Genomic DNA, 55,580 nt, shown 5'->3' with positions numbered 1-55,580 from the left:
TAGGCTGTTCAAAATACCTTATATTCAAGGAACAAGAAAACCCAGCGAACGCCGCGTATAAATAATACGCAAGGGTGCTGGGGTTTCGCAGTGACGCAGAAGATGATGGCTTTTCAACAGGCGACTAGGCTGTTCAAAATACCTTATATTCAAGGAACAAGAAAACCCAGCGAACGCCGCGTATAAATAATACGCAAGGGTGCTGGGGTTTCGCAGTGACACAGAAGATGATGGCTTTTCAACAGGCGACTAGGCTGTTCAAAATGCCTTATATTCAAGGAACAAGAAAACCCAGCGAACGCCGCGTATAAATAATACGCAAGGGTGCTGGGGTTTCGCAGTGACGCAGAAGATCGGGTATTTTCAACAGCCTAGCAAGTGATAACGCCTCTTAACAGTACAGGCCCACTAGGACTAGAAGGGCATGAATTTGGCTCTGCCGTTACGATGATTTCATCATACCCTTCAAAACTTCCTGCCATTGTTCCATAACCTGTCTCAATCCCTGGGGAATCGGAGGTCTTTAGCTTGACAGAGAAATATAGACCTTCTTCTTTATCCACTACCCAGGCTCTGTAAGTACTGTACTTAGGGTCAAGGTCTGCTGGTGCTGGTAATCCGAAGGTGGCAATCCATAGGGTAGGCTCTGGAATGTTGATAAAAGCAGTTCCCCCTAATACCACTACATCCTCCTGTTGTGGGAATAGCTGTACTCTACAAAATCCCTCTGGTAATGGTATTTCCTCCAATGGAGGAATACAAATTTGTTGCCCTGGCTCTATTACATTTGGATCAGGAATCTGAGGATTTGCCTCAATCATCTTCTGGACAGTAATTCCAAATCTTCTTGCTATTGAAAATAAAGAATCACCTTGTTTTGCAGTATACACTGTTCCCCCTTGACAGAAGGGCCCTGGTGGTGGCGGTGGAGCCACTTCAGCAGGTATACAGATTTGCTGCCCTGGGTAAATAATGTTTGGGTTTGCTACTTGTGGATTTGCAGCTATCAACTTTTGTAAAGAGATGCCATACTCATTGGCAATTCTAAACATTGTATCTCCAGGTCTAACAGTATAAATCGTTCCTCCGACACATTGGGGTGGCTCTGGTAATTGTTGTCGTTTAACAGGTGGTGTATAATTTGAATAATTGAGTTTTCCATAAGAATAGTACACATAACCCCTCCTTTCTTAGCTTCTATTACCATTATATGTACACCTGTAGTTTTGGTTATTAATTCTAATAAAAATGCTAGAAAAAAAGAATCCCTTCTGACTTCCGTAGATTGCTGACAATGTCCATAAACTCTTGTCTGTTCAAAAGCTATTAGATTCACTGACTAAGAAAAGCCAGCTACCGTAACGTATACAGGAATACGTCAAGGCACTGGCTTTTTCAGTGCTGAAGAAGATGTTTGTAGAAACAATTATATACTATTTTAAATTAATAAATAAATCAATTCTTTCACCTATTTTATTAAATCCGATTTTTTGATACATTTCTTTTGCAGTATCATCCTCATCTGTAACAAGATAAATCGTGTGGCACTTCTCTTGAATTGCTCTACCAATTAGATAATGTAGGATTGTTGTTCCATAACCCTTCCGCTGATGTGAAGGAATGACAGCAAAGTCTTCTATTTTCGCAATACCATTATGAATAAACAGATCACAATTTCCAATGACTACTCCATCATGATAACAAATATAAGAATCTACGCCTTCACTGGAAATATAGATTTTTCCACGTCGGTAGCATCTCCTTGTGCAAAAATCTTTTCCAACATGAGCTTCATCCTGCTGTAAATCACAATATAGAAGATGATCAAGCATTTCTGGATCTTCTACCCTTTTTACTATACAACCAGATTTAATTTTAAGTTTTTCATGATAGGATAAATCATAAGAATAAAAGCCACTTCTTGATATCTCTGGTCTAAACTCTAACATTGATAAGATATCATTGTTTAAATGAGCATCAAAAAGAATATTACAGAAACTACTTTTTTCCGATTGTCTTAGCGCAATTTCCTTCTCTATAGCACGCTTCAACCTTACCCCATCCATTGTATCCTGTATATATGTATAATTATGATAATACATATCCTTTAATTGGTGATCTCTAAATCTTATTACATTTTCATCCTCACTAAACTCCGAAAAACACTTTGTATATTCAAACTCACATTCTAAAATTTTTCTATCCAATCGCATAATCGTATGTCCCCCAGTTTCTGAAGCTCTATTAATAACCTAGCTTCACTATCCATCAATAGCCCCTTATACCAAATTATAGCATAAATAGAATATGTCTTCAATTTTATTACAAGGACTATCACAAGGTACTAACGATTTAAAGCGCGAGAAATCCTAGCGACCGTCCCGTGCAGATAGGCCGGGAGAGTGCTGGGTATTTGAAGCAACGCAGAAGATGACGGCTTTTTCATCAATTGCTTAGGCTGATCAAAAGTCGTTAGATTCAAGGCACAAGAGAACCCACCGACCGAAGCGTATAAGTAATACGTAAGGGTGGTGGGTTTTTGCAGTAACGCAGAAGATGACGGCTTTTCATCAATTGCTTAGGCTGATCAAAGGTCGTTAGATTCAAGGCACAAGAGAACCCACCGACCGAAGCGTATAAGTAATACGTGAGGGTGGTGGGTTTTCGCAGTAACGCAGAAGATGACGGCTTTTCATCAGCCTAAGTGGTTATGTCGACCCCTAGGGCATTATTAAACCGATTAAAATAATTAAACGTACCAACTACACAAGCAATTTCAACGATTTCTCCCTCATCAAAATGCTTGCGAAGACGATTCCATAGCTCGTCTGTTACTCCCAAAGAATCTACTGACATGGTCTTTGCAAATTCTAGAGCCACTTGCTCTTCCTCTGTAAAGCCTGATAGGTCTTGTAAGCCACTTAAAAGCCTTTCTACTACTTCCTCTGATACTCCGTAACGCTTTGCCAAAGCGGTGTGGGAAGCAAGTCAGTAGCTACATTCATTTAGTTGCGACACATAAACTGCCAACATCTCCTTGAGCTTGATGTCTACTGTTCCTGTAGACAATACCTTTGAAAGATGGTCGTAGGCTGATTCTAGTAACTCTTGTCTATAGGCTAAAGTCCTGAACATATTTGGGATGTTTCCCCGTTGTTCCATAAAGGCGTTGAAAATATCCCTTGCCTTATCGTCTACTTCATTAATTTCTAACGGTTTTATTCTTGCCATATTAATACTCCTTTTTCATATGTATTTTTTTACTGGTGGCTTTTCGTCAGCCCAGATAGATTGACCAAAAGTCTTCAGGTTCGAGGCGCAAGGTAAGTCGGCGACCGAAGCGTATGTTATAATACGTGAGGGTGCTGAAATACCGCAGCAACGAAGAAGATGGTGGCTTTTCGTCAATCTATCATCGGAAGAAAATCATTAATATCACATACAACGCCGCCAACCCAATAACAATATAGATAAGTCTAGCAACAGGATTTCTAGGGCCCTTGAAAATACTAGCAACAATATCGATATTGAATAAACCCACCAATCCCCAGTTAAGTCCTCCGATAATCAACAATACTAAAGCGATCCAAGTTAGCATAGTGTACTCCCCCCTTATATATTGGTGTTTCCGTTATTCCATATATATGGGGAGGATTCTTAAATTATACCTCTGTTGACTCTATTTAATAGCCCTTTTGTAAATCTACAACATTTAACAGTTTTTCTTTGTTGATATACCTCTTCATGTTTTCTAGAATCATTTGGAATCTTCTTTCGTTTCTCATTTCAGATATCCATGAATTGTGGGGAGAAACCAGAACATTTTCCATTTCCCAGAGGGGACTCTCAGATGATAGGGGTTCTTCTTCAAATACGTCCAGTGCAATCCCCATTAAATGTCCTTCTGATAGCACCTGTATCAGAGCTGCCTCATCAATAATACTTCCCCTACTGACGTTGATTAATACTGCATTCTTTTTCATTGCCATCAATCTGTTACGATTGAGCATATGGTGGGTTTTATCGGTATAGGGTACTGTCACCACCACAACGTCACTGATTTCCAGTATTTCCTTCATTTGTTCTATCGGATAGCATTTGTGAAAATACTCAGTATCTGTCCCTCTAGTATTGATCCCCAATACTTCAACTCCGAAGCCTTGTAGTCTTTTAGCAGACTCTTGGGCAATACTGCCTGTTCCAATAAAGGTAACTTTCTTTCCATAAAGTTCCAACAGAGACGTGTTCATTCTCCATTGCTTCTTGTCCTGTTGTTGGTATAGCTCTCTAGTCTTTTTATAAATTTCCAGCATTTTTAAGACGACCCATTCCCCCATTGGGATACTATATCCACCTTTGTTGTTGGTCAAGATAACATTTTGATCAATTAAAGTATCCATTGGAGCCTGATCTACACCTATACTGGAAAGTTGAATCCATCTTAGACCAGTCATTTTCTTTACATCGAGGGTACTAAAGGGATTATAACAAACCAGTACCTCCACATCCTTCATGGCCTCTTGATAGACAGCCTCGTTTTCCTTTACAATCATTATATCATAGCCCAGGTTTTTAATGTCCTCCATATTCTCTTGTCCGTAATCGTATGTAAATAATGCCTTCATTTCATCACTCCTAGTCAAGTCTCTTCTCTTTTCTCTCTTAATATTATATATCCGTAGGGTGTAAAAATAAACCTATGACTTAAGATCAGTGAAAATAATATATTTTTTAGTCAATAGTTGTATTTGTACGAAAAATCTACAACAGAAAAATGCCATCTCCTATTGATAAAATACATCAAGGGTGTAAGAAGATTACAAACAAATTGATGTAACCTTAAATAAGTTAAGCCTAGTCAAATGACTAGGCTTTTGATTAATATATATAGTTTATTAAACCTTTGCTTTTCTTAAAGAAATATCCCTCAATACAGCATCCTTATTTCTCTCTTTAACCCTTTCAATGGACCATTCATTTTGGAACAATAGTACTGGTCTTTCTTCTTCGTCCTCTACGATTAGGGTATCCATTGTTACCCCGAAATTATCTGGATCGAATTCTGGAACCTCAACCCATCGGATATATCTGTAGGGAAGTTTCTCCATTACAACATCGACACCGTATTCATTTTTTAGACGATATTCTAATACTTCAAACTGTAGGGCACCAACAACCCCTACAATCAATTCCTCCACACCAATGTGGGGACGTCTAAATACTTGAATCGAACCTTCTTCCGATAACTGATTGATTCCCTTTAAGAATTGCTTTCTCTTTAGAGAATTCTTTGCGTAGATTTTAGTAAAGTGTTCTGGAGCGAATACAGGAATACCTTCGTATTGGACTCCAGATCCATCTTCACATAGAGAATCTCCAATCTTGAAAATCCCTGGATCATGGACACCAATAATATCTCCAGGGTAAGCTGTTTCAACCACGACTCTATCCTGTGCAAGGAATTGTTGAGGTTGAGATAGTCTGATTTTCTTGTTCTCTTGAACATGGTTTACCTGCATACCTTTTTCAAACTTACCTGAGCAAATACGAATAAATGCAATACGATCCCTATGGGTTGGGTTCATATTGGCTTGTATTTTAAATACAAAACCAGTGAAGTTTTCTGTCTTAGGATCAATCATTCCATGATTACTATTTCTGGCTGCTGGTGGTGGGGTTAAGTTAAGGAAACCCTCTAAGAAGGGTTGTACCCCAAAGTTAGTCATGGCACTACCAAAGAACACAGGTGTAAGTTCCCCTGCAAGAATCTTCTCTAAATCAAAATCATCCCCAGCCATATCCAATAGCTCTATTTCTTCAATTAATTGATCATGGAGACTATCTCCTAATAATCCCTTTAATTTTTCATCGGATACATCACCAGAAATAACCTTTGCCACCGATTGTCCATGATTTCCTTCACCAAAGACTTCAATTTGCTTCTTTTTACGATTGTAAACACCTTTAAAGTTTCCATCTGTACCAATAGGCCAGTTCATCGGATAGGATTGAATACCCAATACCTTTTCAATCTCCTCCATTAATTCAAATGGATCTTTACCTGCTCTATCAAGCTTGTTAACGAAAGTAAAGATTGGAATTCCCCTCATTTTACAAACGTGGAAAAGCTTTTTAGTCTGATCCTCTACCCCTTTGGCACAGTCAATCACCATTACAGCACTATCGGCAGCCATTAGGGTACGGTAGGTATCCTCACTGAAATCCTGGTGACCTGGAGTGTCCAGAATATTGATACAGTGACCACCATAGTTAAATTGCAGCACACTGGATGTTACAGAAATACCTCTTTGTTTTTCAATTTCCATCCAGTCTGAAACCGCATGCTTTGAAGCTCTTCTTGATTTTACTGACCCTGCTAGACGAATGGCACCCCCGTATAATAGCAACTTTTCGGTTAGGGTGGTTTTCCCTGCATCAGGGTGAGATATAATTGCGAAGGATCTTCTTCTATTTACTTCTTCAACAAAACTAAAGACTTGTTCTGACATTTTACCTCTTCCTTTATATAAAATATTTTATGATTATTTAAGTACACCTTTTTGATTTTATCTTTTTATTCCTTTTCTGTCAATTCTCAAAGGTTTAATATTCTCATTATCTCCTGTATTATTGGTAATAATAAGAAAATCATTCTAGATAAATATAAAACACCCTGCACAACCCTTCTGGGCTTATGCAAGGTGTTTTAGAGACTTATAAAATGATTTATAAATTATCCTATTCAGCCTTTAAATATTGATTGAACCAGTTTGTGATTTCTTCTAGTCTTCTAATTCTATGCTTTGGCTTACCGCTACGGCTTAGCTCATGATTTTCTTCTCTAAACATACACATTCTTGAAGGAACTCCATGGAATTTTAACGCCGTAAACATCTGCATACCCTCCACGACCCAGCAACGATAGTCGGCTTCTGCATGAATAAATAAAGTTGGTGTTTTTACCTTGTCAGCATAGGCCAATGGAGAATGTTTCCACAATTTTTCTTGGGTATTCCAAGGCGTGGCAGTGATTTGATCATCAGCAAAAAAGTATCCGATATCTGTTGTACCAAAGAAGGAAGTCCAGTTGGCAATACTTCTTTGGGAAGCTGCCGCCTTAAATCTGTGGGTATGACCGATGATCCAGTTAGTCATAAAGCCACCATAGGAACCACCTGTTACCCCTATGCTTTCAGTATCAATGAAATCACATTTTTCTATTACTGCATCAGTAAATTTCATTATATCATCATAATCAATTGTTCCATACTTTCCACGGATATCCACAAACTCATTGCCTTTTCCATCACTCCCCCTTGGGTTACAGAAAAAGACTACATAGCCTTCATTTGCCCAATACTGCATTTCATGGTAGTAGACATCACTATATACAGTCTTTGGACCCCCATGGATATTTAGAATGGCAGGATATTTCTTGTTGGCATCAAAATCAGCCGGCTTCATGATCCAACCATCAATCATCACATCTTGATCTGTCTCGATTGTTAGCTTTTCAGGCTTGATAACTTTTTTTGTCTTCATGAACTCGTCATTGAATTGACTAATTTTCTTTTCCTCTTGCTCCTCCAGCAGATAAATCTCCTGTAGATTTTGTCCTCTTAGCCCTATGAAGAGAATTTCATCCCCTTTTACAGAATAACTATCAACTGATCCATTCTGACCTGTCAGCTTTTCAATAACTCCCTCTTGGTTGATTCTATTAAGGATAGAGTATTCGCCTTCAGTAGTCACAAAGTACAGGTAGCCCCCCTCTAGTTTTACAGGTTCTCCGCCACCAAAGCGACAATCTGAACCAACTGAACTATTGATGCTATAGTCTAAATCTGGCGTCAAACATTTAACTGTCTTTTCATCTAGGTCTGCTAGATAGATTTTTGTGTTTTCATTTAATCCAAATTTTCCATTTGGTCTACCCACATAGATGATCTTATTGTCTTCAATAAAGTTGGCTGATGATTGAATTACAGTAGGTAAGAAATCAATTTTTTCAAGCTTTTTAGACCCTAAGTCATAAATAAATAAATGATTTACTAGTTCCATCTTATCCGTAAAGAAATTACCAGTAAAAATTATCTTTGTCCTATCACTATTGAACCTAATTCCGTAGACAACCATAGTTTCATCAGTTATGGCCTCTAGCTTATTTTCCTTTGCATTATATAAGTAAAGACGGTTTCTCTTCTTGTTGGTATAACCCCCACCATTGCTCCAGAAGGGAATTTCTTCAAATACTTCATAGTCTAATTCTTCTTTTCTTCTCTTCATTTCTTCTTGTTTTGTAGCTCCATCTAAACCTTCTAAATCCTTTGAGTATGGATCGAAAACAACAGTCATTAGAAAAGTGTCCTCATTTATTTCATGAATAGAGGTTACTCTTTTATTAACTCTGAAGGTCTTTTGAGCTTCTCCACCATTAATATTTATCTCGTAAAACTGAGTAAAAATTTCTCCGTTTTTAGCCTTTTCTTTATCCTTTGCATCCCTCATACTAGGGAAAAGAATTCTCTCTCCATCCTGTCTCCAAGTAAAGTTTCTTTCCTCCTGTAATGTTGTTAGAGGCGTTAATTTATTGTCTGCCCATCTTAGCCATAGATTAGAACTATACTTATTTTCCTCCACATCACTTTCGTGAAGAACAAAGCATGCTGCTTTACCCTTAGGTGCGTGTTGAATATCCGATAAAAATTTAAAATGGGTAAAATCCTTTAGTTCGATTCTTTCCACAGTTTTTCCCCCTTTTGTACTCGCTGGATTTATTTCGAATTGCGAATTGTTTGTTCCATTCTATTATCTCTTAATTTTAATACTTTTTCAAGTTTTCAGTTTTTTATTTTTAAAAATTATTTTGTGACAGAAATTATTCGATATTAGAGGGCATTTTAAAGAAAGTAAAAATAAATAGAAGCAAAAAAGATATGGCCAGATCTCCCATATCTTTTTATATACCTTGTTTTATTTCAGTACAAAATTTTTAAAGTAGTCTGATTTCTTTAACGCCATTCCTATAGGGATAAAAATCACCGCTCCCATGGATGATTGAATTAAGTCTCCTACTAGACCAACTAATGCGGCTGGTACGTCTCCATAGAATATGATATTGGTAATCATATATCCTGTTGCCATCACTGCTGCCCCAACTAAAAATGCTAAAATGTTTCTAATATTGAACAATCCTTGGCTTTCTTGGTCTGCTACAGCTCCCACTATAAAGCCCATAAGTCCCTTAATAATTAAAGTAGGAATAACATACTGATTGTATCCTAACAATAAATCCGCCAGTGCCGAGCCTACTCCACCAGCAATGGCCCCTTTTCTTCTACCAAACATCACAGCTGTTAAAAAAACCATGCTATCTCCTAAATGAATGTATCCTTGAGCAGTAGGCATTGGTACTTTTATTGCCATTGTTGCCACTGCTACTAGGGCAATCAATAAGCCTATTAGTGCAATATCCTGTGTTGAATTTCTTCTCATATCCTCATCCTCCTTATAATTGTATGTACAATGTATCGATAATTCCATATCTATTTTATCACCATAAGAACTCTTTGTAAACCTTTATTTTTCAATGTTTTCTTCCGATTGTACCGATACATTGCGTGCACTTCTTTGTATCCTCTCCGTCAATTATTACTTCTAAATCCTGTATTTAACATCTCTACTTGTACTTTTAAATATTTTGGATTTAAATATCCTATGTATATATCTCATTTTTTAAGAGTAGTGATAAAATATTGGGTTATTTAACCAAATTACAAAATGAGGAATTTAATGAGTAGTGAACAATTACAAGGTAAATGGAAGATATTAAAAGGAAAGGCTAAAACAAAATGGGGTAAACTCACCGACAATGAGCTAAAGGAAATTGATGGTAGTATAGATAAGTAGATCGGCAGAATACAAGAACTTTATGGAAAATTAAAGGAGGAAGCCGAAAAAGAAGTGTAAGAATGGGCTAGTGAATTAAAGGAATGGTGACATAGCAAATACAAAAATAAGTACATTTTAAAAACATTTATCGTTGTAAGCAACAAAAGCCAGAGATCAAGGCTTAAGGCACCCCACTGGGTGCCTTAGTTTTATAATAGATTTTTTTTTTACTTTTTGTGGGGATTATTCCTTTTTCCTGTCATTTGATCTACTGAGATTTTCACTACTAGTGTTCGATTTGCAGCCCTCTCTATGTACTCTAAGCCTTCCTTCATGAAATCCGGACTAAATTTTCCCACCAAAAGCTTAAGAGCTTGGAGTTTTTCTGCCTCTTCTACTACTTTAGCCCTACCAAATACAACCACACTCTCATAGGTGGTGGTGAATTTTTCTGCTAATACGTTATTTTCTCCGTAGACAGTAAAACACACCCTGTTATTCTTCTTGATATTAATGAGCTTATGTCCCTCTACTGCACAATGAAAATAGATTGTATCATCTTCATAGACATAATTGACAGGTACACCGTAGGGCTGACCTTCCTCATCTACTGTTGATAATATACCCACCCCTGCTCTTTGCAATAGCTCTTTTGATTCCTCTAAGTTGATTTCTCGATCTTTTCTTCTGACTTCCATTGATTAACACTCCTTTGTGTATTTTGTAGGGTTGTTTTTGCTCTTTGGATTAAAAGGCCTATGCTCTACTAGTCGAATCTTTGATTTTGGAGACTTCAATAATACTAAAAGTACTATTCTACATTATATTAATAAACACCTTTCGCCTGACTAAATTCTCCTCTTAAACATCAAAGAAAAACTCTTCAAGTAGATTGTAATTGTCGCTACTCCAAGCATTCCCACCAATTCCATCACTGGATGTAGATTAGTTCCTGTAAAGTGTATCCTCAAACCTATTAGAAACAAGATAATGGGGATGACCAACATTAAGGGACCTAAATTGAAGGCCCAGCTTTTATCCTTAAAGGTGAAAGGATAAGATCTCACCCAAACATCCTTAACTAATTGCTCCCAAAAGGAAACTAGAAAATGACTTAATAAGAATGCACCTATCAAGTGGATTGTCGATACAATCAATACCTCTTTAATAATAAATACGGGAGCAATCAATCCCCCAACTACTTGTAAAATGAGCAATAGATTTCCACTATCCCTCAGTATCATTCTAAAATAAAGTAATAGCAAAGCTCCCATAGGATTAAAGGGTTCTAGTTTTCTACCACTAAAAGCTGGGAAAGTTGACTTTTTAGAGCTATACTTGTCCTTTGAGAAGTCCTGCATTAAAATTGAAAACATTCTTGCCCGTTCATTTGACTCATCAGCAATCCAACTACTCCAATTGATTTGCATTTTCTTTTTTACATATATAAGGGTTGCTAACAAGAGAACTCCCGATAGTATCCCTACTAAGCTATACTCCATAATAACCTGAGATTCTCCAAACCAGCCCCTAACAAAAGCAAATGACACTCCCCAATAAAGGGACTTGACCCCCTTACCCATGACCTTACCCCAAAAGGACTTATACCTTTGATATAGTATGAATTTCAAGTTCATGTAGATCAATTTAATCAATACTCCTATCATATATAAAACTACAAAATACTGAATCCTACCTAATTGAAGGATGGGATTTAATATATATAATAGAACTACAAATATCCCCCAACTAATCAATCCTACGGTTATACTTAATCCCTCGGAATAACCTACAAATACCTTTGCGGTATTATTCATTGGGGATAAGAATATCTCATCAGCCACCTTTAGGTAACCCTTAATTGTACCCTTTAGCATAGCCCATACGGTAGCAATCTGTAGTAGTGTAAACCAAGGCTCCTTAGAAATGAACGCAATATATTCTGTAATAAAGAAAAAATAGCTATACCCAATCAGCCCTACAAAAACAAGCGTATAGGCGAGAATAATAATATCAAATTGAAAGGCAATAAATTGATAATATAATCCTAGGAAATAGCGTATTCTTCTTTTCCATAAATCAAAGATTGTATTCATGCCGCTGCCCCCATAAAGTAATCAAAAAGATCCATTAGACTTGCGTCTTTAAGTCCTGTATCATTCCTCATTTCTTCGAGAGTCCCCTTATATAGTACTTTTCCCTCCATCAGTAGGACAAAGCGATCACAAATCTTTTCGGCTGAGTCCAAGACATGGGTACTCATTAATATCCCAAGCCCTTGTTGTTTTTTCTCTTGTAATATTTTCACTAGCGCCTTAATAGCTCTTGGGTCTAACCCTATAAAGGGTTCATCTACAATTAGAATTGAAGGTTCATGAAGTAATCCGCACATTACCATCACCTTTTGTCGCATACCCTTTGAAAAGGAGCTAGGAAAATGATGTAATTTCTCCTTCATGTTAAATATTACTAATAGCTCCTCCACCCTTTTATTAAAAGTTTCTTGATCCATTCCTTTTGCCATACCTGTAAATTCTAAATGTTCCTTAAGAGTTAACTCTTCGTATAATAGTGGCATTTCTGGTATATATGCCATTTTCCCTTTGGCATTATCCCATTCATCATCAATTTCATTTCCATCAATGAAAATTTCTCCCTCTGTAAGGGCTAGTATTCCGAGTATTGATTTTATTAGGGTTGTTTTTCCTGCGCCATTTTCACCTATTAGGCCTACTATTTCTCCAGATTGAATTTCAAAGGAAATATCCCGTAAAATCTCATTGTGATCATATCCACTCCTCAAATTTTTTATCTCTAGTCTACTCATCCCCTGCCTCCTAGCAAAAATCTATTTTATCAAAATTAAAACTATTCTCTATATCTGTTTCCAGTATAAGTTGTAACCTTCCATACTGTCAATTTTTTCTATGTTTCTACTTAACTTTTTTGTCGAAGCGAATATTTCCCGGGAAAATAATGACGAATCTCTTCATATTTATTGCATTTACCTTCTATGAAAATTATAATATTAATTAAATTCAACTTATTCTGTCAATTAACTCGATTTATCATTGGGCAATATGTTTTTGATCTCCTCATCAAGTCATTATTTTGTGTGGAGACTTTATATCTTTTATGTATTGAAAATAAAAGGAGGGATTTTATGGGATTAAAATTCAGAAAAAGTGTTTCTCTCGGCAAGGGACTCCGTTTAAATTTGGGCAAAGAGGGGGTTAGTATCAGTGGCGGCGTCAAAGGACTAAGGGTGGGCGTAGGTCCAAGGGGTGTTAGAACCTCTGCCACCATTCCAGGCACAGGTGTTACTATTACAAAGAGCCTTTCGCTTCAAAAATTAAAGGCATTAACTGAACAGAAAAACTATGCAAAATCACCAGTGACTGTGGTGGAGGGAAGTCAAATCCCTAAGATTCTATCCAATGAAACCCCTATAGAGCTTCGCAGCAAGTACTATATGTTTCAATCCTGCTTAGGCTGTTTAGCCATTTTATGTATTTTGACAAGTTATTTTGAACCCCTTTTACTGGTTGCTGGTGGTTTGCTGATTGTAGGAAAGTTGCTTTGGAGAAGACAGACAGATTTAACCGCTATTGAGTATAAAAATATCGGACAACATTTCCGTAGTAAGAAATATGAACAATGTATTAAATCTATAGACATTGTTTTGCAACATCCCAAAGCAGACCCCAAGCTATTGTTGCTGAAGGCAGAATGTTATCTCAATCTTGACCTCACTGATCTCGCCTATGAAGTCTATCAGTCCTTCTTTAATCATCACCTTCATCTTTTAGATGATGCCCCTGAATATTGGTCCCCTAAGGTCAATACGATTCTGATGGCGATTGAAAAAGGAGATAGCCCCTTTGCCCTAAATGTTGCTGAAACCCTTGTAAATCAGAACCTAGATGAAATAGATAATCGGTTGTGGAAGGGCTATCTTAAGGGTCTATGCTTTATGGGCTTGGAGGAATTTGAGGCTGCTATTCATTCCTTCAAAGATGCGATTGGTAGGAAAAGAAGTATGGAGGCTCCTTATATCGATACCCACTATCAAATGGGGATTGCCTATAGTCAATTAGGTAAAAACAGCCTAGCTAAAAAACGATTTATAAGGGTGTATAGTTCCAATAGTAACTATAAAGAGATTGCCGAGATTATGGAGGCAATCAATGCTGGTGATGACCCAGTTGATGTTTTAGAAGATTAATTTTAGGTCCTATATCCAAATAGGGGGAAGACCCTATTAGATTCTAATAGCCTTCCCACCTACAAATACACTGTTGATTTCATCCTGACTCCCTGTCAATTCCACCTTTATTTCCGAAGGCTGATTCATACTATATCCCTGCTCAAAAACCATCTTCTGTGAAATTCCCTCTACATACTTCATTAAATAACAGGCTAAAGCTCCACTGGCAGTACCTGTGGCAGATTCCTCATCTATTCCATAAAGGGGTGCAAAATTTCTACAATGGCTAGTGGAGGAATGAAGAGTCTCTAATGTAAAGGCATGTATTCCAACTACTCCATATTTTTCACTTATATCACTAATTGCTTGATGGTCTGGTTGTAATTGATGTAGGGTCTTGATATCCTTTACTGCTAATATGATGTCGGGGAGTCCTGTAGAGACAACTTGAATTGGAAAATTAGTATCAATATAATCTGTATCACAACTAAAACAGTCCTTTATTTCTTCTACTGATATGATTTCTCCATAATGGGGGCGATTCTGCTCCATGAATACGTCTTCCTCTGATATTCTGAGCTTCAAAACCCCTGCCTTTGTTTCTTGGGTGTATTCTCCCTTTTGAACAATTCCCAGTTCCCTAAGAAGGTTGAAGGTGGCAATGGTGGCATGACCACATAAATCTACTTCTTCTACAGGAGTGAAGAACCTTACTCGAAAGTCTGCTTGATTGGATTTCATCACAAAGGCGGTTTCTGAATACCCAACTTCTGCAGCGATTAATCTCATCTCTTCTTCCGATAGCGCATCAGCCTCCAATACTACCCCAGCAGGATTTCCCCCTTCTTCTGTTTTGGCAAAAGCTCTTAACCGATAAATTTCTTTCATGATATGCTCCTTTCTATAAAAAATTTAAATCTAAAGTACTCAACTAATTGCTTTATTTTTCTTTGATCGATCTATAATGTAAACGACTCTGATATGGCTGTTCATTGGTTCCCTCCCCTACTTACTGAAATTTTTGCTTAGAAATAACATACCATAATATAGAAATAATGTAAATCTACCTTAAGTTCAGTACAAGAAAGACCAGCGGTCGTCGCGTATAGGTAACACGCGAGAATGCTGATCTTTCGCAGTGTCGAAGAAAATGATGGCTTTTCAACAGGCTAAACTATTCCTCACTTTCATCATGATAGTGAGTATGCAACAACTCATGGGATTTTTCCCCCAGAGGTTTTTCTAAAAACTCTTCATATAAAGTCTTTACTACTGGGTTGAGATGGGACTTTCTCAAGGCTGAAGTTAGATCTACTTGATAAATGGCATTGATTCTTTTTTCCTTGACTTCGTTGGTGCTAGGGATAGGTTGCCCACCACCACCGATACATCCACCGGGGCAACACATGACTTCTATAAAGTGATAGTCTGCTTTTCCTTCCTTGATCAGGTCTAAAATCATCTTTGCATTCTTTAGACCATTGACTACAGCTACTTTGACTACCACCTCACCTATTTCAACCGTGGCTTCCTTAAATCCATCAATTCCCCGTAGATTTTCAAAGTCGATCTTTTCAAGTTCCTCACCTGAGACAACTTCGTAGACTGTTCGTAGGGCTGCCTCCATTACACCACCAGTGGCACCAAATACTGCCCCTGCCCCAGATGATATGCCGAATGGATTGTTGAAATGTTCTTCCTCCAGTTGATCTACTTTAATACCCGATTGCTTAATCATTCGGGCTAGTTCCCTTGTGGTGATGACGATATCCACATCTTGATAGCCACTGTCGGTCATTTCTGGTCTTTGTGCCTCCGTCTTTTTAGCGGTACAGGGCATAATGGATACAACTATAATATCTTTAGGGTCAATACCTACTTTTTCGGCATAATAGGTCTTTGTTAAAGCTCCAAACATCTGTTGAGGCGACTTGCAGGTGGATAGGTGCCCAATTACTTCTGGATAGAAGGATTCCACAAATCTGATCCACCCTGGACTACAGGAGGTCAACATCGGAAGATTTTTACCCTGCTGGATTCTTTGTAACAGTTCATTTCCTTCCTCTATGATTGTCAAATCTGCTGTAAAGTTGGTATCAAATACCCCATCAAATCCTATTTTTCTTAAAAAGCTTACGATTTTTCCAGTTACGATCCTACCAGCTTCCATTCCAAACTCTTCCCCTAAAGCCACCCTGACGGCTGGTGCCATCTGCACCACCACATGCTTCTTGCTATCTTCTATGGCATCCCAAACTGCCTCCGTATCATCCTTTTCATAGATGGCTCCAACTGGACAGACATTGATACACTGACCACAATAGACACATTGCACTTCACAGAGGTCTTTATTATAGGCTGGTGCAATTTTCATGTCACTACTACGATTGATATTATAGATTGCCCCCACCCCTTGAACATCATGACAAACCTCAACACATCTGCCACACTTGATACATTTGTTTGAATCCCTCACGATGGATGGGTTGGAACGATCTATTGATAAATCCTCTACAAATTGGTCTAAGTCGTTTTCTTGTACCCGCAGTTCTTGGGACAGGGACTGTAGCTCACAATTCCCATTTCTTCTACAGCTTAGACACTCCCCATGATGATTTGCAAGGATCATCTTTAATATCAGCTTTCTCGATTCTCTTATTTTTTTCGTGTTGGTTCTAATGACCATTCCTGCCCTTACAGGGGTACAACAGGCTGCTACGAAGGAATTGTACCCCTCCACTTCTACGATACAGATTCTACAATTACCCTTTACCTTTTGATCTGGGTGATAACAAAAAGTTGGAATATCAACATTTATCTCCCTAGCAGCCTCCAGTATTGTGGTGTTTTCATCCACAATGATTTCTTGCCCGTCTATATATACCTTCAATTTAGCCATTGATTTTCACCTCTCCCTTTGGATGACATACACCCGATCTACAGAATCCATTAATATGCTCCATGTATTCCCCATTAAAATATTTTAATGTTGTTAAGATGGCCGTTGGAGCTGCCTGACCCAATCCACAAAGGGAGGACTCCTTCATGATTGTGGCGATTTCGATCATTAATCTTAGATCCCTTTCAGCACCATTGCCATGGATGATTCTATCAATGATTTTACAAATATGACGATTTCCCTCACGACATGTAGTGCATTTACCGCAGGATTCATGGTTGAAAAATTTAGTCGTCATCTTAATAAAATCTAATATACAGGTTTCTTCATCCACAACCAAGATTGCACCTGAGCCTAAACCAATACCATGCTTCTTTAATACATTAAAATCAAGCTTCAAATCCAAAAGACTCTCTGGTATACAAGCCCCTGAAGAACCCCCCAGCTGGACAAATTTTAACTGTTTATTTTTCTTAATTCCACCACATATATCATAAATAATCTCCCTTAGGGTCGTTCCAAACTCAACTTCAAAGACACCTCTATTGACTACATTACCACTGACGGAGATTAATTTTGTACCGCTACTACTTGCTGTACCATATTTTTTGTATTCCTCTGCTCCACCAGAGATGATTAGTGGAATATTGGCTAATGTCTCAACGTTGTTGACTAAGGTTGGTTTTCCCCATAGACCAAATTGTGGTGGATAAGGGGGCTTAAATCTTGATCGACCGGGATTCCCTTCAATAGACTCGATTAAGGCTGTTTCTTCTCCACAGACATAAGCCCCTGCCCCTGATCTTACCTCCAGGTCGAATTCAAAATCCTGCCCTAGGATATGTTTTCCAAGGTAGCCCTCATTTCTTAATACTTCAATGGCATTTTTAAATATCACCTGCTCCTTTGAATACTCTCCTCTTATATAGATAAAGCCTTTGGTAGCACCTACAGCATAGGCGGCAATCATCATGCCTTCAATAATCTGCATTGGTGACCCTTCTAAAAGCACTTGGTCTTTAAAAGTTCCAGGCTCCCCTTCGTCGGCATTACAGATTACATATTTTTCTGACGCTCCCTCTGCTGCTACAAACTGCCATTTCAGCCCTGTTGGGAAGGACGCCCCCCCTCTACCTTTTAGATTTGAATCCTTTATCTCATCTATTACTTCGCTAGGTGACATCTGGAACAGTGCCTTTTCAAAGCCTTGGAATCCGCCTCGGTCTTTATACTCCTTTAGGGATAAGGGATTTATTTTTCCTGCATATTTTGATATGAAGTTTACCACTTATACCACCTCCTTGATGAGTTTATCAATGATTTGATTAACTTTCTGGGGATTCAAATTACCATAAACCTCTTCATTTATTTTAATGGCTGGAGCTAAATGACATGCTCCAAAACAACTGGTGTATTCCATCGAAAACATCTGATCATTCGTGATTTCTCCAATGTGGATACCCAATCTATTTTCCAACGCTTTGACGATTCCATTGGCTTTACTGACGTAGCAGGGTCCACTATTACAAATCTGGATCACATATCTTCCCTTCTTCTTTGTTGAAAGCATGGAGTAGAAGGAGGCTACCCCATAGGCTTTACTTAGGGGAATATTCAACTTTTGGGCAATCAACTTTAGTTGTTCCTCCGAAACATAGTGTTCATGTGAGAGGGACTGGACTGCCAACAGGATCTCAATCAATTTATCTGGTGTTGCACCGATCTTTTCAATGATTTCAATTATCTTTTTTCTCTCATCCATTTTTTTAACCCCCCTACATCTTTAAAAGCCATTTCTTTATTTCTTCTTCCAAGATTGCATGGGAAACGACAATCGCTTTTGCTTTGTCAGCCGTAACATACTCATAGGTGAATCGCTTTCCATCTGGGGTATAGATATCCAACATCGGCTCTTTGGCACATAGCCCTGCACATCCTGTTGTTTCGATCACCACATTATTAATTTCACCGTCGGCGATGACTTCCTGCATTGCCTTTAGGACTTCACTGGCACCGACACTGATGCTACATACGCCATATCCAAGTACCACCCTAATCTTTCCGTTCCTTTTTTTCTGGATATTTTCTTCAGCAGATATCCTTAAATTGTCATAAAACTCGTTATAACTCATATAAGAACCTCCCTCTTTTTTCTTGTTGCTAATATATATCGCATGTATCGTGCCAGATTTGGCAATGGAGTTGTCCTATTTGTAAAATTTTCAGAATATTTAATTTATTATTCTGTAGAGACTAGTTTTCATCTAGTTTTCAGCTACTTATTTGCCTAATATTTTTCTTGATTCCTTAGCAATGAAGAGCAGCCCAATGATTCCCTACTGCATAAAAAAAAGGAAGTGATTGATTTCATCACTTCCTTTTAATGCGCTGGTGCATCTAATCATGCTTCAATGCATTACTTTTGATATACTTGTGGATTTTTCTAACGACTGTCGATTGATTAACCCCTAAAGCCTCCGCCATCTCATAGGTATTCTTATATTTCTTATATGCCCTTTCAATCAATTTTCTCTCCAATGCTTCAAAGGCTTCTTTTAAAGGGATAATTCCCTCTAATTTTACCCGTTCATAGACGCTCTGATTGTCTTCTATGAAAAATAAAGGTAAATTTTTCTCGTCAATTTCATCCATCTGAGTAGTGACCACCAATCTTTCTATGACATTTTCTAGCTCCCGCACATTCCCAGGCCAACTATATCTTTTGAAAATATCCTCCACCTCTGGGGTAAGCTCCTTATTACACCTGTACTTACGATTGTATTTTTCTATAAAATAATAGCATAGGGGAATGATATCTGCCCTTCTCTTCCGCAGGGGAGGAATCTCTATGGGTACGACATTGAGGCGATAATAGAGGTCAGATCGGAACTTGCCCTCCTGTACCATCTTGAAAAGATTTTTATTTGTGGCTGCGATGATCCTTACGTCGACTTCTGTTTCGGATAGCCCCCCTAGTCTCATCAGTTTCTTTTCCTGTATTACCCTCAATAGCTTCACCTGTAGATTTAGGGGCAGCTCCCCAACCTCATCAAGAAAGAGGGTTCCTTCATGGGCTAGTTCAATTAATCCAGCTTTCCCCTTCCTCTGGGCTCCTGTAAAGGCACCTGTTTCATAGCCAAAGAGTTCTGATTCTATCAAGTTTTCTGGTATTGCACCACAATTGATGCTGATCAAAGCTTTATCATTTCGCTTGCTTAATTTATGAATGAGTTTCGCCACAACCTCTTTCCCTACCCCCGACTCCCCGAGAATAAGGACAGTAGAAATTACAGATGCCACATTACTGGCAGTATGGAGGACTTCCCCCATCTCAATACTATTGGCAACAATGTTTTCACTCTGGAACTCACAATTCTTAGCCCTATTGAGATCCTGAACATGATATTTTTTTCTAGTCTCATGGTTTCTTCGATTTGAGTTTTTAATTTGTTCAGTTCATCAATATCTCTAATATTGGTAACAACCCGCTTAATATTTCCCCCTTCGTCGAAAATAGGGGTGCCAGTGGTGAAATACTTTTTATTGTTAAAGGTATTTTGAATAAAGGATATTCTCCTTTTTTCCTTCAATGTTAGTAATGTTGCTGAGGGCAGAATAATTCCCTTACTTTCCATTTCATGAATTATTTCATCATTATTTCCTTCTTTATACCCCACCATTTTATTCCATGCCTTATTGCTTTTTAGTATTCTCCCATCACCATCTGTTACGACAATTCCATCATAGGAGGACTCGATAATGATCTCCAGCTCATCCTTCAGGGTGGTTATTTCCTTAAACTTTTCTGCTAAGGTGTTATACAACTTTTCTTTTTTATCTAATAGATAGGGCAAACACATGTCTACTTCGGCAATCCCTTGAAGGACTGCCACTGCCTTATTTTCACATGTACTATAGCCACAGGCTCCACAGTTTAGTTCATCTTCTTTGCTATATTTATTTGTTTGATTTAAAACTTTTTGTATGTCACCTTTTGAGGGCCATGGTAAAATACTTCTTCTATTTTTAAAAGTTCTAGATAGATCAATATCCGATTTTACTTCCATTGGCTCTTTTGTTTTTTCTTGATGAAAATGATTAATGACATTGATTTTTTCATAATAGTTTAAATAGCTATCAATCCTAGGTCCTTCAATACAACCTTTGCATAGGAGGACATCTATTAACTCCATCTGGAGCTTATCTTCTAATATGGCGTCAATCATTTGTAGACATTCCCGATCGTTATGTATGGAGTCATATTGAAGACTGTTTAACCCCTGTAGGATATTAAGATTGCTTTTTAATCCTGTGGATAGGGCAAACTGCCTACCTTTGTCGGAGGCTGCACCGTCGATTTCCCCCTCTTCTACTTTAGTCAGGTCTATGGCCTCTTCATTAAAAATCTCCTTCATTTCTTTAAAGGTTAATACACTATCAATGATCCCCTTTACCTGCGGTTCAAAAGCCTCTGATTTTTTTGCAATACAAGGTCCTATAAAGACAATTTTTAAAGCTGAATCCCCATCCTTATATTTCTCTCTTATGATTTTTCCAGTGGCAATCATGGGTGATATAAAAGGTAGCAAGTGTTCTATCAACTCTGGATAGTGTTTTTCAATCATTGAGACAAAGGCGGGACAAGCGGTACTGAGGAAGGTTTTTTCTTGATTCTTTATCATAAATTCGTCTAACTGTCTACTCAATACCTCAGCACCTACAGCCACTTCCCATACTTGACTAAACCCTAACTGCTTTAGTCCACCAACTACCTTTTTATATGAATAGGGATAAAAACTAGCTACAAAGGAAGGAGCCAGACATGCAATGACATTTTCACAGTTTCTTAGCATTTCTAAGGTATGTTTTTTGTAATCTATAATTATTTTTGCGTTTTGAGGACAACTCTTAACACATTTACCACAATTGATGCATCTGGAATGAATGATACTGGCTTGTCCATTGCTTATTTGAACTGCATTAACTGGGCAATTTCTTACGCAAGAATAACATTGTTTACATTTGTTCATGACGACACTAATAATATCTTGTATAATAACTCACCCCTTTATATAAATTCATGAGCAGTAACACTGTATCAGTTAAGCTAGAAGCATTAACTAGTCATACTCATATATAATCATATGCAGGGGATTCTCATATTTGTACTACTATTCCTTTATTCAACTCAATATTATTTATAACATTAATAAAGCAGTTGTATAGAAAATCCCTCTATACAACTGCTTGTCTATCCCACTTCCGCTAATAACTCCTTAGTCCTTGATATTACCTCCGGTGGCAGACACATCTGCAGGGCTCTTTCAATTAATTGGTGGTGCTTTATTCCATGTTTTATAAAATATTCTTCTATGAGCTTTACCTTTTCTTCTCTATTGGGGAGCAACTGATAGACTATATACCAATCCTCTAGGGAGGTCAGAGGGATTTTAACCCCTTTCCTTTCCATACACCCAATGATGGATTCTTCGTCAAAGGGAAATTCATAATCTCCACGACTATGCTTAATGGTGAAGCCCCCCATCACATCTATATCCATAGTCTTTACTTTGTATTGATTAAAGAACTTAGTTTTATAGGTTAAGGTAGCTTCTTTTTCTTTCCTCTCCCCTATAGATTGCAATACATCGTCTAATGCTTCAGCATCACCAAGTGATACTAATATATCCATATCATTTGGGTCGTCGATTAAACCATAATGATGAAGGACTAGAGATCCCCCTAGCCCCCATCTGATATTTTGATTGTTAATTTTTTCTGCCACATAAGCCAGTGTGTCAAAGTTCATTCAAGTAGTACTCCTTCCTCAAAGCCCACCACATATCATATCCTATAGAACCACTTTTTCGAAACTATAATTCAGGGTTTTTCTGGTTATCCACCCTTCCTGCAACAGTTGTAAATGCTATTCTAATTCTATATACCAAATCAGCATCACTTCGTCATCCATATCACCATAGTAGGCATATTCATTGATTTCCCCCAACACAGCTCCTTGACTTTTGTAAAATTTACAAGCAGCCACATTATTGTTTTGGGTTTCAATTTTCAGTTGAGTACAGTTCCTTTCCTTAGCCCACGCTTTAGCAGCGTTGATCAACTGACTTCCGATCCCCATACCCTTGTACTCTGGGGCTACCCTAATATCCCATACTACTGTCAGGTCCTTTCTTTTAGCCAGCATATTGACTCCCTCAGTATCAAAGGCCAAAGTAATTCCAGCCACTGGTTTATCTTGATGGTAGACAATAAAAAATCCCCAATTACTTAAATCAAAACTCGATTCCCACTCAAAAGGGTCTTGGTCCAGACCAATATCTTTTATATATTCCTCTATTTCTACTTCTTTAAAAAGGATTCCACCTAAGCCTCCATCAACCTTTTGTAGTTCATACTTAGATGAAAACTTTCCCAACATAGGGATTTGAGCATATTCATTAGAATGTTCTTTTGTAACTTCTTTTATGACTATATCTGACCTCATTGTCTTACCTACCTATCTTATAGTCGCCTTCAAACTAAAGACTAAAGGAAGCTTTCCTTTTCCCCAATTCTCTATCTTGACTTGACTTGACTTACTAACTTACTTAACCTAACTTAAATTACAATTTGCAACTATAGATTGATATCTGAGTCCTAATCAATCACCAACATATCCTGCTCATCAAACTGCCACATGTCTCCGTAGGCTACCTCCCAATAATAACCATCAGGATCAGTGAAGTAGCCACTATATCCCCCCCAGAAAACCATTTGAGGCTCTTTTACAATGGTGGCTCCTGCCTCTTTAGCCTGTTGAAAAATCCCATCCACTTCTTCCTTTGATTTAGCATTGTAGGCTAATGTAATTCCAGAGAATCCTTGTCCTGTTGGTGGATTTTCTTTACTGATGTCCTCTGCCAGTTCCTTCAATGGATACAGGGCTAATCTTGTTCCGTTATTTTTAAAAAACACTATATCAGGATTGTCCTCTTTGACGGATGTCTTAAAGCCCAGTCCATCCCTATAAAAATATAGTGATCTATTAATATCCTTTACCCCTAAAGTGATTAGATTCATTCGATTCATTTTTTCATCTCCTATCTCAATTCTTGTTGTTACGTATGTATTTGCTTTAATCTCATCATATGTGATGATGTAGACAATCTGTTCTACCATGACTACCTATTTCCCCGTCACCAATACTCGATTACTCTTTAGATATGGGATCTTAAAGAAACCTGCATCATGTCTTTCTATGGAAAGTGCCTCAATGTCTTTTAGAACTTCAAATATATTGAAGGTTGCCATTGCTTCTGATACCGCTCCAGCAATTTTACCATTCTCAATCAAGAAGCTGTTTTTTGCAACTCCAGAAAAATCACCGTTTGGCGATGGTTGTCCCCCAGAAAGTCGAGAGATTAAAATTCCTCTATCTATTCCAGAGATCATTTTTTCAAGGGAAGTAGTACCAGGCTCAACTAGGAAGATGCCCCCCTGATTCCCTGCCCGCTTTCTGCCAGATTTATTAGCACCGTATAAAGAAAGTAGATGACTCTTTAATACTCCATTTTCGATTACAGTTACATCTTCTACAGGGAATCCATCCTCTGTAATCCCATAACCTCCACCAACTTCATCCGATAGGGGAGCAGAATGCCAAGTTAATTTAGCATCGCATACCTGTTCTCCGATTGAATTCTTCCATTTAGAATAATCCTGTATAAAGGCATTGTCTTTTAGTGCTAATTCCTCCAACTCACTAAGAAACTCTGCCACCACTGTAGGGGCAAACATTACATTTCCCTCTAATCTACCGTTGAAGGGTTCTGCATTCAATTCTTTTTCATTTCTTCCAATTGTATCTCTCCAGTATGTATTGTTTAAAAATGGCTCATCAAGGCCAGTTGGCGTACTCATTACATAGTTAAAAGAAGAACTCTTTTCTTCATCTACTGCGTTGAACATTGCTCCAACTTCATATCCATAAAGTTCTTCCAGAAGTTCAGTCCCCTTTGTATTTTTTAGGACGGATGTCTTCATTTTGTAGTTAGTTCCCATTTCCACCAACATCACTGCTGGAAAATCAGCCTTTACGGAATCCACAAACTCCGCCGTCATCTGGGTTAGTTTCGTTTTGATATCCTCTATTTCTTTTTCCCCTTCTGGTTTTTTCCCCATTACAATATGCTTTGGGGTTTCTACAGCTGATAAATCATAGGCGGGGTCGGGTTCGGCAGTGGATACAGAAGCCATTAGAGCGACTAGTGCCTTTTCGCGATTTTCTTTCGAAAGATCATTGATGACTGTATTGGCTCGTTTTTGATCCTTTAGGACCGTCACATTCAACACTGCATTTTCTACAGAACGGACTAAATCCAGCACCCCTGCATTCCCGTAGACTTCAAAGTCATCACTCTCGGACAATTTCACCTCTACTTCATCGGCTCCAAGCCCCTTTAAGTATGCGATTGTTTCATCTATAATCCCTTTATATTTCATCTTAGTTACCTCCAATATTCATACGACATTTTAAAGTTGGTCCACCATCGGCAGTTGGCATCATTTGCTTTTTACCACAATATCCATTGTTAAAGAATTGTAGATCATCCGCCAACATAGTAGTGCTTTTTAGTACATCAAAAGCCATCCCTGAGACAGTGGTTTCCTTCAATGCTCTTCCTAATTTTCCATTTTTAATTTCATAACCCAATTGAACCCCAAACATAAATTCACCAGTACTGTCGGCTTGTCCATTGGATGAACTCATGATATAATAGCCATTTTCAATTGAAGCAATCATGTCTTCTATCTTATCTTTTCCTGGTAAAATAGCTGTGTTCCTCATCCTAATCAGAGGTTCATCAAAGAAATCAAATGCACGGGCATTCCCGGTAGGCTTAACCCCTAGCTTTTCAGCCGATTGTAAATTGTGCATAAATCCTTTTAGTATTCCATTTTCGATAATCACTGCATCCTCTGCCTTTGTCCCTTCATCATCTATAAAGACAGGCATTGCTAAAAGTTCTCCATTGTAGGTGTTGGCAAAATCCACTAAAGATACCTTTTCATTTGCCACCTGTTGCCCCACTAAATGACCGATGAAGGAACCCGATAACACAGTGTCGGCTTCTGCCGTATGTCCTACTGCTTCATGGGCAAGGATTCCAGTAAGCTCACTACCGATAATCACATCCGCCATACCCGCCTTTGCCTCAACAGCTTCCGTTTTATCCACTAGACGTTTATATGCTAAATCCACTGTTGGATATAGATCTTCTGGTTTTTCAAAATGATCTTCAAAATCCCCAGCACCACCTAATATTTCATAATATGAGTAAGGTATCCCGTCTTTTTCTTTAATCATTCTGATATAGATGTGGGAACGAGTCCAAAGGGAATATAATACACTGCCTGGGGTATTGATTAGATCCTTTTCCATATCCAGTTCAATTAAACGAACCATTCGACTTTTTAGATCTGGGTAAGTTTTAGCGATATAGGCATCCACCTCCATTAGAAACCGTAAGATTTCCGATGTTGAACGTAGACTCTTTTTTGTACTTAGGTCCATGCTATGTTGAAATGGATTAAACTGAAGTGCTCCTTGGGTATTCTTTTCAAAGGGTTTTAAATAGTCGGCATTTCTCTTAGCTTTTTCAAGTACTTTCTTCACCTCTGACTCTGAAATTGTTTCAGAAGCTGCAAATCCCATAATACCTCCCGATAAAACTCTAGCAGATAAACCCTTTTTAGAGCCTACTTCATTCTTTGTGATTTTACCATCCATTATAATAATATTTCTTGTTCGATTTTCTTGAACTCTTAATTCCCCATAAGCTGGTAATAAATGCTTGTAGGGTGTTAAATTAAATATTGTCATTAAAAAACCCTCCCTTAATCAATTACATCTGTAAGCAAATAGTTAATGAATCAAGTTTTTCTTAATTCCACAATTAGCTAAGTTCTTTTTAATCCCTGATATCACATACATTACCAATCCTTTAATACTGTCCTCACAAAAAAATTACGCAACCTCAATCTCCACACCGCCCTATTGTCAAAAAATAAAAGCTATTATGAATTTTATATTCAACATAATAGCTTTATTTCCTTTTATTATTCTGTTTTTGTTTCCAATAACTGCATATAAAACAACACTTAACAGTTCGTTACTTGACCTTCTCATAATAAAAGAGATTCATTTTATCTGAAAATGCTTCTTCCCCAATCTTTCTATAACCCATTTTTTCATACAGATAATGATTCCTATATTCCATATGGGGGGTGTTTAAGCTCCAAGTGGTTGCCTGTGGGTATAACCCCTCTAAATGCAACATCACCTTTTTTCCTATTCCCTTACCTTGATGGGTAGGATTTACATAGATTCTATTTAGGTAACAATGGGATACTGACTTGATTCGAACCTCTGCCCCGCCTATTAACTCATCATCCATATATATGGTGTAATGGTGATAATGCTGTATTTTGTATTGAAGTCGTTCTTTTGCCTCTGTTGCAGGGCTTGTATCGTAGTCTTGATATCTTTCCAAAGCCTCATGAAAAGCACTTTTCTGAATTTCTAGTAGTTCCTCTACTTCATCTAAATTCGTTCTTTTAATCAACAGTTCCATAATGCACCCCCTAATTTTTAGGTCTTGGCTTATCAGTCCTACCACTCTTTTTAAGTCCTATTGAAACTCATTAAGACATCCTTTTCTATTTTTATCCCCCTCATTTTTTCTCACTGAATCCTGCAATAAGTACTTATTTCTATTAGATTGTCTAGTGTATTATTCCATATATTTGATAATAATCCTTCAAAAAAAAGTCTCCACTTTTATGAGATGAAGATTTAATATGATCCAAATTAACGCTTTGTTTGTATTAGTTTTTCAATATCTTTTTCTATTTTTATCGGGGACGTTATTGGTGAATATCTTTTGATCACATTCCCATTTTGGTCTATTAAGAATTTTGTAAAATTCCACTTAATTTCTTTACTAAAGATTCCTTTTGTCTGGGACTTTAAAAATTTATACAGGGGATGGGCATTTTCCCCATTTACATCTATCTTTTCAAACATTGTAAAAGTAACTCCATAATTCAGTTGGCAAAAATCTTGAATTTCCTTATTATTACCTGATTCTTGATTAGCAAATTGGTTACAGGGAAAACCTAATACCTGTAGACCACCATCTTTATGTTGTCGATAAATTTCCTCCAATCCCTTTAACTGAGGAGTTAATCCACATTTACTGGCTGTATTAACCACCAACACAACATTCCCTTTGTACTGTTCCATCCTCACTTCCTCTCCGTAAATATCTCTTGCTGAAAAGTCATAAAAACTCATCTAACCCGCTCCCTTCAACGACCAATACTTGAGATTCAACTTTTATCCTTCTTTTATTGAATTTAACAATTCATCCAAGTACTTCTATTAAAAATAGCAGTAGATAAATACTTAACCTCTGCTATTCATTCTTAATCTATTATTCTATTCTTGGTACGGTAAGGACATAACTTCCCCACCGTTAATGTCTACTTTTCTTTTCTCAGAACCATTGTAGCTTCCAGTATCAAAATAAACTTCTAAATAGATATATCCTTGGGCTACTGCAAAGGGGTCCCCATGGGTTTCTGTTAGTTGTCTCTTTGATTTTGTCAATAAATCATATAAGTTATTCTACACATCAACTAACAATCCTTTATTTTTATCAATTATTCTTACTTCATTTATTAGTCTTCATTTATTAGTTTAGATACTCACTCAAAAACCCTCACCCAAGTGGGTGAAGGTCTTTAACTCATCATCTTCTTAAACATCTCAACAACCTCAAAAACATCCTCTGCCGCCATAATACCCGACATGACAGCCACTCCCTCAACTCCAAGGTCCATTACATCCTTTACGTTCTCAGGAGTAATTCCTCCAAGGGCAATTACAGGAATAGACACCTTTTCCTTGATCTCTTTAATAAGCCTCAACCCCTTGGGCTCTAGTCCAGCTTTACAGGCAGTCTCAAAGACATGACTGGCTAGAACATAACTAGCCCCCCTCATTTCTGCCCCCAGTGCCTCTTGGAGACTATGGACCGATACCCCCACTAGCCCTTCAAACCCAACGTGAAGTTTTTCATTTATAAAGGTATCAAAGCTTAGTTGAATCCCATCAGCCTCTACAGCCTTTGCTATCTCTATATTGGAGTTGATGATTAATAATACTTTTCGTTCTCCAATGATTTCCTTGACTCCTTCTGCTATAGATTGGAGTTCCTCTTTGGGTATGTCTTTTTCCCTTAGGATAATGGCGTCTACACCACCCTCTATAGCTTTTTTGATGGTGCTAAAATAATTTCCTTCTTTGACAATCTTTCTATTGGTAATTAAGGTTAGCATTAATTAATCATCTTCTCTTAAGATATTGATGTTTTTCCCCGCCATTACTTTGTTCATGTTTCTCATGGAGCACATCTTTCCACACATTGTACAGCTATCCTCATGCTCTGGCATAGATTCTTTACGGTATCTTCTTGCCTTTTCAGGATCTATAGCTAGTTCAAACATTCTTTCCCAGTTTAACTCTTGTCTTGCTTTACTCATTTTATAATCCCATTCTTTTGCTCCTTTGATGCCTTTTGCAATATCTCCTGCATGGGCTGCTATTCTTGAAGCGATAATTCCTTCCTTCATATCATCAAGATTTGGAAGTCTTAGATGCTCTGCTGGTGTCACGTAGCATAAGAAGTCTGCTCCACTACTGGCAGCAATAGCTCCACCGATTGCACTGGTGATATGGTCGTATCCAGGGGCAACATCCGTTACAATTGGTCCCAATACATAGAAGGGAGCTCCATGACAAAGCTTCTTTTCCAATAGCATATTTGCAGCGATTTCATTGATTGCCATATGTCCAGGCCCCTCAATCATTACTTGAACATTTCTTTCCCATGCTCTAAGGGTAAGCTCTCCTAATATAATTAACTCATGGATTTGACTGGCATCTGTTGCGTCATTGATACTACCAGGACGACATGCATCTCCAAGACTTAGGGTTAAATCATACTCCTCACAGATATCCAATAACTGATCATAGTAAGCATAGAAAGGGTTCTCTTGGTTGTTTAACTCCATCCACGCATATAGTAAAGAGCCACCCCTTGAAACAATGTTAGTCAATCTAGGGTTTCTCTTAAAGATATCTGCTGTAGATTTATTAATCCCAGCATGAATTGTCACGAAGTCTACTCCGTCTTCTGCGTGTTTCTTTACAACATCTAAAAACTCTTGAGCTGTAATATCTTGTAATTCTTTATCATAGAAACCTACTGCATCGTACATGGGCACTGTCCCGATCATAGCTGGAGACATGTCAATTAATCTTTTTCTAAATTCCTCTGTCTTACCAAAAGAACTTAAGTCCATGATGGCTTCTACCTTCATGTCTATTGCTGTTTGCACCTTTTCCAACTCAGCGTCAATACTTGGACAGTCCTTTGATATACCAAGATTTACATTGATTTTTGTTCTAAGACCTGTACCGATTCCTTCTGGGTCAATGGATTTATGGTTTTTGTTGGCAGGGATAGCCACCTGTCCCTTTGCAACTAATTCCCTAAGTACTTCCGCATCCATATTTTCTTTACGGGCAACAATCTCCATTTCTCTCGTAATGATCCCCTTCTTTGCAGCATCCATTTGGGTTGTATAACTCATCCTAATCAATCTCCTTTTACAATATATTTTCTGGTGTTCATGTCGTCTATTCAAAAGCCTATTCAAACTGCTTGTCGAAAGCCTTAGATTCAAGAAACTAAAAAATTCTTCCAATGTAACCTATGAACCAATACCTGAGAAGCAGTTTTCTCACACCTTTAATCCCCTAAGATGCTTCTGATTTCCTTCACTTTCTCTGGTATTGATTCAGCTCCAACAATTTCTGAAATCATAGCAAAGCAACGTCCTCCCCTCTGCTTGACACTGGCAATATTACTAATATTGATTCCACCAATGGTAACATGGGGGATTTTGATATTTTCCGCCACCCACTTTAGATACTCCAGTCCGTCGGATTCTTCAACATTCTTTTTAGTATTGGTGGCAAACATAGGCCCTACTCCAATGTAATCTGCCCCTTCTGCCTCTGCCTGCAGTGCCTGCTGAGGGTTGTGGGTGGATACCCCCACTATGAGATTCCCCGATAGCTTCTTTAATTCCTTATAGGGTACATCCTCTTGTCCGATATGTATCCCGTCTGCCTTTACTGCAAGAGCCAAGTCAAGGTCGTCGTTAACAATAAAGATCACACCTGCCTCCGCTGTCATCCTTCTAATCTCAAGGCATTGTTGATACTTCTCTATTTTAGATTTTTCCTTTTCCCTGTATTGAATCACCTTGATTCCAGCCTTTATCATTTCTGCCACTACTTGGATATTGTCCCGCCCATTTGAAAAGGCTTCTCCCGTGATGCCATAGAGGTCTGTGTCTAATACTGGTCTTTTGAGGGCAAATGTTCTTTCCAACTCATAGAATTGATATCGTAGGACTTCGTAGGCTTTAGATGCCTCCCGATTACCAATCACCTTTAGGGATTCCTCAATACTTCTGATTCCCTCCTGTACCCGCTTGAAATTTGCCTCCACTAAGTTTTCTATGCTTTCCTTGTGATCAAGGCTACTCTTTGCAGATATTTCAAAACCGATATCATTGGCAGCATCTCGATATTCCTTTAATGAGATATGACTTAAGGTTTTCCGTACCCCATGTCTGAGCTTTCTTAGTTCCTCAGTCATTTTAGGATTTTCCAATATAAATCTAGAAATGTCTTCTAAAACCCGTATTCCCTCCGATACACGATTCACATTTACATCTATAATACGATAGAGCTTCATTCCTCCACCTCCCTAAATAGGCATCCAGTTCTTGAAAATTGGCTGATAGCCCTTTCCAATAATGGCTTCTTTAATTTCCTCCACCGAACGATGATCCCCTATCTCAAACTGGCTTGTGCCTTCCTCTTGGCTACTATGTCCCCCTACTGCTGTGGTGACACCTGCCGACATCTTAGTGACTCCAAGGGGAATGAGATGATCCCGATAGTTCGCCATCTCCCTAGTGGAAATGGTAATTCCTCCATGGGGTAAAAAGATCCTCAGTGCCAGTAGGATTTGAACAAGATCACGATCATCCACAAAATCCAAATCGTCGAAGGCTCCAATATGGGGGCGCATTCTTGGCAAAGACACACTGACTTCTACATCCATGTACTTGTTTTGTAAATAATTGGCATGGAGTCCCGTCATAAAGGCCTCCTGCCTCCATTGACCTAGACCTAGCAATGCTCCTATATTAACACTTCTGATTTTTGCTTCACATGCCCGCTCTGCTGCTTCTAGTCTAAAATGGTAGTCCTTTTTGGGCCCAGCTAAATGAACTTTTTTATAGACATCCTCATCATAGGCCTCTTGATAAATAGTCAGTCCGTCCACCCCTGCATCGATTACCTGCATGTATTCCTCTGTAGAAAGGGGGTAGATTTCGATGGAAATGGAACTAAAGTATTTCTTCAGTACCTTCGTTGCCTCTAAAATATAGGAAACAGGGGTCTCTTTTCGTGATTCTCCTGTGAGGATTAAAATATGTTTTAGTCCTGTCTTTGCAATTGCCTTTGCTTCTTCTTCAATTTCCTCTAAGGTCAGTTTATCCCGTTTGATATCATGGTCTACGTTAAAACTACAATAGGCACAACGATTAACACAATGGTTTGATAAATACATTGGGGTATAAAGAAGTATGGTCTTTCCAAAGTATTGTACCGATAATTCATGGGCCCTCTGAGCCATTTCCTCTAGATAGTTACTTGCCTTTGGAGATAGGAGGGTTAAAAAGTCCAGATGACTAAGCTTTTGCTGTTGTAGAATCCTTAATATGTCCGACCCTGTAATGCTACTAAAAAAAGCCCCATAGTCTAATCCTTTGTAGGATAAGCTTTCTTCTAAAAAGCTCATTATTCCTCAACCCCTCTTAAAAATCCAGTCAATGGCGAAGATGCATTGGCTAATCTTGCCTGTGGCCCTACCTTTGATAAGTAGGCCAAACGACCAGCCTCTACTGCTAAACCAAAGGCTCTAGCCATTTCGATCGGGTTTGAAGAAGATGCAATAGCTGTATTTACCAATACGGCAGCCGCCCCCATCTCCATCGCTTCAGTTGCTTGGGATGGTTTTCCGATTCCTGCATCCACTATGATGGGAACTTTTATTTCATCTATTAAAATTTGTACTAATTCTTTTGTTCTTAGCCCTCTATTTGTTCCAATAGGTGCTCCTAGGGGCATGACTGCTGCTGCTCCTGCTGATTCCATTGCCTTTGCCGCCATTAAATCTGGACTCATGTAGGGTAATACCACAAAACCTTCCTTTGCCAAGATCTCTGTAGCCTTGATGGTTTCGTAGTTATCAGGTAATAAATATTTGTTATCAGAAATAACCTCAATTTTAATCCAGTTTCCACAGCCCATTGCCCTTGCTAGCCTAGCAATCCTCACGGCTTCATCGGCATTTCTAGCCCCGGAGGTATTGGGTAGTAGAACAATATCCTTTGGTATGTACTCTAAAATGTTTTCTTCTTTTCCCTCTAAATCGACCCGTCTTACCGCCATGGTCACTACTTGTGTGCCACAGCTTTCAATTACCTTTGGCATCATTTGATTGCTGGCATATTTCCCTGTACCGATCAATAGTCGGCTCTTTAGTGAGACCCCGCCAATTATTAACTCATCCATCTTTTCAGCTCCTTTTTTTCTACTAGTTTCTTCACTCCTACACCACTACGCACTTGAAATTATGCCGTAACTAAAAGAGGATGTTAGAAACCTACATACTAATTTTTTATGAAAAGAAACCATTGAGATTAGTATTTCGGTTTATAACGAAATCCTTTATACCATTTAAGGTAGACTTCGTTGAAATACATTACGGGAAATTATGTATATATGAAATTAAATGTGCATAATTCCCTATGTATTATAACAAAGCGACTGCCACGAAATCATAGATTTCGGCCATCATATTAAGGATGTTAGAAACCTACATACTAATTTTTTATGAAAAGAAACCATTGAGATTAGTATTTCGGTTTATAACAAAGCGACTGCCACGAAATCATAGATTTCGGCCATCTGCTTTTACCCTCCACCAATAAAGCTCACAATCTCAACTCGATCTCCTTCATTTAAAATCCAAGAAGGGTGTTTTTCCTTAGAAATGATCTCATGATTGACTTCAACTACAACTACATCAGGGTTGAGCTTTAACTCCTTCAAAACCTCTAGGATAGTGACGTTAGGTTGAAATTTCATTTTTTTACCATTTATCAACATAGGACTCCTCCTTTCCATTTTCCTTTTCTTTTTCACAATGTTTTCTGATTACACTAGGGTGTCTCTTATCTAATTGCAATAAAAAAAGCTCACCTCATTAGGTAAGCTCTGTATTTTGACTTAACAACAATCCTGTTCATATAAATTTATACAAAATGAACAAATTGCCCACACGCTTCCCTACGGTAGTACTAACTACATCAGGTTCACAGGGTTAGGAAATGTTTCCCTCTCAGCCATTAACGGCACCCCCAGCAAAAAAATATTAAGTTTTGTATTCTTATTCTTCAGTTTGATTATAGACTACTGAATTCTTTTTGTAAAGGGCCTATCTTCCTTATTGATACTATCAGAATTATATAATAATTCGATTATTTTGTCGTTAAGTTCTTTACTTCTTCAACAATCGAATCCCTTTAGTATCTTGAACAACCTTCTTTTCCTTCAATAATTTTCCTAAAGCCCTCTTGAAGGCATTTTTACTGATGGGCATATATTTAGCAATCACCGTTGGGTCACTCTTATCATTGATGGGTAAGAATCCATCCTGTTGTTTTACTAGGTAAAGGAGATTTTCAGCATCCTCGTCCATTTGTTGATGGGCTAGTTTTTGGGTAGATAAATCAATTTTTCCATCCTCACGAACCTTGATGATTCTAAAGCTATCTTGATCCCCCACTTGATAGTTCTTTAGGGTTTCTGATTTATGGACCAAGCCATAGTATTTATTATCAATCGCTACAAAAAGACCCATTCTAGGATTAACACTATAGATTGTTCCCTTTACTAAATCCCCTGCCTTGTAGGGAGCACCCGTTTGCAAATCTTCATCTATGTTCATTGTACAACACAGACGCTTACTCTTATCAATATAGATTTTTACAAGATAGGAGTTACCCTTTCTCACTCTAGTTGTTTGCTCACTGATGGGTAGTAGAATATCCTTTTCCAATCCCCAGTCTAAGAAAGCTCCTATACCAGTAAGGTCTGCAACCTTTAAATAGGCTAATTCCCCTACTTGTCCGTAGGGCTTTTTAAAAGTGGCTGTGATTCTGTCCATCGAATCCCTATAGACAAAAACATCTACCAAATCCCCCACATTAAGTTCATCGGTTACTTCCTTTTGAGGTAATAGTACATCCTCCTCTTTTCTATGGTTAGTTTCAGATTCTAAGAATGCACCATACTTGGTTTTTCTAGCAACTTTTAATTGATTAATTTTTCCAATATGTAATGACAAAGCTTACACCTCTTTTTATATTTTTTTTTATATTTTTAAAATTTGATTTAATTTATTATCCCCTATATTTTTTCCTTTATTTTCTGTATCCTTATCATTTTATCATAATTTATATCATAAAGGCTAAAACTTTAAAATATAATATATTTTGCAAGAGATTTATTGTATAATAATAATTACTTTCTAGAAATTAAGATGTGGAGGACAACAACATGGATAATCAATTGTTATTAGAATGGTTGGGGTATGCAGCGTCTATATTAGTTGCTATTTCCCTACTGATGAGTTCAATCGTGAAGCTTAGAATCTACAACCTATTTGGTTCTGCCCTATTCACCGTCTATGGTTTTTCTATTGGAGCTATGCCTGTAGGCTTTATCAATCTTTTTATCTTTTTTATTAATATTTATTATCTTTATAAAATCTATACAGAAAAAGAATACTTTAAGGTTATTAAAATCGGTAAAAATGATCAATATCTAAAGGCTTTTTTAGATTTTTATTTACAGGAAATAAAGCAATTTTCCCCTTCCTTTACTGGTGAATTTACAGATGATACCTTCAGCTTCTACATATTAAGAAACCTTGTTCCAGCTGGCATCTTTATTGCAACTCAAAAAGATCCTGAAACTCTATTTATAGATGTGGACTATGCGGTCCCTGCCTATCGGGATTTTAAAATTGGCAGATACCTATACCAAGACTATCGCCAGCACTTTGTTGAGAAGGGTATCAAACGTCTTTATACCTTTACAAATGAACCAAAACACGTGAGTTATCTTAAAAAAATGGGTTTCCGTCAAGAAAAAATGGAAGGTAAATTAGCTTTAGTTAAAGAAATTTAATCCTATAAATCTTAATGTAAAATGTAAAATCTATATATTTATCATTCTCCGAGGAAAGACCATCTAATAGAATTCTAGAAACAATAAGACTAGCAACTACGCATATAGAACGTAGATTGCTAGTCCTTTGATTTTACATATGTTTTTTATTTTTATACTATTTTTTATTTAATCTACCTTCCCCCATCCTCACCATTCTCTTTGTCATGCTTTTAGCCTGCTGGTTTCGTTGGGTACTAAGCTCACTATTGATTCCTAGTTCGTTTGCTAGTTCTTCTTTAAATGTAGTAAAGGCTCTTCTTGCGTTTTGATCTATAGGACCTCTATTCATTTGTTGACACCTCTTTTCATTGTATAGTCCCTTCACTAGTATTTTTTGTAATATCTTAAAAGTCATACGAGGGAAATATATGAAGCGCTTCCAACTAGTTATGATCAGAATATGTCTATATATTGACTCCGCTGAGTACATTCCGAGTTTTTATTTTTCTACAACTACTCGCTTCTATTTGTTTGTGCTTGGCATATATTTATTAAATATTGAACTTTTATAAGGGACATTCTTCACTTATCATGTAGTATGCTTAATTTACATATAATTCCTAATATAATAAACTTACATTACAAGTTAATATCTCCGAGTTTATTTTCCTAAGGAATCTAAGGGTTTTATGGAGGATAAGCCTATAGGGTATTGTTGGAAACGATAATGCCTCCCATGGTGGAAAGGAGTCATAAAATCATACAACACTGGATTGTTGTATTGTTTGTTGATGCCCTTTTTGGGGCATTTTTTTATGTTTGTTTTGCCTTCGGCCACCTCAATAAGAGTACTAGGTCAGGGGGTGAATCTTTTTATTTTATTAGCAAGTTTATCAGCTGTACTTGTTTGATCTGTGATCTAATCTAGGTCTATTCTGTTTAAAATTCAAGGGGGATACCTTACATGTTTAAATTTAAAATCACCAAAGTATTATTTTTTATGATTTGTCTATTGTTTTTTGCAACTAATTTTACGGGATGTATCTATTTCTCGGTGGAGCAATCCAGTGAATCTAGCCATTCCATTGATGCCTCCAGTGAAGCTCCCTCAACTCCACAGGAATCATCAATCATTATCCTATCCACCACCACCAGTACAGAAAACAGTGGACTTTTAGATGCTATTCTTCCAATCTTTAGAACGGACACGGGAATTGAAGTCAAGGTTGTGGCAGTGGGAACTGGTCAAGCCTTAAAGATGGGAGAAGATGGAGAGGCAGATGTATTGTTAGTCCATGCTCAATCATCCGAAGAACAATTCGTTGCCAACGGACATGGTGTCGAACGGTATGATGTTATGTACAATGATTTTATTTTAGTCGGTCCTAAGGATGATGCTGCCGCTTTATCTACTGAAGCTTCTGCTGATATCTTAAAGGCATTTACCCTTATCCGTCAAAAAGAATGTAAGTTTATCTCTAGAGGAGATGATTCTGGAACCCACAAAACGGAATTAAAACTCTGGAAAGAAGTAGGGTTAGAAGCTGGTGGAGCGTGGTATGTTGAAGCTGGTCAAGGTATGGGGGCAGTTCTTCAAATGGCAAGTGAGATGCAGGGATATACTTTAACCGACAGGGCTACTTACCTTTCTATGAAGGATGATTTAGATTTAAAGATTGTGGTTGAAGGGGATTCTAAACTTTTCAATCAGTACGGAGTTATTGCTGTAAACCCAGAAAAAAATGATAAAATAAATAATGAAGGTGCTGAAAAGTTCATTGATTGGATTTTATCGGAAAAGGGCCAATCCTTAATTGGGGAATTTGGCAAGGATACATATGGTCAATCGCTATTTATACCAAATGCAAAATAAATCATCACAAGTAGTTTAGGGGGAGTTTACATGAAGGAAATTTTAGATGGTGTTATCAATGGCTTTAGGCTGTTATTCTCATTGGAGCCAGAGGTCTATGGGGTGATTTACCTCTCCCTCTTTGTCTCCCTCTCTTCTACTATCATTGCTGCTATTTTGGCTATTCCTACAGGGATTATCATTGGTACAAAAGAGTTTTTCTTGAAAAGGAGTTTAGTTCGCAGTATTTATACGATGATGAGTCTTCCACCAGTTATTGTGGGGTTGATTGTCTATTTATCTATATCCCGCAAAGGTCCCCTAGGACATCTCGGACTAGCCTTTACCCCTACTGCTATGGTCATTGCCCAAGCGATTCTGGTGACCCCCATCATTACTGGTATTCTCTACAATGGTACAAAGGAAAAGGGTCTGGAAATCAAAAGGGTTGCCAAGACATTGGGGGCTAACAAGCTACAAACACTAATCCTCCTAATCAAGGAATTACGTTTTAGTATCTTTACAGGAATCGTCTCTGGCTTTGGTAGAGCCATCTCAGAAGTGGGGGCTGTCATGATTGTTGGAGGCAATATCAAGGGACATACAAGAGTAATGACCACCACCATTGCCATGCTACGAAGTATGGGAGAGTATGAAAGTGCCATTGCCATTGGTATTGTTTTGCTACTACTGTCCTTTATCATCAATTCAATCCTGTATCATTTACAGGCAGACTAAGGGGGACCACTATGGAACTACGGATCAAAGACTTAACGAAATTATATGATGATAAATTAATTTTAGATATCGAAGACTTCTATCTACCTGAAAAAACCTTTCTTGGAATCATTGGTCCTAATGGTGCTGGAAAAAGTACCTTAGCCAAAATTGTTGCCAATATAGAAGATGCCTCCACAGGGGAGGTTTTATATAACGGGTCTTCCTTTACTGCTGAGCTATCGAAGGATATGACTTTAGTCTTTCAAAAGCCCTATCTCCTGTTAACCACCGTCTATCATAATATCTCCTATCCCCTCCAACTAAGGAAGGTGGCAAAGGAGGAAATCCATAGACGGGTGATGGAGATCATGGAGGAAATGGAGATTCTTCATTTAAAAGACCAAAAGGCATGGACTTTGTCGGGGGGTGAAGCCCAAAAGGTTGCCCTGGCTAGGGGGTTGATTTTAAAACCTTCTCTATTGGTCTTGGACGAATTTACAGCCAATATCGACCCTGCTTCTATGTTGATCTTGGAAAAGAGTATTCAAAACTACCATGCAAAATATTCCCCCACCATTATTATGGTAACCCATAATCTCCAACAGGTTCAACGACTATGTAGCCATCTTGCCTATATGAATAAGGGGGAGATTGTTGAAAGTGGTGAGGTGGATGAGATTATTTTAAATAGTCAAAATCCCATTACTCAAAAGTTTATTTCTGGGGAAATTGTGGTGTAAATTGCTTTACGTTTCATATTCTAGATTTTAGATTATAGTTCAATTTTAAGGTCATCAGTGGGATTCACCGATGACCATTTCATGCATAATATCAGCGATATCACTTTGGCAGTGGGTTATAAAAACGCCATGCTACTTAACGGGTTACAGCCACTTTTTCTAAGGTAATATCTTCTGTTTCCCTATTGGTTACTTCTAATAGATACTGTAAAAATTCTTCCCTTAGGTCCTGTCGTCTCAAGGCAAACTCAATAGTGGCTTCTAAAAACCCTTGCTTATCCCCCACATCATACCGCTTTCCTTTAAAATTGTAGGCATACATGGATTCCATCTTTGCCAAATCCTTTAGGGCATCCGTCAACTGTATTTCTCCGCCCTTTCCCGGTTGGGTATGCTCTAATATTTGAAATATTTCAGGGGTGATAATGTACCTCCCTAATATAGCGATATTGGAGGGGGCTTCTTCTATTGAAGGTTTTTCTACTAGATCTTTAACTTTGTAAATCCTGTCTTCAATGAACTTCCCCTTTACGATTCCGTATTTATTGACATCCTCCCTTGGGATTTCCTGTACCCCAAGAATACTCACCTTGTATTGATTGTACATTTCCATCATTTGTTGAAGACAAGGGGGTTCGCCATCCACAATATCATCCCCCAACATCACGGCAAAGGGTTAATATCCTCAAAGAACCACTATTCCAATTAATGGTAACATACGTGTATTTCATGTTATTTTAAGATTTATTTGATTGTTTAAAGCTCCAATAAATATAACTCCTGATGTGTAGAGCAATCTCTGGAGAAACATATGCTATGTGGGCTATGATGGATGGTATGATTGAACCCGACAGTATGCAGATGATACTAGAAAATGCACCAAATATGATTTGTATTTCCTTATCTTTTTTAGCTGAGTTTCTAGTTCTATTGGGGTTAACTGGATGTAGTACAAACATGAAGGTACTAAAAAAGACAATTGGTAATATATTACTATCACCAAGGTTGCTTATGATATATCCTCTGTAAAAGAATTCTTCAATAATGGCTCCTAATATAATCAATACTGCTTTACTAATATATTCAAGGTTTGGTTTTCTACTCTTAATTCCAATCAAATCATAACTAAGTACCAAATACCACATCTTAAATTTAGGTAGTAAAAGAACTAATCCACCGAATGCTCCGATTATACTATAAATCAGTACTGTTTTATTGATGTCTATACTTATTCTAAAACCTAAGGCTAAAGGAAGCAGTAATAATACAGCATAGAAGCCTCCCCGTAGGATGTTCGACTTTTTGTTTATTCGCCCCAATATAATAATACAAATACACCATAACACTAAAATTTTATCCATTCCATCATCCCCTTTCATATTTAACTACTAGTAATTAAATATATGTGGGTATGCTTGGATTTATTTGTTTAACCCATAATATGACTACTAAAAGTCGAAATATAAAACAGTTAGAGGGCTGATTACCGTCTAACTGTCATTTGGTTATTATGTTGGCTTAACAAGACATATTTTTTTGTCCCCATTCATTAATTATTTCAACTATAGGAATCAAGGAATGTCCCTTGTCGGTAAGGGAATATTCAACCTTTGGAGGTATTTCATAATACTCATTTCTATAAACAATACCATCACTTTCTAATTCTTTGAGCTGTTGACTTAGAACCTTATGGCTAATCTCTGGAATTCTTTTCTTTATTTCTCCATACCTGATGATCTTGTATTTATTAATATTCCATAGGATTATAATTTTCCATCTACCCCCAATTATATCTAATGCATATCTAATGGGACAATTGAATTTAGTAGCCAAGTATTTCCCTCCTTCTATACTAACCTAATTGTTAGTAGTATACATAAAAGTGCGATCTTGTTTATTATCAAAAAAACTGTATAATATTACTATAACATATTTTTACTTTTTTCGTTATGACAATCTAAGTCGAGGGGGCATTTTAATGAATTCAGTCGTTAATCATTATGAAAAATACAATGAATGTGAAAGGTTATCCACTAATAGTGCTCGAAAAATTGAATTTATTATATCTTCTAGAATTTTAGACAACTATATAACCAAAAATGATCGTATTTTAGATGTGGCAGCAGGTACAGGGATATATTCTTTTCATTATGCTGAAAAAGGTCATGATGTGTTTGCTATGGATCTTACTCCTAAGCATATACAAATTATAAGAGATAAATTACATAGTAGTATTAAAGATCTTAATATACAAACCGAGGTAAACAATGCTATAGATTTAAATATTGTTAAGGAAGAGGAATTTGACACAGTTTTATGTTTTGGCCCAATTTATCATCTGGTAGAGGCCCATGATCGAAGGAAATGTATTGACGAGTGTCTAAGAGTATTGAAGAAGGGTGGAATACTGGCTATTGCCTATATTAATAAACACTATATCCTTCCCCACCTTCTATCGAGTTCTAATAGATTACCCTTGACCGACAGTATGATTCATAAAGTTATAGATGAAGGGGTAATAAGAGATGGCGATTCAGATTGTTTTTGGACGGATGCATTCTTTACTACACCTGATGATATGGAGGATTTCTTAAAGAATTTTAATGTTGAAATCATTGACCATGTTGCTACAGATGGGTTGAGTCCCTTATTAAGAAATACCATTGATGAAATGGAAGAAGCAGAATATCAAAAATGGATTGAGTACCAGCTTAAAACCTGCAGAGAAAAGAGCATCTTAGGTTCAAGTAACCACGGGTTGGTTGTTTGTAAAAAAAAGTAGTCTTAAAAAAGAGGTATCATATATTCCCTCCAGTAATGCTATTAATAATTGATAAACAACTTAAATAGTCCAGCATTCCTTTAGATTTTAAAATTTCTAAGAATCACTTCATAAATTTATCGATGGCTTCTTCTAATTTTTCTAAGGCAGTTTCATCTCGGGCTTCCACTGCTTCTACGATACAGTGATTGATATGATTTTTCAAAATCAACTTCCCAACATTATTTAAGGCTGATTTTACAGCTGCTATCTGTATTAATATTTCACTACACTCTTTTTCTTCTTCACACATCTTTTTTATTGCTTCAGCATGGCCAACGATTCGAGCCATTCGATTGATTACTTGTTTTTGCTGAGGGTGCTTATGGGATTTCATTAGCTAAACTCTCCTTTTCAGTTAGTTAAGAAAATTTGATTTCCTTCCATTTTCCTTTTAGATAACGATTCATTAAGATAACTCCTCTGACAATTATATCAATAACATAGGCAATCCATACACCTATTAATCCAAATCCTAATTTCATGCATAAAATATATACTCCCAGTACCCGTATCCCCCAGATTCCAATAAAGGAAGAGTACATGGGAAACCTTGTATCTCCTGCTCCTTGTAATGCTGATGTGATTACAAGGGTCACACATAGAAAAGGTTGAAATAAAGCAATAAGTCTTAATACTTGAACAACCTGACCAATGACAGCTTCATCTTCTGTAAATAGTCCAGCAAGAAATGGAGCAAATATATAAAATATAATCCCGACAATCACCATAAAACCAGTGGCTAAGAAATATGACATTAGACCATAGCTTTGTGCCTCATCCTTTTTCTTTCCACCTAAGCTCTGACCTACTAAGGTGGCAGCAGCTACTCCAAAGCCCATACCTGGTAGGTAAGAAAAGGTTTCGATTGTCCCTGCGATATTGTGGGCGGCATATGCTCCAGTTCCAATTTTGACAATCATGCCACCATAGAGCAACTGTCCAGACCTCATAATCAATTTTTCAACTGCCGCAGGTATACTAATTTTAGTAATCGACTTTAACATTATTATATCAATTTTCCATTGTTTAGAGAAATAAATATTTATTTTTGCTTCTTTAGCATTAATTTTTATCATTAGTAATACTACACTTAGAACTCTGGAAAATGTAGTTGCTAAACCTGCTCCTAAAATTCCAAATCCATTGAAATTAAAAATTCCAAAAATCAATATGTAGTCCAATACTGCATTTACAACATTTGCTACAATCGCTATTTTCATAGGTGTCTTGGTATCCCCTGCCCCCCTTAAAGCACTGGACAAAACCATGTTGATACAAATAAATACAGCTGGTACAGCTACGCATATAAAATATGGTAGGGCATACTCTAGGACACTTTCTTCTGCTCCTAGAATAAGGAGTAGCCTCTTTGAAAAGATCAGGTTGATCCCTCCAAACACTAAACCAATGATTATACTCATGATTAAAGATTGCTTCACTGCATGATTTGCCTTTTCATGATCCTTAGCCCCTATATATCTTGATACGATGGCAGTTGTTCCTATTCCTAAGGCTAAGAAAAATGAAATATAGACGTTCATTGTTAAATTTGTAATCCCAACCCCTGCAATGGCTTCTGTTCCTAGTTTTCCTACGAAATATGTATCCACTACTCCTATGAATACTTGCAGGATGTTTTCAATCATTGCTGGGATGGCCAGTAGCATGATCGTTTCGATACCCCAGTTTTTTTTAAAACTCTTTGCTATTGTGTTTTGTTGTAGCATTTGTTCTCCCCCTTAGCGAAAATATCCCCCCTAGGGGGATGTTTTTATTGTATGTTATTCGTAAGGGAAATACAACTAAAGAATTCTATTCTTTCTTAAAATTAAAACAATTTCAATGATTGGCTCTAAAAATTTAGATTGGATCAATTGACAGCTTATATTTAATAGAAAAAAAAATGAGTAGGAGTTCTACTCATCTTAGATTGATTTTATTTTGCTTAAGGACTATCCATTATAATTGATAAACGAATTTAATCTAGATGTTCGTCATTTTTTCGCCACCACAATCTCAAGTTCAAATTCGATCTCAGGTAACTGAAAATAAGGAGACTCTTTCCATCTGTCTGTAAGTGTATCCCAAAAGCTAATTGGTGCGGAATTAAAAACTCCACTTAACCATAAGAGCCACCCCCTCGCCTTTAGAGATTTATTTAGTGGATAAACTGTCATTTCTTTGAAACCTGAAATCAGGTCGCAACTTTTCCATGGTTCCAATCTAATACCATTTCTTTCAGCAAGACGGCTTATAGCTTCCCATGCTTTGGCATCAGATAATGCTCCTTCACGCCAAATCCTAGGAGTAATAAAAATACATTGATCCTCTACCAAATCTGCTACTCTTCCATCAGTTCGTAAATGTCTGTTCTCGACATGCCTGTCCATGTAAAAAGCGTAGATATTTTAGGCAGTTCACTCTCATGTAAACGTGGTACACTAATATCACGATCCACCCTTTTTACCGAATCAGTACCATAGAGAGCACCCCAAAACAACTCTAATTTCAAATGCCTCTTGCACAGTGGCCATGCTGCAACTAAATGCTTCCTGTCCATTTCAATACCAATCACTTTTGCCTTTGGGCAAATAGATGCAAGTGCTATACTGCTTACACCTTCCCCAGGTCCAATATCCAGAATTACCTTTGATTCATTTTGTAATACGCTTAATACCTCATCTGGTAACTCCATAATATCCTTAACTCGTTCTTGAAGCTGATTGAAAACGTAAGTAGGTGTTTCTTCCTTCAAATTGTCTAAATCTCCAATTTTAACTATATTCATCCCATATCACCTCGTTATCCCCATATGGGGGTTATGCCATAATTATAACAAAATAACCCTTTTAACCTGAAGCAATTCTTCTTCTAGCGTTTTATCAGATTCAGATGAAGAAATTGATACCCTGATTCCTGTAATTCCTCTATCTCCTAAAATTCGAAAACGATCAGCCGAGTAGATTTGGATGCCGAACTTTAAAAATTCTTTTTCTATATCAATGTTTTTTGTCAGTTTTTGAGGTATGGTAATAAATCGAAATAGACTCATACTGCTATCTTTGCTTACATCTAGTTGAAAGACTTTATCAAATATCTTATTTTTATTTATTAACAACTTTCTTCTTATTTCCAAAAGTTCATCTAATTTATGCGATGATTGTAAGCATGACACTATTTCAGCAGTTATTGATGAAGGCATAAAGAGCAAATTGTGAAGACTATGCACAAGTCTCTTGTAATTAGCTATTTCAGGAAGTAGTAAATATGCGATCCTAAAGCCTGGATTTATCATCTTTGAAATACTTGCAATATGATAGCAATTTTTAGGTACAAGAGAATAAATCGTAGGAAGACTTAAATTAGTTGTAAATCTGAACACACTATCTTCAATTGCAATTAGATTATATTTTTGAATGAGATGTGCCAGCCCATTACGCCGATTCATACTCATAATATTTGTTGTAGGATTGTGGCAATCAGGTATAACGTATATTCCTTTAATATTGTACTTAATAATCGCTTTTTCTAGCGTTAGCGGTAACATACCATCATCATCACCCTCAATTGGTATTAAATCTATACCAAGTTGAATTGCAGAATTTCTAATGCCAGTATAAGTAAGCTCATCAACAGCAATTTTGTCACCATTGTTAAAATCCGTCATGAGTATAGTAAATAAGGCATTTTGTGCTCCTGATGTGATAATCATCCTGTCTGGATCTGAATAGATATTCAACTTTTTAAGCCACTTGGAAGCGATATGCTTATGTTTGCTATTACCAGATGCATCTGAATATTTATACATAACCTCTTTGTCAAAAAATGGTGAAAGCTCTTCTATCATACTAGCCAGCAGATCATTAGTTTCATACAGTGGTTGAAGTAAACCCATTTCAATAGTTTTACCTTTTGATTCAGATAGTACTGTTTCAGGTATACCAAATGTATTACTAACAAAAGTCCCTTTGCCCATAACGCCATGTATAATCCCTTTAGCTTCACAGTATTTATATGCCTTTGTTACAGTGCTATGATTTATATTTAAGTAATTGGCAATTAGTCTTTGAGGTGGAAGTTTATATCCTGTAGGTAATTTTCCGGAACGAATATCCTCTTCAATACTTTCTGCTATTTGAAGATATATTGCTTTTTTACTGTTTCTTAGTGTAGGCACCCATTCAATTTTATGTCCTAAATATTCAATCATTTTGTCCTCCAAAAAATATTAGAATTGTACGCCATACAATCCTGATATTGTATGGTTTGTATGTTTATAATATCATAAATATATACTAAAAAAAGGAGTGGGATTATGAAGGATTATTTTACAAGTGAGATTATGGATCAAATTAGATCTCAAACTATCAATGATACCTTAGATAAAGCGAAACAATACGCTTGGGAGTATATTTCAAGCATAGGAGACAGACATGTATATCCACATGAAGAGGATATTGCCAATCTCAAAGTTTTTGATGAAGAATTAAATCACAAACCGCAAAAACCTGATGAGATATTAGAAATGTTGCATAGATATGGAACTCCTGCCACGGTTGCACAAACTGGTGGACGTTATTTTGGATTTGTTTGTGGCGCTATTATGCCCTCTTCCTTACCTAGCAAATGGCTGGCAGACGCTTGGGATCAAAACCCAGCAATGTTTGTATTATCTCCTATAGCATCCAAAATAGAATCCGTTGTTGAAAAATGGATTGTTGATATCCTAAGGTTACCAAATAAATGCTCTGTTGGTTATGTAAGTGGTAGTTCAACAGCCTCTTTTGTAGGAATTTGTACAGGAAGAAATCATTTACTCTTAAATAAGGGTTACGATTCAATAAAACATGGTTTAACTAATGCTCCCCAAATTAAGGTTGTACTAGGTGCAGATGCACACTCGACAATTTATAAGGCACTGGCCATGGCTGGGCTAGGATCAGAAAATGTCATAAAAGTTCCAGTTGATAATCAAGGCAGAATGATTGCAAGTGAAATGCCCGAATTGGATGATTTGACACTAGTCATTGCTCAAGCAGGACATGTAAGCTCTGGAGCATTTGATCCCTTCAATGAAATATGTAAGAAGGCTCAAGAAGCAAATGCTTGGGTTCACGTAGATGGCGCTTTTGGTCTTTGGGCTAGGTCTGATAATAGATTCGATGAATTAACGAAGGGTCTAGATTTAGCAGATTCTTGGTCTGTAGACGGACATAAAACGCTTAACGCTCCTTATGACAACGGAATCATTATCTGCAAACACAGCCAATCACTTATCGACTCAATGCAAATGACAGGATCCTATATTATTACAAGTAAAGATCGTGATGGCATGATGTTCACGCCAGAAATGTCTAGGCGAGCTCGTGCGATAGATTTATGGTCAACTTTGAAGGGCTTGGGTCAACAAGGAGTTGCAGATATGATCTATGAAATGCACTCTAAGGCTGTCTACTTCGCAGATGAACTAAATAAACTTGGTCTTCAAATCTTGAACGATATTTGTTTTAATCAAGTTATTGCAAGATATGATACGGATGAAAAAACAAATGCTCTTATCGAAGCAATACAACAATCTGGAGTCTTGTGGCTTGGTGGGGCCAAATGGAAAGGTCAGGATATTATCCGTATTAGTGTATGCTCATTTAGAACGACATACGAGGATATTGATTTATGTATCAAAGAAATTGCTAAATTAATGGGAGAACTCTAATCTAATATAAGTTGCTAAGTGAATTGATTTCATGAAAAGTCTGTAGCCATATGATTAACTCCAATACCTATTTGGAGATATATGATAGCTAGTGCTTAATCCTAAATGGGAAATTGAGGGATTTTTCTCAGAGTCATTTTTTCTTCACCTAGTAACTTATATTTTATCTAGAATAAAAATCCATTCTAGGTATGTCTGCAAAATAGTAAAAACACTAAGTAAAATCTACATAAATTTCAATATTAAACCGTTACATTCCGATACTTCGATCAAGCTTTTTGTCTATCAAAACAAAACTAATCCCAACCAGTGCACCCAAAATATGTCCCATTTCCGAGACATTGTTGTTCAAAAACAATCCGTTATAAATCTCTTTACCTAAGAATAAAAAGGCAATTGCAACAAAAGTGAGGGGAATCTTTCCCTCCTTCATATTTGTAAATGAAGTAAGTATAATCATCATAAAAACAATACCACTGGCCCCCAAAATTCCCCCACTTACAAACAGTGCTTGAATAACGCCAATCACAAGGGTAGTCACTACCATCAACATAAGCAAAATCTTTGATGAGTATTTTTCCTCAATCATGGGTCCAATCAATAATATCAACGTCATATTGCCTAAAAGATGGTCTGTAGAGCCATGCCCCAGTGGCCATAAGAATAAGCGAACAAAATCTAATGAACTAGTCCCACCAAAATACACAAAGAAATTGTGTATCAATCCAATCGGAATAATCTTGTCCAAAATGAAAACCAGTGCTGCCAGTAGGGAGAATGTTAGTACTACTGGTGAGTTGTATTCGAAAATGTTGGAAAGTTTTTTCATATTTATCTACCTCCGTATATATTTAAAGCTTTTGTTGAAATCACACTTATTACAGTAGGGTTGGTTAGTCTGGTAGAATCCTTTTGCTATATATTTTGTCTCCTCCTTGATTATTCCACAAAATACTTTAAAGTCCTTTAAAAAATGAACAAGGCATAGCCTTGTTCATTTTCTATCTTCCTATTGTTTTCACATAGATTAATCATCCAATTCAATCTCACTACTCCACAGAATAATAACACCTCTTAGGAGGTACAACACCAATTGCTCACCGATTTCACCAGCCTTCATAGAGAGGAAAGAACATCTTCTTCATCCTTACCCCAAAATAGAAATCTTCTTATTCTCATCACAAACAATCGTCTTTACCACCTTGCCGATCTGGGTTCTCAAAGCAACCTTCTTTCCCCATAGCTCCCTCACGTGCTTCAAGGTTTCATAGGCATAGGATAGTTCCAGCTCTCGACCATCAAACTCATGGGCTAACAATAAAGATCCATCCTTTTGATTTAGTTCCTCCACCTTGATATAGGGGATTCCCCCCATTCCCACCTGTAGGGCAACGGTATTTCGGATTTCCCTCCATCCACTTTCATCGGCGACTTCTGTAATTTCATAGTCTCGACTCTTTTTATCATACTGGAAGAGGTTCATTTCTTCACAAAGCTCTTCAGTCAAATATCTTCTGATAAAGGATTGATCCCGCTCTGTTTGTCTTACCTCAAAAATTTTCTCCTTGCCATATTTTTTCTCTATATCATTGAAAATCATATATCCCACATAGTAGGGATTGATGCCCCCCAAGAAGGGTCTTATCACTTGATTGTGTCTACCTAGGAACTCTATATGGAGGGCTTGAGGTAGATCCAACTGCTTCAATATTTTATAGTGCCAATAACTTGCCCAGCCCTCATTCATTACCTTCGTTTCAATTTGAGGGATGAAGTATTGGGTTTCCTCCTTCACAATCCTCATGATTTCCTTTTCCCATTCCTCCAAATCCCCATGGTCAATGATAAATCCCATGACATCCTCCGTTGGCTCTAAGGGGATTTTATTTAAATCAGGGAAAGGTATTTCCTTCTTTTCCTCCAAGATACTGGTGAGCTTTGAGGCAGCATAATACTCGTCTAAAAGCTTTTTCTTCCGTTCCTCTTCTGATGCTTTTTTAACCCCCACCACCCTTGAGGTCTGGAATCTAATAGAATGGGCTGCATTTAAAATCCTCTCCACCCCTTCATAGCCGATACTGGGATCTTGAATATAGTTTCGTATTCTATTAGCATGATTTTTGAACATTTCCAAAGTATATTCTGCTCGAGTTCCCTCTGCAAATAAACGATTATTCTTAAAGAAATCATTGTGCCCGTAGACATGGGCAATTGTTAAAATCTGTAGTAGGAGGGTGTTTTCCCTCATGAGATAGGCTAGACAAGGGTCAGAGTTAATCACCATCTCATATGCCAACCCTTTTAGGTTGTAGGAATAAAGGGTTTTACTCCGCTCGTAAGCCTTTCCATAGCTCCAATGGGGATAGTGGGAGGGCATCCCACTATAGGACTCGTAGCAAAGCATATCCTCATAGCTACAAATCTCAAACTCTTGAGGATAGCAGTCCAGCCCCTCTGCCTTGACAATCTCTTCTATCTTGCTATTCCATGTTTCCAATTGCTTTACTGTATAATCCATAGACAAAGTGATTATTCCACTGGCCCTCTTTCCTTATCCAACAGCTTTTTCAGGGCAGGAACAATATCCTCCTTCCTTGTCATAGTCACAATTGCAAAATTCCCCTCTTTGATCTTTGAAATATATTCCGATCTGATTTTACTGACGGGACGATAATAGCCCGTCTGAATCTCCCCATAGCCAAAAAGATTGCAATTTCTACATAGCTCCTGTGCCAGTTTTACTGCCTTTGTATTATCCTCCGACCAGTTATCCCCATCACTACAATGGAAGGCATAGACATTCCATACAGATGGATTATATCTTTTTTCGATAATCTCCAGAGCCTTTTCATATCCGCTACTAATATACGTTCCCCCTGATTCAACCTTGTGGAAGAATTCATCTTCACTTACTTCCTTGGCCACAGTGGAGTGGGCAATAAAAGCCACCTCCACATTGAGGTATTTTGCTTTGACGAATTGATAAAGAAGGAAATAGAAGCTTCTGGCTAAGTACTTTTTAGTAATATTCATAGAACCAGAGGTATCCATGATGCATAGAACAACTGCATTTGTCTCCTTCTTTACATCCTGTCGTAGTCGGTAATACCTCAGATCATCCTCCTTAAAGGGAAATCTCTTTTCTTCTACATCTTCATGATCCCCCCGCTGATAGGCCTTTTTCCTCTTAATTTTTTCTATAACAGAACGCTTCTTTGCTAATCTAGGCTTGATACCCTTCCGTTGATAGCCCAGCTTTTTGTAGTTCTTCTCCGACTCGATTTCATTGAACTTTTTCCTTTCCAAGAAGGGTAAGTCTAGGTCGTCAAAAAGGTAATTAATCAATTCCTCTAGGGTGACTTCTGTTTCATATACATCATCCCCTTCGGCATTTCCCGGTTGATCCTTTCCCTGTCCCTGTTGCCCCTTCATATCCTCTTGGCTAATTTTATCTCCTCTTTTTTCACTACCGTCCCCAGAGCCTACCCCTGGTTTGTTTTTACCGTAAACAAATTGATATTCTTTGATTCCCTTTATTGGAATCTTAATTTTTTTGTTTTTGTTTTCTCCTATGATACTTTCCTCAGCAATGATATCGGTGATGTTTCTCTTGATGGAATCCTCCACCAGTTGCCGATGTCTTCTTCGGTCCTCCGCTGCTCGATCCCGTCCTCTATTGTCATACTCACGAAAAATTGCCACAGTTTCACCCCCACTAGTCCTTCCACAGATTATTGGCGGCATATTTAAGAATTACATTACAGCAATGATCACAATATCCATTTCGCTTCATTTCCTCCACCATAGCGTTATATTTTTCCCTTTGGTCATTATCCCTTACTTTGCTTCTGGTGATGATTCGGCTCAATTCCTTTACAGATGCCGTTAACTTCTTCTCGATTGCTTCCTTCAAAGGCTCATAGCTGGAGTAGTCAATTTTTCCACCCTTACGCATTACATAGAACATGTAGGTAGTAACATCTTGGCGGAAGCCCTTTGCAGAACTGGTGGGGATACCAATTTGCTCTTCTATGGATCTCATGAACTTTTCGTCTGGTTCCAACTCTTCCCCTGTACTACGGTCTTTGATTTTAGTCTTGTTGACATATGCCTCTGCATGATCTAAGTAATTGTTGAATAAGTCCTCAGCCTGTTCCCTATAGCCATAGATAAAGGCCTTGGTGACCTCCTTTTCCAAGACATTATGGTATTCTTTTTTAATGGCATCCTGAAGGAAGTTGAGATATTTCTTTTTATCCTCATCCCCTATTGCCAATTCTTTCACGGCCTTTACTAAGGTTTCCAATACCGCTATTGGATTGATGCAGTTGTGGTCTGACTCTGCCATAGCTGTATCTAAAGCCTTCATAATAAATCTTGTGGAAAATCCCGTCATTCCTTCATTCTGAGCTTCTTCCTTCAGTTCTAGGATATCAATCTTCTTCACACTGCCCTTTTCCACGATTTCTTCACCATTATAGATTTTCAGCTTTGTAATTGAATCCACTTTATTAGAAGGGGCCAATCTAGTCAAAATTGCAAACATAGATGCCACCTGTAGCGTAAAGGGAGCAATATGGGGAGTAAATTTACTTCTTTTTAGGATTTTATGATAGATTTTTACTTCTTCATTTAACTCTGTACAATAGGGCACTTCTATTTTAACAATTCTATCTAAAATAGCTTCATTGGTATGGTCAGCCTTAAATTTATTCCATTCCCCCTCGTTGGAGTGGGCTAAGATAATTCCATCAAAGTAGATCATAGAACCCTTACCTGGGGAAGGGATACTCTTTTCTTGGGTGGCTGTAATCATTGTATGAAGGTACTCGACTTCATTTTTAAAGACCTCGATAAATTCTACAATCCCTCTATTTCCAACGTTGAAGGCTCCATTTAGAGACATTACCCTTGGGTCATCCTCTGGGTAAAGGTCTAATTTTGAGATATCTACTGAGCCTATGAGGACAGATGTATCTTGATTATTTGGGTCAACAGGAGGTACAACCCCCACACCTTTTCTAGAGCGTATGCTAAAGTTCACTGTCTCCACTGGGAATTTTTCATATTCTCCATTGTATTCTTTCAATAGACGATAACGACATACAGGACAAAGATCCCCTTCAATCTTTACATTGAGCATTTTTTCAAATTCTCCCCGTAGATGCTTTGGTACTAAATGAAGTGGCTCCTCTCGAATAGGGCACCCTTTTAAGGAATAGATTGGTGGACTAGACTCCAATAATTTCTTTAAGGCTTCCATAATAGAAGACTTACCTGCCCCTACAGGTCCCACTAAGTATAGTACCTGTCGAGATTCTTCCCCCTCCATAGCGGCAGTATGGAAGTATCTTACAATATCCATAATGGTTTTGTCGATTCCAAAGAAGTCCTCCTTAAAGAAATTATATTTTTTAATTACTTCATTGCCATAGATTCTCCTCAGACGAGGATTTTCTTCGGTATTGATTACCTCTACACCTCTGCCCACGATAAGATCATACATTCTTTGGTGGGCCAACATACATAACTCTGGATCTTCCTTCAGTATTTCAAGATAATCTAAAAAACTCCCATTAAAGCGTTGCTTCCTTCTCTCTTCTCGATCTTTTTTTATTAAATCTGAGAACTGCGTCATATCGCCTTTACCTCCTTCGACACCATTAATGTAAGCAAAAAAGTCCAAACTATCATTAAGTGTTATTTAATATGTATGATTATGAGGGAGGTTTTAAAACTGTCTACCGAATTGTTCATACTAAAATTGCGGTATGTTTAAACAAAAATATAACACAAAATTAATATGTTTTTATTGAACATTGTTAATATTTGGTATATAATGGTGTGAATTATTATATCTAGAGATGATTTTTTAAAAGGAGGCTTATAGTATGAATAGAGAAAAAGTCCTCACTTTAATGGAGGATGCTTTTAGAAAGAAGGTCAAAAAGGATAAAAACATTAGAAATGCTTATTTATTAGTACACTCCGATAAACTGGGGATTCACTTAGATGTTTCAGAGGGTTCTACTGATGGTTTATCCTCAAATCCTCAGCAACCTAATCACATAGCCAGTATTGGAAAACTCTTTACCGCTATCCTTCTTGCCCTATTAGAACAACAGGGCAAGCTTACTTATGAAGACTCAATTATTCAATACCTTGAGACAGGCATTTCAGAAGGGCTTCATGTCTACAAAGGGATAGAATATAGTCATCAAATTAAAATAAAGCACTTGTTAAATCATACATCTGGATTACATGACTATTTTGATGATAAACCAAAGGATACTAAACCTATGATTAGTCAAATTCTTGAGGAACCCGATTATTTTTGGACCCCACAAGAAGTAATCCTCTGGTCTAAGAAACATCTAACACCCCACTTCCCACCAGGTGAAGGCTTTCATTATTCCGATACTGGCTATCATATTCTAGGCTTAATTATTGAAAAGGTTACTGGCCTCCCCTTTCATCAAGCCCTTACAGAATATATCTTTGATCCCCTTAACATGAAGCATACCTACTTGGCCCATTATTCTGAGCCAAGAGAAAAAAGTCCTTATCCAGTGGCAAATCTTTATACAAAAGACATCAATGTAATCCATTATCGTAGTCTTAGTATCGATTATGCAGGGGGCGGAATTATTGCTCCAACGGAGGATTTATTAAGATTCATGAAGGCTTTAACTAACTTCGACATCATCAGCAAAGCAAGCTTCGAGAAAATGAAGGATTGGAGCAAATTTTCTATTGGTATTGACTATGGATATGGCCTAATGAACTTTGTGACCATTCCCGTGATCATGCCCTCTAAATATAATATATGGGGCAATTGCGGTTCAGTAGGTTCCTTTATGTTTTATCACCCAGTTATGGACACTTACCTCATTGGCAACTTAAATCAATTTCGATACCACAGCAAAGGCATCCGACTTATGCTTAAGATGATTGATATTCTTCATAAATACCATAAAAAAACAATGCAATAACCTATCTTAGCCTTAAATAACTTAAACCCCTTCATCTATATTGAAGGGGTTTTTTTATATTTTCTATTCATCTTTGAATAATCTTTTGTTAGTGCATCCATCTCCTGCTTTCTCTTCTCTCTTTACTTCTCATCTATTGAAATTACAATTTGAATACGATCCCCTTCAATAGCATCTTTGGAGTCAACAAGAGTCATCAAATCGAGTAGGCTGGAACCTTGCAATTCCAACCCCTCACAGAACCGGACTTGCCCTATTAAGGCATCCGGCTCTTCACTTCACCATTTACATA

55 protein-coding genes, 1 pseudogene and 2 riboswitches are annotated in these 55,580 nt (G+C 37.5%); of the genes and pseudogenes, 9 read left to right on the top strand and 47 right to left on the bottom strand.

What is annotated here, in order from left to right:
- Positions 1–371: 371 nt before the first annotated feature.
- From safA to JOC73_RS12110, 9 genes are all read right to left on the bottom strand, one after another.
- Positions 372–1,175, bottom strand: a complete 804-nt coding sequence (safA, locus tag JOC73_RS12150) for a SafA/ExsA family spore coat assembly protein (RefSeq protein ID WP_330613188.1) — start codon at positions 1,173–1,175, stop codon at positions 372–374.
- Between the two features lie 258 nt (positions 1,176–1,433).
- Positions 1,434–2,213, bottom strand: a complete 780-nt coding sequence (locus JOC73_RS12145) for a GNAT family N-acetyltransferase (RefSeq protein WP_204403604.1) — start codon at positions 2,211–2,213, stop codon at positions 1,434–1,436.
- Between the two features lie 487 nt (positions 2,214–2,700).
- Complete coding sequence (locus JOC73_RS12140; RefSeq protein ID WP_204403603.1) at positions 2,701–2,970, bottom strand: carboxymuconolactone decarboxylase family protein; 270 nt, start codon at positions 2,968–2,970, stop codon at positions 2,701–2,703.
- Between the two features lie 18 nt (positions 2,971–2,988).
- Complete coding sequence (locus tag JOC73_RS12135) at positions 2,989–3,231, bottom strand: carboxymuconolactone decarboxylase family protein (RefSeq protein ID WP_204403601.1); 243 nt, start codon at positions 3,229–3,231, stop codon at positions 2,989–2,991.
- Between the two features lie 181 nt (positions 3,232–3,412).
- Complete coding sequence (locus tag JOC73_RS12130; RefSeq protein WP_204403600.1) at positions 3,413–3,598, bottom strand: DUF378 domain-containing protein; 186 nt, start codon at positions 3,596–3,598, stop codon at positions 3,413–3,415.
- An 85-nt stretch (positions 3,599–3,683) separates the two neighbouring features.
- A complete protein-coding gene (locus tag JOC73_RS12125) occupies positions 3,684–4,625 on the bottom strand; it encodes a phosphoglycerate dehydrogenase (RefSeq protein WP_204403599.1) in 942 nt (313 codons plus the stop codon).
- 270 nt (positions 4,626–4,895) lie between these two features.
- Complete coding sequence (locus JOC73_RS12120; protein WP_204403598.1) at positions 4,896–6,509, bottom strand: peptide chain release factor 3; 1,614 nt, start codon at positions 6,507–6,509, stop codon at positions 4,896–4,898.
- A gap of 229 nt (positions 6,510–6,738) precedes the next feature.
- Positions 6,739–8,745, bottom strand: a complete 2,007-nt coding sequence (locus tag JOC73_RS15440; protein ID WP_204403597.1) for a S9 family peptidase — start codon at positions 8,743–8,745, stop codon at positions 6,739–6,741.
- Between the two features lie 228 nt (positions 8,746–8,973).
- On the bottom strand, positions 8,974–9,495 hold the full coding sequence (locus JOC73_RS12110) for an ECF transporter S component (RefSeq protein WP_204403596.1): 522 nt from the start codon (positions 9,493–9,495) through the stop codon (positions 8,974–8,976).
- Between the two features lie 297 nt (positions 9,496–9,792).
- Between JOC73_RS12110 and JOC73_RS15435 the strand changes: the two genes are divergently transcribed.
- Positions 9,793–9,909, top strand: coding sequence for a CsbD family protein (locus JOC73_RS15435; RefSeq protein WP_330613187.1), 117 nt, complete (start codon positions 9,793–9,795; stop codon positions 9,907–9,909).
- Between the two features lie 209 nt (positions 9,910–10,118).
- Here the strand turns inward: JOC73_RS15435 and JOC73_RS12105 are convergent, their stop codons facing one another.
- The 3 genes from JOC73_RS12105 to JOC73_RS12095 form a co-directional block, all read right to left on the bottom strand.
- Positions 10,119–10,589, bottom strand: a complete 471-nt coding sequence (locus JOC73_RS12105; RefSeq protein ID WP_204403595.1) for a pyridoxamine 5'-phosphate oxidase family protein — start codon at positions 10,587–10,589, stop codon at positions 10,119–10,121.
- A 150-nt stretch (positions 10,590–10,739) separates the two neighbouring features.
- Complete coding sequence (locus tag JOC73_RS12100) at positions 10,740–11,987, bottom strand: ABC transporter permease (RefSeq protein ID WP_204403593.1); 1,248 nt, start codon at positions 11,985–11,987, stop codon at positions 10,740–10,742.
- Entirely contained in the window at positions 11,984–12,718 is a 735-nt protein-coding gene (locus tag JOC73_RS12095) for an ABC transporter ATP-binding protein (RefSeq protein ID WP_204403591.1), read from the bottom strand. The genes JOC73_RS12100 and JOC73_RS12095 overlap by 4 nt, the downstream gene beginning before the upstream one ends.
- A gap of 336 nt (positions 12,719–13,054) precedes the next feature.
- Here JOC73_RS12095 and JOC73_RS12090 point away from each other — a divergent pair, with 336 nt between their 5' ends.
- Positions 13,055–14,116 carry a DUF4236 domain-containing protein gene (locus tag JOC73_RS12090; RefSeq protein ID WP_204403588.1) on the top strand — a complete coding sequence of 354 codons (1,062 nt, stop codon included), beginning with the start codon at positions 13,055–13,057 and terminating at the stop codon, positions 14,114–14,116.
- Between the two features lie 36 nt (positions 14,117–14,152).
- On the opposite strand, the gene JOC73_RS12085 is transcribed toward JOC73_RS12090, so the two are convergent.
- The 22 genes from JOC73_RS12085 to JOC73_RS11980 form a co-directional block, all read right to left on the bottom strand.
- Complete coding sequence (locus JOC73_RS12085; RefSeq protein WP_204403586.1) at positions 14,153–14,986, bottom strand: PhzF family phenazine biosynthesis protein; 834 nt, start codon at positions 14,984–14,986, stop codon at positions 14,153–14,155.
- 286 nt (positions 14,987–15,272) lie between these two features.
- Positions 15,273–16,997: an NADH-dependent [FeFe] hydrogenase, group A6 gene (locus JOC73_RS12080; protein WP_204403583.1), complete on the bottom strand. Its 1,725-nt coding sequence runs from the start codon at positions 16,995–16,997 to the stop codon at positions 15,273–15,275.
- Positions 16,990–18,285, bottom strand: coding sequence for a complex I 51 kDa subunit family protein (locus JOC73_RS12075; RefSeq protein WP_330613185.1), 1,296 nt, complete (start codon positions 18,283–18,285; stop codon positions 16,990–16,992). The genes JOC73_RS12080 and JOC73_RS12075 overlap by 8 nt, the downstream gene beginning before the upstream one ends.
- Entirely contained in the window at positions 18,286–18,759 is a 474-nt protein-coding gene (locus tag JOC73_RS12070) for an NADH-quinone oxidoreductase subunit NuoE family protein (RefSeq protein ID WP_204403581.1), read from the bottom strand.
- A 13-nt stretch (positions 18,760–18,772) separates the two neighbouring features.
- A complete protein-coding gene (locus tag JOC73_RS12065) occupies positions 18,773–19,129 on the bottom strand; it encodes a (2Fe-2S) ferredoxin domain-containing protein (protein WP_204403579.1) in 357 nt (118 codons plus the stop codon).
- A gap of 265 nt (positions 19,130–19,394) precedes the next feature.
- Positions 19,395–20,327: a sigma-54 interaction domain-containing protein gene (locus JOC73_RS12060; protein ID WP_204403577.1), complete on the bottom strand. Its 933-nt coding sequence runs from the start codon at positions 20,325–20,327 to the stop codon at positions 19,395–19,397.
- Entirely contained in the window at positions 20,285–22,027 is a 1,743-nt protein-coding gene (locus JOC73_RS12055) for a [Fe-Fe] hydrogenase large subunit C-terminal domain-containing protein (protein ID WP_279381057.1), read from the bottom strand. Before JOC73_RS12055 ends, JOC73_RS12060 begins: the two co-directional genes overlap by 43 nt.
- 221 nt (positions 22,028–22,248) lie before the next feature.
- The gene (locus JOC73_RS15180) at positions 22,249–22,806 is read right to left on the bottom strand and encodes a nucleotidyltransferase family protein (RefSeq protein WP_243427963.1); all 558 of its coding nucleotides are present in this window, start codon (positions 22,804–22,806) and stop codon (positions 22,249–22,251) included.
- A 117-nt stretch (positions 22,807–22,923) separates the two neighbouring features.
- The gene (locus JOC73_RS12045) at positions 22,924–23,502 is read right to left on the bottom strand and encodes a GNAT family N-acetyltransferase (protein WP_204403573.1); all 579 of its coding nucleotides are present in this window, start codon (positions 23,500–23,502) and stop codon (positions 22,924–22,926) included.
- Positions 23,503–23,654: 152 nt separating this feature from the next.
- Positions 23,655–24,176, bottom strand: a complete 522-nt coding sequence (locus JOC73_RS12040) for a VOC family protein (RefSeq protein ID WP_330613183.1) — start codon at positions 24,174–24,176, stop codon at positions 23,655–23,657.
- 6 nt (positions 24,177–24,182) lie between these two features.
- The gene (locus JOC73_RS12035) at positions 24,183–25,499 is read right to left on the bottom strand and encodes a TldD/PmbA family protein (RefSeq protein WP_204403571.1); all 1,317 of its coding nucleotides are present in this window, start codon (positions 25,497–25,499) and stop codon (positions 24,183–24,185) included.
- 1 nt (position 25,500) lies between these two features.
- Positions 25,501–26,880, bottom strand: coding sequence for a TldD/PmbA family protein (locus JOC73_RS12030; protein WP_204403569.1), 1,380 nt, complete (start codon positions 26,878–26,880; stop codon positions 25,501–25,503).
- 289 nt (positions 26,881–27,169) lie between these two features.
- On the bottom strand, positions 27,170–27,631 hold the full coding sequence (locus JOC73_RS12025) for a GNAT family N-acetyltransferase (RefSeq protein ID WP_204403566.1): 462 nt from the start codon (positions 27,629–27,631) through the stop codon (positions 27,170–27,172).
- Between the two features lie 236 nt (positions 27,632–27,867).
- Complete coding sequence (locus tag JOC73_RS12020; RefSeq protein ID WP_204403564.1) at positions 27,868–28,353, bottom strand: glutathione peroxidase; 486 nt, start codon at positions 28,351–28,353, stop codon at positions 27,868–27,870.
- Positions 28,354–28,497: 144 nt separating this feature from the next.
- The gene (locus tag JOC73_RS12015) at positions 28,498–28,668 is read right to left on the bottom strand and encodes a hypothetical protein (RefSeq protein ID WP_204403561.1); all 171 of its coding nucleotides are present in this window, start codon (positions 28,666–28,668) and stop codon (positions 28,498–28,500) included.
- Between the two features lie 134 nt (positions 28,669–28,802).
- Positions 28,803–29,399, bottom strand: a complete 597-nt coding sequence (locus tag JOC73_RS12010; protein ID WP_204403559.1) for a thiamine phosphate synthase — start codon at positions 29,397–29,399, stop codon at positions 28,803–28,805.
- A gap of 3 nt (positions 29,400–29,402) precedes the next feature.
- On the bottom strand, positions 29,403–30,716 hold the full coding sequence (thiC, locus tag JOC73_RS12005) for a phosphomethylpyrimidine synthase ThiC (protein WP_204403556.1): 1,314 nt from the start codon (positions 30,714–30,716) through the stop codon (positions 29,403–29,405).
- Positions 30,717–30,874: 158 nt separating this feature from the next.
- Complete coding sequence (thiE, locus tag JOC73_RS15430; protein WP_204403554.1) at positions 30,875–31,891, bottom strand: thiamine phosphate synthase; 1,017 nt, start codon at positions 31,889–31,891, stop codon at positions 30,875–30,877.
- Positions 31,892–31,903: 12 nt separating this feature from the next.
- Entirely contained in the window at positions 31,904–33,007 is a 1,104-nt protein-coding gene (gene thiH / locus JOC73_RS11995) for a 2-iminoacetate synthase ThiH (protein WP_204403552.1), read from the bottom strand.
- Complete coding sequence (locus tag JOC73_RS11990; RefSeq protein WP_204403551.1) at positions 33,007–33,783, bottom strand: thiazole synthase; 777 nt, start codon at positions 33,781–33,783, stop codon at positions 33,007–33,009. The genes thiH and JOC73_RS11990 overlap by 1 nt, the downstream gene beginning before the upstream one ends.
- Before the next feature lie 402 nt (positions 33,784–34,185).
- Positions 34,186–34,380: a sulfur carrier protein ThiS gene (gene thiS / locus JOC73_RS11985; RefSeq protein ID WP_204403550.1), complete on the bottom strand. Its 195-nt coding sequence runs from the start codon at positions 34,378–34,380 to the stop codon at positions 34,186–34,188.
- Positions 34,381–34,540: 160 nt separating this feature from the next.
- A riboswitch (TPP riboswitch) is annotated at positions 34,541–34,643 on the bottom strand.
- Positions 34,644–34,771: 128 nt separating this feature from the next.
- Entirely contained in the window at positions 34,772–35,620 is an 849-nt protein-coding gene (locus JOC73_RS11980; protein ID WP_204403549.1) for a CvfB family protein, read from the bottom strand.
- Positions 35,621–35,832: 212 nt separating this feature from the next.
- Here JOC73_RS11980 and JOC73_RS11975 point away from each other — a divergent pair, with 212 nt between their 5' ends.
- Positions 35,833–36,465 carry a GNAT family N-acetyltransferase gene (locus JOC73_RS11975; RefSeq protein ID WP_204403548.1) on the top strand — a complete coding sequence of 211 codons (633 nt, stop codon included), beginning with the start codon at positions 35,833–35,835 and terminating at the stop codon, positions 36,463–36,465.
- A gap of 157 nt (positions 36,466–36,622) precedes the next feature.
- Here the strand turns inward: JOC73_RS11975 and JOC73_RS11970 are convergent, their stop codons facing one another.
- Positions 36,623–36,796: a small, acid-soluble spore protein, alpha/beta type gene (locus JOC73_RS11970; protein WP_204403547.1), complete on the bottom strand. Its 174-nt coding sequence runs from the start codon at positions 36,794–36,796 to the stop codon at positions 36,623–36,625.
- Between the two features lie 292 nt (positions 36,797–37,088).
- Positions 37,089–37,213, top strand: a riboswitch (molybdenum cofactor riboswitch).
- Positions 37,214–37,411: 198 nt separating this feature from the next.
- Between JOC73_RS11970 and JOC73_RS11965 the strand changes: the two genes are divergently transcribed.
- Genes JOC73_RS11965 through JOC73_RS11955 form a run of 3 tightly spaced genes read left to right on the top strand, consistent with a single transcriptional unit; the run spans position 37,412 to position 39,759 of the window.
- Positions 37,412–38,320 carry a substrate-binding domain-containing protein gene (locus JOC73_RS11965; RefSeq protein ID WP_204403544.1) on the top strand — a complete coding sequence of 303 codons (909 nt, stop codon included), beginning with the start codon at positions 37,412–37,414 and terminating at the stop codon, positions 38,318–38,320.
- Between the two features lie 30 nt (positions 38,321–38,350).
- Positions 38,351–39,037, top strand: coding sequence for an ABC transporter permease (locus JOC73_RS11960; protein WP_204403542.1), 687 nt, complete (start codon positions 38,351–38,353; stop codon positions 39,035–39,037).
- Positions 39,038–39,048: 11 nt separating this feature from the next.
- Complete coding sequence (locus JOC73_RS11955; protein ID WP_204403540.1) at positions 39,049–39,759, top strand: ATP-binding cassette domain-containing protein; 711 nt, start codon at positions 39,049–39,051, stop codon at positions 39,757–39,759.
- Positions 39,760–39,895: 136 nt separating this feature from the next.
- Here the strand turns inward: JOC73_RS11955 and JOC73_RS11950 are convergent.
- The 3 genes and pseudogenes from JOC73_RS11950 to JOC73_RS11940 all read right to left on the bottom strand — a co-directional run.
- Positions 39,896–40,435 (bottom strand): annotated as a pseudogene (locus tag JOC73_RS11950) (UTP--glucose-1-phosphate uridylyltransferase); the annotation flags it as partial.
- A gap of 61 nt (positions 40,436–40,496) precedes the next feature.
- Complete coding sequence (locus JOC73_RS11945) at positions 40,497–41,120, bottom strand: CPBP family intramembrane glutamic endopeptidase (protein ID WP_204403536.1); 624 nt, start codon at positions 41,118–41,120, stop codon at positions 40,497–40,499.
- Between the two features lie 157 nt (positions 41,121–41,277).
- On the bottom strand, positions 41,278–41,592 hold the full coding sequence (locus JOC73_RS11940) for a winged helix-turn-helix transcriptional regulator (protein ID WP_204403534.1): 315 nt from the start codon (positions 41,590–41,592) through the stop codon (positions 41,278–41,280).
- A 145-nt stretch (positions 41,593–41,737) separates the two neighbouring features.
- Between JOC73_RS11940 and JOC73_RS11935 the strand changes: the two genes are divergently transcribed.
- Positions 41,738–42,541: a class I SAM-dependent methyltransferase gene (locus JOC73_RS11935; protein WP_204403532.1), complete on the top strand. Its 804-nt coding sequence runs from the start codon at positions 41,738–41,740 to the stop codon at positions 42,539–42,541.
- A 103-nt stretch (positions 42,542–42,644) separates the two neighbouring features.
- Here the strand turns inward: JOC73_RS11935 and JOC73_RS11930 are convergent, their stop codons facing one another.
- From JOC73_RS11930 to JOC73_RS11910, 5 genes are all read right to left on the bottom strand, one after another.
- Complete coding sequence (locus JOC73_RS11930) at positions 42,645–42,917, bottom strand: metal-sensing transcriptional repressor (protein ID WP_204403530.1); 273 nt, start codon at positions 42,915–42,917, stop codon at positions 42,645–42,647.
- A gap of 25 nt (positions 42,918–42,942) precedes the next feature.
- Complete coding sequence (locus JOC73_RS11925; RefSeq protein ID WP_243427962.1) at positions 42,943–44,310, bottom strand: MATE family efflux transporter; 1,368 nt, start codon at positions 44,308–44,310, stop codon at positions 42,943–42,945.
- Between the two features lie 267 nt (positions 44,311–44,577).
- Positions 44,578–44,919, bottom strand: coding sequence for a hypothetical protein (locus JOC73_RS11920; RefSeq protein ID WP_204403528.1), 342 nt, complete (start codon positions 44,917–44,919; stop codon positions 44,578–44,580).
- A 5-nt stretch (positions 44,920–44,924) separates the two neighbouring features.
- Complete coding sequence (locus JOC73_RS11915) at positions 44,925–45,371, bottom strand: class I SAM-dependent methyltransferase (RefSeq protein ID WP_204403526.1); 447 nt, start codon at positions 45,369–45,371, stop codon at positions 44,925–44,927.
- A 42-nt stretch (positions 45,372–45,413) separates the two neighbouring features.
- A complete protein-coding gene (locus tag JOC73_RS11910) occupies positions 45,414–46,793 on the bottom strand; it encodes an aminotransferase-like domain-containing protein (protein ID WP_204403524.1) in 1,380 nt (459 codons plus the stop codon).
- A gap of 105 nt (positions 46,794–46,898) precedes the next feature.
- On the opposite strand from JOC73_RS11910, the gene JOC73_RS11905 reads away from it, so the two are divergent.
- Positions 46,899–48,296 carry a pyridoxal phosphate-dependent decarboxylase family protein gene (locus JOC73_RS11905; RefSeq protein WP_204403522.1) on the top strand — a complete coding sequence of 466 codons (1,398 nt, stop codon included), beginning with the start codon at positions 46,899–46,901 and terminating at the stop codon, positions 48,294–48,296.
- 250 nt (positions 48,297–48,546) lie between these two features.
- Here JOC73_RS11905 and JOC73_RS11900 read toward each other — a convergent pair whose 3' ends face one another.
- From JOC73_RS11900 to JOC73_RS11885, 4 genes are all read right to left on the bottom strand, one after another.
- Positions 48,547–49,125 (bottom strand): rhomboid family intramembrane serine protease, encoded by a 579-nt coding sequence (locus JOC73_RS11900; protein WP_204403519.1) that lies wholly within the window; start codon positions 49,123–49,125, stop codon positions 48,547–48,549.
- A 318-nt stretch (positions 49,126–49,443) separates the two neighbouring features.
- Positions 49,444–50,814, bottom strand: coding sequence for a SpoVR family protein (locus JOC73_RS11895; protein ID WP_204403517.1), 1,371 nt, complete (start codon positions 50,812–50,814; stop codon positions 49,444–49,446).
- Positions 50,815–50,825: 11 nt separating this feature from the next.
- A complete protein-coding gene (gene yhbH / locus JOC73_RS11890) occupies positions 50,826–51,998 on the bottom strand; it encodes a sporulation protein YhbH (RefSeq protein ID WP_204403515.1) in 1,173 nt (390 codons plus the stop codon).
- A gap of 13 nt (positions 51,999–52,011) precedes the next feature.
- On the bottom strand, positions 52,012–53,934 hold the full coding sequence (locus JOC73_RS11885; RefSeq protein WP_204403513.1) for a PrkA family serine protein kinase: 1,923 nt from the start codon (positions 53,932–53,934) through the stop codon (positions 52,012–52,014).
- 253 nt (positions 53,935–54,187) lie between these two features.
- Between JOC73_RS11885 and JOC73_RS11880 the strand changes: the two genes are divergently transcribed.
- Positions 54,188–55,288, top strand: coding sequence for a serine hydrolase domain-containing protein (locus JOC73_RS11880; RefSeq protein WP_243427961.1), 1,101 nt, complete (start codon positions 54,188–54,190; stop codon positions 55,286–55,288).
- Positions 55,289–55,580 lie beyond the last annotated feature (292 nt).

The organism is Alkaliphilus hydrothermalis (assembly GCF_016908555.1).
In the GTDB taxonomy this organism is placed as follows: domain Bacteria; phylum Bacillota; class Clostridia; order Peptostreptococcales; family Natronincolaceae; genus Alkaliphilus; species Alkaliphilus hydrothermalis.
This window is presented reverse-complemented; position numbering and strand designations above follow the sequence as displayed.

Coding starts and splice junctions, on each gene's coding strand:
- JOC73_RS12070 (WP_204403581.1), bottom strand. CDS start 18,759: ATGGATGAGAGAAAAAAGATAATTGAAATCATTGAAAAGATCGGTGCA.
- JOC73_RS12040 (WP_330613183.1), bottom strand. CDS start 24,176: ATGGTAGAACAGATTGTCTACATCATCACATATGATGAGATTAAAGCA.
- JOC73_RS15435 (WP_330613187.1), top strand. CDS start 9,793: ATGAGTAGTGAACAATTACAAGGTAAATGGAAGATATTAAAAGGAAAG.
- JOC73_RS11935 (WP_204403532.1), top strand. CDS start 41,738: ATGAATTCAGTCGTTAATCATTATGAAAAATACAATGAATGTGAAAGG.
- JOC73_RS11895 (WP_204403517.1), bottom strand. CDS start 50,814: ATGGATTATACAGTAAAGCAATTGGAAACATGGAATAGCAAGATAGAA.
- thiC (WP_204403556.1), bottom strand. CDS start 30,716: ATGAGTTATACAACCCAAATGGATGCTGCAAAGAAGGGGATCATTACG.
- JOC73_RS11885 (WP_204403513.1), bottom strand. CDS start 53,934: ATGACGCAGTTCTCAGATTTAATAAAAAAAGATCGAGAAGAGAGAAGG.
- JOC73_RS11970 (WP_204403547.1), bottom strand. CDS start 36,796: ATGAATAGAGGTCCTATAGATCAAAACGCAAGAAGAGCCTTTACTACA.
- JOC73_RS12030 (WP_204403569.1), bottom strand. CDS start 26,880: ATGACAATATTTAATTTAACACCCTACAAGCATTTATTACCAGCTTAT.
- JOC73_RS12080 (WP_204403583.1), bottom strand. CDS start 16,997: ATGGCTAAATTGAAGGTATATATAGACGGGCAAGAAATCATTGTGGAT.
- JOC73_RS11945 (WP_204403536.1), bottom strand. CDS start 41,120: ATGGATAAAATTTTAGTGTTATGGTGTATTTGTATTATTATATTGGGG.
- JOC73_RS11930 (WP_204403530.1), bottom strand. CDS start 42,917: ATGAAATCCCATAAGCACCCTCAGCAAAAACAAGTAATCAATCGAATG.
- JOC73_RS12130 (WP_204403600.1), bottom strand. CDS start 3,598: ATGCTAACTTGGATCGCTTTAGTATTGTTGATTATCGGAGGACTTAAC.
- JOC73_RS12035 (WP_204403571.1), bottom strand. CDS start 25,499: ATGAAATATAAAGGGATTATAGATGAAACAATCGCATACTTAAAGGGG.
- thiH (WP_204403552.1), bottom strand. CDS start 33,007: ATGAGCTTTTTAGAAGAAAGCTTATCCTACAAAGGATTAGACTATGGG.
- JOC73_RS12135 (WP_204403601.1), bottom strand. CDS start 3,231: ATGGCAAGAATAAAACCGTTAGAAATTAATGAAGTAGACGATAAGGCA.
- JOC73_RS12055 (WP_279381057.1), bottom strand. CDS start 22,027: ATGAACAAATGTAAACAATGTTATTCTTGCGTAAGAAATTGCCCAGTT.
- JOC73_RS12090 (WP_204403588.1), top strand. CDS start 13,055: ATGGGATTAAAATTCAGAAAAAGTGTTTCTCTCGGCAAGGGACTCCGT.
- JOC73_RS11910 (WP_204403524.1), bottom strand. CDS start 46,793: ATGATTGAATATTTAGGACATAAAATTGAATGGGTGCCTACACTAAGA.
- JOC73_RS12105 (WP_204403595.1), bottom strand. CDS start 10,589: ATGGAAGTCAGAAGAAAAGATCGAGAAATCAACTTAGAGGAATCAAAA.
- JOC73_RS11955 (WP_204403540.1), top strand. CDS start 39,049: ATGGAACTACGGATCAAAGACTTAACGAAATTATATGATGATAAATTA.
- JOC73_RS11965 (WP_204403544.1), top strand. CDS start 37,412: ATGTTTAAATTTAAAATCACCAAAGTATTATTTTTTATGATTTGTCTA.
- JOC73_RS12110 (WP_204403596.1), bottom strand. CDS start 9,495: ATGAGAAGAAATTCAACACAGGATATTGCACTAATAGGCTTATTGATT.
- JOC73_RS12120 (WP_204403598.1), bottom strand. CDS start 6,509: ATGTCAGAACAAGTCTTTAGTTTTGTTGAAGAAGTAAATAGAAGAAGA.
- thiS (WP_204403550.1), bottom strand. CDS start 34,380: ATGTTGATAAATGGTAAAAAAATGAAATTTCAACCTAACGTCACTATC.
- thiE (WP_204403554.1), bottom strand. CDS start 31,891: ATGAAGCTCTATCGTATTATAGATGTAAATGTGAATCGTGTATCGGAG.
- JOC73_RS12085 (WP_204403586.1), bottom strand. CDS start 14,986: ATGAAAGAAATTTATCGGTTAAGAGCTTTTGCCAAAACAGAAGAAGGG.
- JOC73_RS12125 (WP_204403599.1), bottom strand. CDS start 4,625: ATGAAGGCATTATTTACATACGATTACGGACAAGAGAATATGGAGGAC.
- JOC73_RS12025 (WP_204403566.1), bottom strand. CDS start 27,631: ATGGAACTGTTGATTAAAAGAACGAATTTAGATGAAGTAGAGGAACTA.
- JOC73_RS12145 (WP_204403604.1), bottom strand. CDS start 2,213: ATGCGATTGGATAGAAAAATTTTAGAATGTGAGTTTGAATATACAAAG.
- JOC73_RS11900 (WP_204403519.1), bottom strand. CDS start 49,125: ATGAAAAAACTTTCCAACATTTTCGAATACAACTCACCAGTAGTACTA.
- JOC73_RS11880 (WP_243427961.1), top strand. CDS start 54,188: ATGAATAGAGAAAAAGTCCTCACTTTAATGGAGGATGCTTTTAGAAAG.
- JOC73_RS11915 (WP_204403526.1), bottom strand. CDS start 45,371: ATGAATATAGTTAAAATTGGAGATTTAGACAATTTGAAGGAAGAAACA.
- JOC73_RS11975 (WP_204403548.1), top strand. CDS start 35,833: ATGGATAATCAATTGTTATTAGAATGGTTGGGGTATGCAGCGTCTATA.
- JOC73_RS11960 (WP_204403542.1), top strand. CDS start 38,351: ATGAAGGAAATTTTAGATGGTGTTATCAATGGCTTTAGGCTGTTATTC.
- JOC73_RS11925 (WP_243427962.1), bottom strand. CDS start 44,310: ATGCTACAACAAAACACAATAGCAAAGAGTTTTAAAAAAAACTGGGGT.
- JOC73_RS12045 (WP_204403573.1), bottom strand. CDS start 23,502: ATGAGGTCAGATATAGTCATAAAAGAAGTTACAAAAGAACATTCTAAT.
- JOC73_RS12065 (WP_204403579.1), bottom strand. CDS start 19,129: ATGAGTTATAACGAGTTTTATGACAATTTAAGGATATCTGCTGAAGAA.
- JOC73_RS15180 (WP_243427963.1), bottom strand. CDS start 22,806: ATGAACTTTGACACACTGGCTTATGTGGCAGAAAAAATTAACAATCAA.
- JOC73_RS11905 (WP_204403522.1), top strand. CDS start 46,899: ATGAAGGATTATTTTACAAGTGAGATTATGGATCAAATTAGATCTCAA.
- JOC73_RS12010 (WP_204403559.1), bottom strand. CDS start 29,399: ATGCTAACCTTAATTACCAATAGAAAGATTGTCAAAGAAGGAAATTAT.
- JOC73_RS11990 (WP_204403551.1), bottom strand. CDS start 33,783: ATGGATGAGTTAATAATTGGCGGGGTCTCACTAAAGAGCCGACTATTG.
- JOC73_RS12100 (WP_204403593.1), bottom strand. CDS start 11,987: ATGAATACAATCTTTGATTTATGGAAAAGAAGAATACGCTATTTCCTA.
- JOC73_RS12095 (WP_204403591.1), bottom strand. CDS start 12,718: ATGAGTAGACTAGAGATAAAAAATTTGAGGAGTGGATATGATCACAAT.
- JOC73_RS12020 (WP_204403564.1), bottom strand. CDS start 28,353: ATGAGTTTTTATGACTTTTCAGCAAGAGATATTTACGGAGAGGAAGTG.
- JOC73_RS12060 (WP_204403577.1), bottom strand. CDS start 20,327: ATGGGGGAAGTCCTCCATACTGCCAGTAATGTGGCATCTGTAATTTCT.